Genomic DNA, 57,671 nt, shown 5'->3' with positions numbered 1-57,671 from the left:
GCGTCGGCAGCTCGGCGACGGGCGCGAGCAGCGGCACGAGAGCGGCGGGCAGCGCGGCGCGCAGCTTCTCGACGGCGGCGGCCCGGTCCCAGCCGTCCTGGGTCACCACATAGCCGACGAGGAGCTGATTGCCACTGCGGGCGGTGCGCACGGCGGCGGCGGCCCCGGCGACGCCGGGCAGCGCCTGCAGCGCGGCGTCCACCTCGCCCAGCTCGATCCGCCGCCCGCCGAGCTTGATCTGCTCGTCGGCCCGCCCCAGGAAGATCAGGCCCTCGGGCTCGGCCCTGACCAGGTCACCGCTCCGGTACGCCCGTTCCCAGCCCAGCGAGGGCAGCGGCGCGTACTTCTCCGCGTCCTTCTCTGGGTCCAGATAGCGCGCGAGACCGACCCCGCCGATCACCAGCTGCCCGCTGTCGCCCAGGGCCACGGGCTCCCCGGCCTCGTCGACGACGGCGAGTTCCCAGCCGTGGAGCGGCAGTCCGATCCTGACGGGCTCCTCGCCCGTCAGCAGCGCCGCACAGGCCACGACGGTCGCCTCGGTCGGCCCGTAGGTGTTCCACACCTCGCGCCCCTCGGTGACCAGCCGCTGCGCCAGCTCGGGCGGGCAGGCCTCGCCGCCGAAGATCAGCAAACGGACGTCGTTGAGGGTCTCGGGATCCCAGAGCGCGGCCAGCGTGGGCACGGTCGAGACCACGGTGATCTCCTGCTCGACCAGCCAGGGCCCGAGATCGGCACCGCTCCTGACCTGCGACCGCGGCACGGGTACCAGACAGGCGCCGTACCGCCAGGCCAGCCACATCTCCTCGCAGGACGCGTCGAAGGCGACGGAGAGCCCCGCCATGACCCGGTCCCCGGGCCCGATCGGCTCCTCGGTGAGGAACAGCGCGGCCTCGGCGTCCACGAAGGCGGCGGCGCTGCGGTGCGTGACGGCGACGCCCTTGGGCTTCCCGGTGGACCCGGAGGTGAAGATGACCCAGGCGTCGTGGCCGGTGCCGGGGCGGGCGGCCGGGGCTCCGGCGGCACCGCCGACGGTGATCCGCCGCCCCTCCCCGACGACGGCCCGCACCTCCGCCTCGCCGAACACCAGCTCGGCCCGCTCGTCCGGGTCCTCGGCGTCGACGGGGACGTAGGCGGCACCGGCGGCGAGGACCGCGAGGACGGCGACGTACAGCTCGTTGGTCCCCGAGGGAACCCGCACCCCGACCCGGTCCCCGAGCCCCACCCCCGCCTCGGCGAGCCGCAGCCGCAGCCGTTCCACCTCCACGGCCAGCGCACGGTAGGTGAGGCGCTGGGTGCCGTCGTCCAGGGCGAGTTCGTCCGGGTACGACCGTACGGACGCGTCGAAGACGTCGACCAGCGTGCGCGGCGAGGCGGCCGGCCCCGCGGAGAAACGCGCCCTGTCGCCGAACCGCTCGATCCCGGCGCTCAACTCTTCGTCGAGCAGGCCGAGATCGCCGCCCTCCTGTGTGGCCGCCATCAGGTCCTCACCTCTCGAACCCGGAAGCCTCCGGGGCGCCGGCGGGCCCGCAGGTCTGCCTGGGGTTGTTCCGTTCTGGCGCGAACAAGCCCCATACTCTACTGCTCGGCCGACTTCGGCCCGTCCTGTCGGCCAACCGGCGGCAACCGCGAGGTGACGCGCAGCCACCGGACCGGCCGTCACGACCTGGGCTTCGTCCGCCGCCGCGAGACCTCGCCCACATTCCCCCCGGACCGACGCCGTCGGACGGTTCGGACTGCTTCCGTCGGGGGCGAACCACGTAGGGGGGCGGGCGGCGACACCCGCGACGAGTGCAACGACAGCCGCCACGAGTGAGACGACATCCGCGACGGGGTCACGACATCCGCGGCTGGGAAACGACGAACAGCCCCTCGAAGAGAGGGGCTGCTCGATCTGTGTCCGAGGGGGGACTTGAACCCCCACGCCCGATAAAGGGCACTAGCACCTCAAGCTAGCGCGTCTGCCATTCCGCCACCCGGACAAGGTGTCTGTCGTGCGAGTTCTCCCTTTCGGCGGGGTTTCCCTCGCGGCGACGAAGGAAACATTACCAGGCTTTCGGGGGTGGCTGATCACCCCCCGGTCCCGCGCGGGCCGCAGATGAACACGGTGTGTCGGGCCGGGACCGGTCTTGGGCCCGGGGCGGGGCCGGAGAGAGGATGAGGGGGACCACCAGCAGTGACAGCGGGAGGAAGCAGCGTGAGCGAGACGGACACGGCCAGGAGCGTCACCGGTGAGGACGAGGTCGTGGACCTCTGCCGCGAGCTGATCCGGTTCGACACCAGCAACTACGGCGACCATTCCGGCCCGGGCGAGCGCAAGGCCGCCGAGTGGGTCGCCGAGAAGCTCGCCGAGGTCGGCCTGGAACCGAAGATCTACGAGTCGCACCCCGGCCGCGCCTCCACGGTGGCCCGCATCGAGGGCGAGGACCCGTCCCGGCCCGCGCTGCTCATCCACGGCCACCTGGACGTCGTACCGGCCAACGCCGTCGACTGGACCCACGACCCCTTCTCCGGCGAGATCGCCGACGGATGCGTGTGGGGGCGCGGGGCCGTCGACATGAAGGACATGGACGCGATGACCCTCGCGGTCGTCCGCGACCGGCTGCGCAGCGGGCGCCGGCCCCCCCGCGACATCGTGGTCGCCTTCCTCGCCGACGAGGAGGCGGGCGGCACGTACGGTGCCCGTCACCTGGTCGACCACCACCCCGAGCTGTTCGAGGGCGTCACCGAGGCGATCAGCGAGGTCGGCGGCTTCTCCTTCACCGTGAACGAGAAGCGGCGGCTCTACCTGATCCAGACGGCCGAGAAGGGCATGCACTGGATGAAGCTCACCGTGGCCGGGACCGCCGGACACGGGTCGATGATCCACCGCGACAACGCGATCACCGAGCTGTCCGAGGCCGTCGCCCGGGTCGGTCGGCACACGTTCCCGGTGCGGGTCACCAAGACCACCCGGGCCTTCCTCGACGAACTGGGCGACGCGCTCGGCACCGAGCTGGACCCGGAGGACATGGAGTCCACCCTCGCCAAGCTCGGCGGCATCGCCAAGCTGATCGGCGCGACCCTGAGCAACACCGCCAACCCCACCCAGCTGACCGCCGGCTACAAGGTCAACGTCATTCCGGGCGAGGCCACCGCCCACATCGACGGCCGGTTCCTGCCCGGACACGAGGAGGAGTTCCTCGCCGACCTCGACCGGCTCCTCGGCCCGAAGGTCCGGCGCGAGGACGTCCACTCCGACAAGGCGCTGGAGACCAGCTTCGACGGCGCCCTGGTGGAGGCCATGCAGTCCGCGCTGCTCGCCGAGGACCCGACCGCCAAGGCGATCCCGTACATGCTCTCCGGCGGCACCGACGCCAAGTCCTTCGACGACCTCGGCATCCGCGGCTTCGGCTTCGCCCCGCTGAAGCTGCCCCCGGAGCTGGACTTCGCCGGCATGTTCCACGGCGTGGACGAGCGTGTCCCGGTGGACGGACTGCAGTTCGGCGTCCGGGTGCTCGACCGGTTCATCGACGCGTCGTGACGCTCCGCCCGGGAGTAATCGGGCGCGCGTACGAGATCGACTGAGAAGGGTGAATGCGACGATAAGTTCGTAGCTTCATTAGTTCCTCCTCGTTGCAGTTGATGTGATCCCGAACCTTGGGGTCGCATTGCCAACTAGGAGGAATAATGATCAAGAAGGTCGTCGCCGCTGCGGCTGCCACCGGTGGTCTCGTTCTCGCGGGTGCGGGCCTCGCCGTCGCCGACTCCGGTGCCCAGGGTGCCGCCGTGCACTCCCCGGGCGTCGTGTCCGGCAACGTCATCCAGGTTCCCGTGCACGTCCCGGTGAACGTGTGCGGCAACACGATCAACGTGATCGGGCTCCTGAACCCCGCCTTCGGCAACACCTGCTTCAACAAGTGACGCCGGCTCCCTGAGGGGCGTCCTTTTACGAGTCGTCGGCCCCGGAGTGCGCGCCATGCGCTCCGGGGCCGACCGCTCTTCCGAGAACGAAGGCATGGAAGGCAGGGGGGATCTCAGCATGCGACAGGGCACGCGCAAGGGCCTGATGACCATGGCCGCCGCGACCGGCGTGATCGCCGCCGCGAGCGGCTACGCACACGCCGACTCGGGCGCGGCGGGCGCCGCCGGGGGCTCACCCGGCGTACTGTCCGGCAACACGGTGCAGGTGCCGGTGCACGCGCCGGTGAACATCTGCGGCAACACCGTGGACGTCGTCGGACTCCTCAACCCGTCGGTGGGCAACACATGCGCCCACCACGACGGCACTTCGGGGGGCCACCACAACGGCTCCGGCGGCTCGCAGGCGGGCGGCCACACCGGCGGCTCGCCGGGCGTGGGGTCCGGCAACACCGTGCAGGTGCCGATCGACGTCCCGGTGAATGTGTGCGGCAACAGCGTCGACGTCATCGGGGTCGGCAACGCCACCACGGGCAACGACTGCGCGAACGACGGCGGGTACGGCAACCCGCCCGGGAAGCCGGGACACCCGGGGGAGCCGGGGCATCCGGGCACGCCGGGGGAGCCGGGGCACCCCGGGAAGCCGGGTGAGCCCGCTCACCCCGGGACGCCGGGGCACCCGGGGACGCCGGGGCACCCGGGCACCCCTGGTCACCCGGGCAACCCCGGCACCCCGGACCGGCCGGGTGGGCCGGGCCACTCCGGAACGGGCACCCAGGGCGGCTCCACGGGGCACGGTGCGTCCCAGGTCGAGACGGAGACGGGTCACTCCACCCGGCCCGTGACCGCGGCCCAGCTCGCGCACACGGGCAGTGAGGTGCCGCTGGGCATCACGCTGCCGGTCGGCGCGGGCGCGTTGCTCGCGGGCGCGGTGCTCTACCGCAAGGCCCGGGCCGGGGTGTAGGACCGGGCCCGGCGCGAAGCGCGACGGCGGTGCCGCCCCGAACAGCTCCGCACGCCGCGTGAACCAGGCCGTACGCCCCGGAAACGGAGCGGGCCCCGCCGTCCGGCGGGGCCCGCTCCGTCATCTGTCCGCACTCACCATGTCGCGCGCACCTGGCGGATGATCCGCCGGCGCAACCGCACCTTGCGGCTGCCGTCGCGCAGCAGGCTCAGGCGGTCCAACTCCCAGTGTCCGTACTCGGCATGGTCCGTCAGCAGGCGCGTAGCCTCCTTGCGGGAGACCCCGCGAGGAACGTACACGTCGACAAATTCGTATTCCGGCATCGCATCTATTGTGCGGGCTGGTGCCCGGTACGGATAGCGTCTGCACTATGTCTGATGCTGCGCAGCCCACCGCTGCCGAGGTACGCGCCGCCGCCGACGCGGTCAAGACCGCGCTCGACCGTCATCTGGCTGCGATCGAACGCAGGTCAGGGGAGGACGACCCTGCTGTCTCCGAGGCGTTCAACCAGCTGGCCGCTGCCGCGGAGGCGTACGACGAGCTGCTCTACGACCGCTATGACGAGGTCACCCCCTTCGAGATCCCCGGCGCGGAGGACACGCTGCCGCCGTACGCGGGCCCCGAGGAACCGAACGCGATCAGTGTGCTGATCCGCCGCGACTACACCGTGGCGGAACCCCAGCGGCTGCTGTCGCAGGCCCAGCGGGTCGAGGCGGCGGAGTACGACGACGGCGTGGACGACGACGATGCCGCCCGGACCGTGCCCGGGGCGCTGGGCATCCTCTTCGGCGAGTTCGAACCGGACGAGATCGCCTCCCGGCACAAGGAGTTCGGTCTGGAGGAGGGCGACTCCACGCTCTGGGTCACCGCGGCCGAGGAGCCGCCCGAGGCCGGGGAATGGCTGGAGAGCCCCTTCGAGCAGGTCGATCCGCAGCAGGTGGTGTGCCGGTTCGACGTGAGCGCGGTGTTCGACGACGAGATCTCCGACGAGGACGAGGTCTCCGACGGCGAGGACGACGACGAGCTGGACTTCGTCGACGAGGACGACGAGGAACTGGAGCGGCTCGACGCCGAGAAGTGAGACGGGCCCGGCACCGCCGTGAGCCCCCGAGGCCCACGGCGGCGCCGTGAGCCCCCGGTACGGCACCGCCGGTTCCCGTCGGCACGGCCCGTCGCCGCCGCCGGGAAGGACTCAGTCCTCCTGCGGCCGCAGCAACGTCCGCAGACGGGTCGTGCGGGGCTTGGCCGGGATCTCCGCGACCGCCTTCGGCAGCGCCTGCTCCACCCCGTGGACCACCGACAGGTGCCGCTCCGCCCGGCCGAACGCCGTGTACACCCAGGGGCGGCTGAGAGCCGGCGCGGCGTCACCGGGCAGGACCACGACCACCGCCGGCCAGCGGGTGCCCGCCGCCTGGTGCGCGGTCAGCGCCCAGCCGTGCCGGACACCGCCCTCCACCCGCTCCCGCGGGACGACCACGGGGACGCCGGCGCAGGACAGATGCAGTCCGTCGGCATCGGCCTTCACCACCACGCCCGGCACCGTGCGCCCCGGCGCGGGGGAGTAGGCGATCCGGTCACCGGGGTCGAAGCCGCCGAAGCGGCCGGGGCCGGGGTTGAGGCGCTCCTTGAGCGCGGAGTTGAGGGCACGGGTGCCCGCGGCGCCGCCGTGGCCCGGGGTGATCACCACCGTCTGGTCGGCCGGGACACCGATCGCCCGCGGCACCGAGTCGGCGACCAGCTGCACCGTACGGTGCACGGCCTCGCCGGCGTCCCGCACGGGCACGATGACGATCTCCTTGCCGGGAGCGGCGACCTGGTTCAGCTCGCCGATGCCGATGCCGGAGACCAGCTCGCCGAGGGGGCCGCCGTCCGGGACGCGGGAGGCGGTCGCCGGGCAGACCCGGGCCGCGAGCAGGTCGGCGAAGACCCGGCCCGGACCGGCCGACCACAGCACCCCCGGGTCGCCGCTGAGCACCAGCCGGGCCCCGTCGGGCAGCGACTCGACCAGCATCGCGGCGTTCTCCACGTCGAGCTGGGGCGCGTCCGGCACGATCAGCAGGTCGAGCTCCAGGGCGCCGTCCGCGTCGCGGCCCGGGCCCTCCGCGCCGGACAGCAGACCGGCGACCGTGACCACTCCCTGCTCCGCGGGATCCCCGTCCGGCCGTGCCGCCAGCCGCCGGCACCCGTCCGGGGTGTGGCAGGCGGCGAAGGCCCGCAGGCCCGCGGCGCGGGCGGCGGTGAGCAGCGCGGCCGGTTCGGCGCGGGCCGCCTCCCCGCCGGTGTGCAGCACCAGGCCGTGCCCGGCGACCGCGCGGGCCAGCTCGGCCGCACCCCCGGACAGCGCGGCGGCGGCCGCCTCCCACGCCTGTTCCGCCTCCACGGCCGGTGAGCCCACCAGCCGGGCCAGGCCGTCGGCGAGGCTCTCCTCGGCCAGCGCGTACCGCTCCAGGCCGACCAGGACCCGGACCGGCCGCTCCTGCTCCTCGTCGGTGTCCTCGGGCGCGGGGGCGCCGGGCTCCTCCAGCGCGTCCTGGAACACCAGTGCGTCACCCTCGGCGAGCGCACCCTGCACCGCCGCGTCCGGGTCCGGCACGCCCTGCCGGTCCAGCGCGGCGGTCAGCGTGGCCAGCTCCAGGGCGGTGTGCCCGGCCACGGCAGCCTGCTCCAGCAACCACACCGTCATCGCGCGGCCCCGACGCTCGTCGTCCGGGCCGCAGGCGGCGCCGATCAGCGCCCGCGCGAAGCCGTCGGCCTGCTCCGGCCGGACCCCGCCGACCCGGAGCAGCTGCCAGGGGTCGTCCCGGAGCACGGTGTCGGCGCCCTCGCCGAGAGCCGAGGCCACCTGCGGGGCCAGGCTGTCGGGCGCGCCGCCCTCGGTCAGCACACGGCGCACGGCGTCGACGGCCGCCGGCGCGGGGGCGCTGGGCGCGACCGGTGCGGCCGGCGCGGGCTGGGGCCTGCGCACCGGCTCGGGGGCGGGGCGGCGCGGCGCCGGCGCGGGCTCCGCGAACACCGTGGCCACCGGCTTCTCACCGCTCTCCACGGCCCGGACCGCGGCGAGCAGGTCGGCCGCCTTGCCGCTGAGCCCGGCGCCGCCGACGATCGGGCCCCTCTTCTCGGCCTTGCGCCGCTCGATCCGCTCGCGCTCGATCCGCTGCGCGGCCAGCTCGGCCTCCGCCGCGGACAACTCGCCGGCGGCGGCACCGTCCTCGGCGGCGGCCGAGGAAGCGGCGTCCCCGGAGGCGTCCCCGCCGGCGCCGTCCCCGGCAGCGGAATCCTCCGCGCCGCCCAGTTCCTCCGCGAGGCCCGGGCTCTCCGCGTCGCTCGGGTCCTCCGCGTCGCTCGGGTCCTCCGCGTCGCTCGGGCTCTCCGCGTCGCCACGGATATCCGGGCCGCCCGGCTCCTCCGCGCCGCTCGCCCGTTCCGTGCCCCGGGCAGCGGTGCCCTCGGCGGTGCCCTGGTCCGGGGCCTCACGGGTGTCCGGCGTACCCGGCCCGGCTTCCTCCGTGGTCTCCGGCTCCGTGCTCACAGCGTGCTCCAGTCGTGATCGGGATAGCGGTGCACGGGCGCCGACACATCGTCCAGCGCCCTGCAGATCTCGTCAGGAAGACTAAGGGCCTCCACTGACAATGCCGCCGTGAGCTGCTGCGCGTTGCGCGAGCCGACGATCGGCGCGGCCACCCCGGGCCGGTCCCGGACCCAGGCGAGGGCCACCTGGAGCGGGGTGACCGCGAGCCCGTCGGCGGCGGTCGTCACCGCGTCCACGATGCGGGTCGCCGTGTCGTCCAGATACGGCTCGACGAACGGCGCCAGGTGCTCGGAGGCGCCGCGCGAGTCCGGTGGAGTGGCGTGCCGGTACTTCCCGGTCAGCACGCCCCGGCCGAGCGGGGAGGAGGGCAGCAGACCCACGCCGAGGTCGAGCGCGGCCGGCAGCACCTCGCGCTCCGCGCCCCGTTGCAGCAGCGAGTACTCCAGCTGCGTGCCGGCCAGCCGGGTGCGGGTGCCCGGCGCGGCGAGCTGCCAGGTCGCGGCCTTGGCCAGCTGCCAGCCGCAGAAGTTGGAGACGCCGGCGTACCGGGCCCGGCCGCTGCTCACCGCGATGTCGAGAGCCTGGAGCGTCTCCTCCAGCGGGGTGGCGGGGTCGTAGGCGTGGACGTGCCACAGGTCGACGTAGTCGGTGCCGAGCCGGGCGAGGGAGGCGTCGAGAGCGGCGAGCAGATGGCCGCGGGAGCCGTCGAAACGGCGGTCGGGGTCGGGCACGCTGCCCGCCTTGGTGGAGACGACCAGGTCCCGGCGAGGCACCAGGCCGTCCATGAGCTGCCCGAGCAGATACTCCGCCTCCCCGTCGCCGTACACGTCCGCGGTGTCGACGAGGGTGCCGCCGGCCTCCCAGAACGCCTTCAGCATGTCCGCGGCGTCGTGCTGGTCGGTGTCCCGGCCCCAGGTGAGGGTGCCGAGCCCGATCCGGGACACGCGCAGGCCGGTACGGCCGAGATGCCTCTGCTCCATGCGGGCGAGATTACTGGCCAGAACCGGTGCGGTGGGTTGCCTGTGGACAACCCGGTTCGCCGAGTCACGGCCGGCCGGGAACGGGTGCCGTTCCCCCCTGCCGGCGGGGTGCCGACGTGCCCGTACGCGCCGCTCCCGCCGCCGCGACCGCCCGCGGCCACGACGGGGGGGCTCGGGGCCCGGAAGGGGCGCGGGCGACCGAGTGACCGGCCACCGGCCGCCCGCGGCCGGCCGGCCGCACGAACCCCCGCGACGCACTGCCGCCCCCGGCCACACCCGCGCTAAGGTCTGCCGCACAGGGACGTTACTGATCGGTAAGGGGATGCGCACATGCAGCTCGGGATCAACCTCGGCTACTGGGGTGCCGGAATGGACGGCGACAACCTGGCCGTGGCGCAGGAGGCCGACCGGCTGGGCTACGCGGTGTGCTGGGCCGCCGAGGCCTACGGCTCCGACGCGGCCACCGTGCTCAGCTGGGTCGCCGCGCAGACCGAGCGCATCGACGTCGGCTCGGCCATCTTCCAGATCCCGGCCCGGCAGCCGGCGATGACCGCGATGACCGCGGCCACCCTCGACTCGCTCTCCGGCGGCCGGTTCCGGCTCGGTCTCGGCGTCTCGGGCCCGCAGGTCTCCGAGGGCTGGTACGGCGTCAAGTTCGACAAGCCGCTGGCCCGCACCCGCGAGTACGTGGAGATCGTCCGCAAGGCGATGACCCGGGAGCGGCTGACGTACGAGGGCGCGCACTGGACGCTGCCGCTGCCCGGCGGCCCCGGCAAGCCGATCAAGCTGACCGTGCACCCGCAGCGCGAGCACATCCCGCTGTACATCGCCGCGATCGGCCCGAAGAACCTGGAGCAGACCGGCGAGATCGCCGACGGCGCACTGGTGATCTTCCCGTCCGCCGAGCACCTGGAGGAGACCACCGTCAAGCACCTGCGCGCCGGCCGGGAGAAGGCGGGCAAGACCCTCGACGGCTTCGACATCTGTCCGACCCTGCCGCTCGCCGTCGGCGACGACAAGGACGTCGCCCGGCTCGCCGACACCTTCCGCCCGTACACCGCGCTGTACGTCGGCGGCATGGGCAGCGCCAAGCAGAACTTCTACAACCAGCTCGCCCAGCGCATGGGATACGGGAAGGAGGCCGCCGAGATCCAGCAGAAGTACCTGTCCGGGGACAAGCAGGGGGCCGCCGCCGCGATCCCGCAGGACCTCATCGACCGGACCACGCTGCTGGGCTCCGTCGACCGGATCGCCGACCGGATGAAGGCCTACGCCGCCGCCGGGGTCACCACCCTCAGCCTGGCCCCGGCCGGCTTCACGCTGGAGGAGCGGCTCGCCTCCCTGCGGGCCGGCACCGAGGCTCTGGAGCGCGCCGGGCTCGCGTAAGGGGCTTTCAGCGGCCGTGGTGGGGGCTCGGGGGTCTTCCCCGCCACGGCCGTCACGGAGAACAACGCGCCCGGCGCCGCGCGGTTACGACCCCCGTACCGCTTCTTTTCCGGCCCCGGCGGTCCTTCGTTCGGCCGAGCCGGCCCGCACCCCCTGTTGCGGTGCTCCGACATTCGCATTTGACTCGTTATCCGACTCTTTCTTGTCGGAATGCGCGAACTTGTCGGAATGCGCGAAACCTGCGCAGTCCTCCGGGGCCGGGGAGAGGTGGCGGCCATGCTTTCGGCCAGGAGTCTGTTCCAGGAGATCCTCGACGACGACGAGTCCTTCCGGCTCTTCTGCTCCATCGCCGCCGGCGGTGAGTCCCAGGGCGGCTGGGAGAACGGCCGGATCGCCGCGCTGGTGCCGGAGAGCGAGCGCGCGCTCGCCCCGAAGATCGCCCGGCACGGCGCCGACGAGGACAAGCACGGGCGCATCTTCCACGCCCTGCTGAGGAAGCGCGGGCTCACACCCGTCCCCGTGCCGCCCGAGACCGACTACACGACGCTCCTGGAACGGCGCGGCATCGGTCTCGCCCACGACCGGCTCCGCCGGGACGAGCCGCTCACCGTGCGGGACGTCATCGTCTACCTCGCGCACAGCCGGGTCACCGAACAGCGCGCCGCCGAGCAGATGGTGCTGCTGCGCACGTGCTTCGGCGACCACCCCGAGGTCGGCAGGGCCGTCCGCATGATCTCCGCCGACGAGGACGACCACCTCGCCTACACCCACGAGGAACTGCTGCGCCTCGCCGCCGCCGGGCACGGCCGGCTGATCCAGTCCACCCTGCGCACGTGCGCGCTGGCCGAGATCCGCGTCTACCGGGACGTCAGCCTGGCCGTCATGGCCCGGATGGGCCGCATCCTCCGCTGGCCGGCGGCCAAGTCGGCGGTGCTCGCCGCCGGCATCCACGCCGTGTACGGCTACGAGCGCCTCGCCGGCTGGCATCGCATGGTCGGCCTCCGCATGCCCGAGCGCCGCGACGCCCTCGGCGGACCGGCGGCGCCCGCCCGGGAGTTCGCCTGAGCCGCGGTCAGAGCCAGCCGCGCCCCTTGAACAGCCGGTACAGCAGCATCTCCAAGGCGGCCATCAGCAGGATCACCGCCGGATACGACCACAGCCAGTGCAGCTCGGGCATGTGGTCGAAGTTCATGCCGTAGATCCCCGCGATCATCGTGGGCACCGCGGCCATCGCCGCCCACGAGGAGATCTTCCGCATGTCGTCGTTCTGCCGCACGCTCATCTGCGCCAGATGCGCCGACAGGATGTCCGACACCAGCCGGTCCAGGGCCTCCACGGACTCGTTCACGCGTGTGAGGTGGTCGCCCACGTCCCGGAAGAACGGCCGCGCCTTCTCGTGGACGAACGGCACCGTGACACCCGGGCCGGTCCCGGCCAGCCGGGTCAGCGGCAGCGCCAGCGGCCCGGTGGCCCGGCGGAACTCCAGGACCTGCCGCTTGAAGGTGTAGATCCGGGACGCGGTGTTGCGGGAACCGCCGACCTCCGGCCGGAACACCTCCGCCTCCAGCTCGTCCAGGTCGGTCTGCAACTCCGTCGCCACCTCCAGGTAGTGGTCGACGACCGCGTCGGCGATCGCGTACAGCACGGCCGTGGGGCCCTTGTCGAGCATCTCCGGCTCGTTCTCCAGCCGGTGCCGCACGGCCGCCAGCGGCGAGCCCTCGCCGTGGCGGACGGTCACGACGAAACCGTCGCCGACGAAGACCATCACCTCGCCGGCGGAGACGGCATCGCTCTCGGGCTCGTACACGACCGGCTTCAGCACCACGAACAGCGAGTCGTCGTACACCTCCAGCTTGGGCCGCTGATGCGCCTTGAGCGCGTCCTCCACGGCCAGCGGATGCAGCCCGAACTCCTGCGTGACCAGGTCGAACTCCCGCTCGGACGGCTCGTACAGGCCGATCCACACGAAGCCGCCCGCGGCCCGCGCCTCGGCGAGCGCGTCGGACATGTCCTCCGGCCCCTCGGAGCGGTGCCCGTGCCGGTAGATGGCGCAGTCCACGATCACCTTGCGCATTCTCCCCTCGCCTGCCCGCCGTCGCACAGTGATGTACGCCTACCCTTGCCGCATGCCCACGTTGATCCTCGTAAGGCACGGACGTTCCACCGCCAACACCTCGGGCGTGCTCGCCGGACGGACACCCGGCGTCGCCCTGGACGAGCGCGGCGCCGCGCAGGCCGCCGCGCTGCCCGGCAGGCTCGCCGCCCTGCCGATCTCGGAGGTCGTCACCAGCCCCCTCCAGCGCTGCCAGGAGACCGTACGGCCGCTGCTGGAGGCCCGCCCCGGTCTGCGCTCCCACACCGAGGAGCGGATCGAGGAGTGCGACTACGGCGACTGGTCGGGCCGCAAGCTCGCCGAGCTGAAGGACGAGCCGCTGATGGAGGTCGTGCAGGCCCATCCGTCCGCCGCCGCCTTCCCGGGCGGCGAGTCCATGCGGGCCATGCACACCCGTGCCGCCGAGGCCGTACGCGAGTGGAACGCGCGCGTGGAGGACCAGCACGGCGCCGACGCCGTCTACCTGATGTGCTCGCACGGCGACATCATCAAGGCCCTCGTCGCCGACGCCCTCGGACTCCATCTCGACCTCTTCCAGCGGATCTCCGTGGAACCGTGTTCCATCACCGCGATCCGCTACACCCGGCTCAGGCCGTTCCTCGTGCGCCTCGGCGACACCGGAGATTTCGCTTCGCTCGCCCCGCGCGAGGAACCCAGTGAGAGCGACGCACCGGTCGGAGGTGGTGCGGGCGCACCGTGATCGTCGGCCGCAGTAGGGTGAAGCGATCCACCCGGTCGCTCATCCGCAGGGCCCGGCCCGCCGCAATTCTCGAAATCACGAACGCAATGGAGACAGGACGTGTCCCGTCAGGTGTTCCTCTACGACCAGCCGGACCGCTTCGTGGCCGGCACGGTCGGACTGCCCGGGCGCCGTACGTTCTTCCTCCAGGCCACCGCAGGCCCCCGGGTGACCAGCGTGGTCCTGGAGAAGACCCAGGTCGCCGCGCTCGCCGAGCGCATGGACGAACTGCTGGACGAGGTCGTACGGCGTAGTGGCGGCAGCGCCGCCGTCCCTGCCGTGGCGCCCACCGAGATCAGCGACACCGCCCCCCTCCACACCCCCGTCGAGGAGGAGTTCCGGGTCGGCACCATGGCCCTCGCCTGGGACGGCGAGGACCAGCGCATGATCGTGGAGGCGCAGGCGCTGGTCGAGCTGGACGCCGACACCGAGGAGGACCTCGCCGAGGCCGAGGAGCGGTTGCTCCAGGACGAGGAGAACGGACCCCCGATGCTGCGGGTCCGGCTGACCGGCGCGCAGGCCAGGGCCTTCGCCAAGCGCGCCCTCGACGTCGTCAACGCCGGGCGGCCACCGTGCCCGCTGTGCAGCCTCCCGCTCGATCCGGAAGGACACGTATGTCCGCGCCAGAACGGATACCGCCGCGGAGCCTGACGCCCGCCGGGACCGGCGCCGACCCGCACCCCGCCGAGCTGCTCGCCCGGGGTGAGCTGACCGTACGCGGCCGGATCCGCGAGGCGTCCAACGCGGCGCTGTTCTGCTCGGTCGCCCTCGACGGCCGCACGGCCTCCTGCGTCTACAAGCCGGTGGCCGGCGAGCGCCCCCTGTGGGACTTCCCCGACGGCACCCTCGCGGGCCGCGAGGTGGCCGCCTACGCGGTCTCCGAGGCCACCGGCTGGGGGCTCGTGCCGCCCACCGTGCTGCGCGACGGGCCGTACGGCGAGGGCATGTGCCAGCTGTGGATCGACGTCCACGCCGAGGCGGAACTGCTCGCCCTGGTCGACGGCGAGGAACCCGAGCCGGGCTGGAAGGCGATCGGGTTCGCCGAGGTCGGCGAGGGCCGCACCGCGCTGCTGGTGCACGCCGACGACGAGCGGCTGCGCCGGCTGGCCGTCCTGGACGCGGTGATCAACAACGCCGACCGCAAGGGCGGCCATCTGCTGCCCACCGCCGACGGCCGGCTCTACGGCATCGACCACGGCGTCACCTTCAACGCCGAGGACAAGCTGCGCACCCTGCTGTGGGGCTGGGCCGGGGAACCCCTCACCCCGGAGGCCGTCGACGTCCTCCGGGGGCTGCGGGCCGCCCTGGACGCGGAGCTGGGGGAGCGGCTGGCGGCGCTGATCACGGCGGCCGAGATCGACGCCACACGCGCGCGCGTCGAGGCGCTGCTCACCTCCGGAACCCATCCGGAGCCGGGCGGGGACTGGCCCGCCATCCCCTGGCCGCCGGTATAAGCACATCCGGCGCCGAGGTACAAGAACGCCTAACCGGCCATCCGGTCCGATCCCGTTCGTATACGCGGCACGGTGCCGGTTAGGCTCATGTACATGCATGCCTGGCCCGCTTCCGAGGTCCCCGCCCTGCCTGGTCAGGGCCGCGACCTGAGGATCCACGACACCGCGACCGGCGGTCTGGTCACCCTCGACCCCGGTCCCGTCGCCCGCATCTACGTCTGCGGCATCACGCCGTACGACGCGACCCACATGGGTCATGCGGCGACCTACAACGCGTTCGACCTGGTTCAGCGCGTGTGGCTCGACACCAAGCGGCAGGTCCACTACGTCCAGAACGTCACCGACGTCGACGACCCGCTGCTGGAGCGCGCGGAGCGGGACGGCGTCGACTGGGTCGCCCTCGCCGAGAAGGAGACGGCCCTCTTCCGCGAGGACATGACCGCCCTGCGGATGCTCCCCCCGAAGCACTACATAGGCGCCGTCGAGGCGATACCCGGCATCGTCCCGCTCGTGGAGCGGCTGCGCGACCTCGGCGCGGCCTACGAGCTGGAAGGCGACATCTACTTCTCCGTCGGGTCCGACCCGAACTTCGGCAAGGTGTCGAACCTGGACGCCGCCGCCATGCGGTTGCTGTCCGCCGAGCGCGGCGGCGACCCGGACCGCCCGGGCAAGAAGAACCCGGTCGACCCGATGCTGTGGATGGCGGCCCGCGAGGGCGAGCCCAGCTGGGACGGCGGCTCCCTCGGCCGGGGCCGCCCCGGCTGGCACATCGAGTGCGTGGCCATCGCCCTGGACCACCTCGGCATGGGCTTCGACGTCCAGGGCGGCGGCTCCGACCTCGCCTTCCCGCACCACGAGATGGGCGCCTCGCACGCCCAGGTGCTCACCGGCGAGTTCCCCATGGCCAAGGCGTACGTGCACGCCGGCATGGTCGCCCTGAACGGCGAGAAGATGTCCAAGTCCAAGGGCAACCTCGTCTTCGTCTCCCGGCTGCGCCTCGACGGCGTCGACCCCGCCGCCATCCGGCTCGCCCTGCTCGCCCACCACTACCGCGCCGACTGGGAGTGGACCGACGACGTCCTCCAGGAGGCCCTCGCCCGCCTCGGCCGCTGGCGCGCGGCCGTCTCCCGGCCCGACGGCCCGTCCGCCGACGCACTCGTCGAGGAGATCCGCGAGGCGCTCGCCACCGACCTGGACGCCCCGGCCGCACTCGCCGCGGTCGACCGCTGGGCGGCCCGCCAGGAGCAGGAGGGCGGCACCGACACCGGCGCGCCCGGCGTGGTCACCCGCGCCGTGGACGCGCTGCTGGGCGTGGCGCTCTAGACGCCGCACGGATCCCCGCGCCCGCAGGGGCGCGGGGGTCCGCGCCGGCGGGGCGCGACGAGCCCCGCCGAACCCGCCGAAGCCGTCGGCGCGCGAGAGCCCGCAGCGGCACGCCGCGGCGCGTCCGGCGGCACGAAGCCGCGGCGCGTCCGGCAGCACGAAGAAGGGGCGCTTCCCCGACGGGAACCGCCCCTTCGCCGTACCTCAGTCCTCCGGACCGTCGTCGTCCTCTTCCCGCGGCCCGCCGCCGGCGGCGGGCGGCCGCGGCTTCCCGCCCGGAGGGCCCACGTCCCGGCGCCGCAGATACCGCTCGAACTCGCGGGCGATCGCCTCACCGGACGCCTCGGGCAGCTCGGCGGTGTCCCGGGCCTCCTCCAGCGTCTGGACGTACTCGGCGACCTCGCTGTCCTCCGCGGCCAGCTGGTCCACGCCCACCTGCCAGGCACGCGCGTCCTCGGGCAGCTCGCCCTGCGGGACGCGCAGGTCCAGCAGGTCCTCCAGGCGGTTGAGGAGCGCCAGCGTCGCCTTGGGGTTGGGCGGCTGGGAGACGTAGTGCGGGACGGCCGCCCACAGCGAGACCGCGGGGACGCCGGCGTGCGTGCACGCCTCCTGCAGCACGCCGACGATGCCCGTCGGACCCTCGTACTTGGTCTCCTCCAGGTCCATCCGGCGGGCCAGGTCCGGGTCGGACGTGACCCCGCTGACCGGCACCGGGCGCGTGTGCGGGGTGTCACCGAGCAGGGCGCCCAGGATGACCACCAGTTCCACGCCCAGCTCGTGCGCGAAGCCGAGCAGCTCGTTGCAGAACGAGCGCCAGCGCATGGACGGTTCGATGCCGCGGACCAGCACCAGATCGCGCGGCTTCTCGCCGCCGACCCGGACGACCGACAACCGGGTCGTCGGCCAGGTGATCTTGCGCACACCGCCGTCCATGAACACCGTGGGGCGGTTCACCTGGAAGTCGTAGTAGTCCTCGGCGTCCAGCGCCGCGAACACCTCGCCCTTCCACTCGCGTTCCAGATGCGCGACCGCCGTGGAGGCGGCGTCGCCGGCATCGTTCCAGCCCTCGAACGCGGCCACCATGACTGGGTCGATCAGCTCGGGAACCCCCTCCAGCTCGATCACCCAGTGCCTCCTTCCGACGTGCCCTCGCCTGACTCACCAACCTTACGGCGTCGGGCGGGGGCGTCCGCAGCCCCCTTGCCCGGGGGAGTGAACGGATCACTGCCCCGTTCACCGCCGGGGAACACCCCGGCGCTCCCGTTCGAGCGGGCCGCCCCCCGAGGGCGGCCCGCCCCCCCGGGCGGCGCCCCCGGCCGGACTCACGGCGTGGACCGCAGCCACTGCTCCACGCTCGCGATGTGCACGGTCGCCCAGGACCGCGCCGCCTCCGCGTCCCCGTCGCGCAGCGCGGCGAGGATCGCCCGGTGCTCGCGCAGGGTGCGACCGACCGCGTCCTCCTGGGTCAGCCCCCGCCAGATCCGGGCCCGGGTGGTGGGCCCGGACAGCCCGTCCAGCAGCGAGCACAGCACCGAGTTGCCGGCGCTCCGCACGATGCTCCGGTGGAACTCCAGGTCGGCGGCGACCAGCTGCTCCACCGAGGGGTCCGCGCCCAGCGCGTCCAACCGGGATTCCAGCGCGTCCAGTTGCTCCGCGCCGATCCGCGAGGCGGCCAGCGCGGTCGCGGCCGGCTCCAGGATCCGGCGCACCGCCAGGAACTCCAGCACCGTGTCGTCGCGGTGGAAGTCCACGACGAAGCTCATCGCCTCCAGCAGCAGCTGAGGATCGAGGCTGGTGACGTAGGTGCCGTCGCCCTGCCGTACGTCGAGGATCCGGATCAGCGACAGCGCCCGTACGGCCTCCCGCAGGGAGTTGCGGGACAGGCCCAGTTCGGCGGCCAGTTCGCTCTCCTTGGGCAGCCGGTCGCCGGGGCGCAGCGCACCGGCGACGATCATGCCCTTGATCTTCTCGATCGCCTCGTCGGTGACTGCCACGACCGGCCTCCCGTCCCCCGCAGCCCGCCTCGCACATCCGATGTCTCAGCGCACATTATGCGGCGCGGGCCGGAACCACTCGCTCCGATGCGGTGTCTTGGCACAGGAGTGCCGGAAACACCGTCGAAAGAACAGGAATCGTCCCCGTGTCACAGTCGCTGAGGAAGCCGCTGGCCCGTGCGGGCTTCACGATGGCAGCCGCCCTGGGCCTCGCCCTCACCGCCGGGGCCGTCACGGCCCACGCCGCGGGCAAGCCGAACACGGTCGACTACTTCTCCTCGGGCGGCAAGAAGAGGGCGATGGTCGTCTTCGAGCCGCGCGACTCGGCGAAGGACGACGAGCGTGTGGACGTCCAGGACCTGAGCAGGGACGGCCACTACATCTGGACGGAGGTGTACGACGTCACGGCGCGGAAGATGAAGGGCCACTGCCAGACGTCCGGCTTCACGTCCTGCCCGTTCGCGATACCCGAGGGCCACCGGGTCCGCATCAATGTGTATCGGCTCAACTCCCATGACTCCGACTTCATGGGCGAGGTCCACACCAAGAAGGGCAAGCTGCCGACCGCCTGACCGCTCGGCACCCCGAACGGCACCCGGCCCCACCGGTTCCGCACCGGTGGGGCCGAGTGTGTCTTCCGGCGCTGCCGGCCCCGGTCGGGGGGAGGGGCCGGCAGCGGCCGGGGCCTACTTCTTGTCGAGCAGGTCCTGGACCTTCGCGCGGACCTCGTCCGTGGCCAGGCCCCGGATGGTCAGCGTGGTGCGGCGGCGCAGCACGTCGTCCGGCGTCTCGGCCCACTCGTGGTCACGGGCCCAGACGACCTGCGCCCAGATCTCGGGGGCGTCCGGGTGGACGCGCTCGCCCAGCTCCGGGTTGTCGTTGGCCAGGCGGGCGATGTCGAACGCCAGGGAGCCGTAGTGGGTGGCCAGGTGCTTGGCGGTGTCGGCGGCCATGCGCGGGCCCGGCGCCGGGTAGTCCACCAGCAGTCGGTGGGCGACCGCGCGCGGGTTGGCGACACCCGGCAGCGGCAGCTTCTTCGGCAGCGAGGAGATCGGCTCGAAGTCGTCGCCGAGCGGATGACCCGGCAGCGCCTCCAGCTTCTTCATGATGGTGCGGCCGATGTGGCGGAACGTCGTCCACTTGCCGCCGGCGACGGAGAGCATGCCGGCCTTGCCCTCGGTCACCACGGTCTCCCGCTTGGCCTTGGCGGTGTCGCCGGGGCCGCCCGGCAGCACCCGCAGACCCGCGAACGCGTAGGTGATGAGGTCCCGCTGGAGCTGCTGGTCCCGGACGGAGAACGCGGCCTCGTCCAGGATCTGGGCTATGTCCTTCTCGGTGACGGACACATCCGCCGGGTCGCCCTCGAACTCCTCGTCGGTGGTGCCGAGCAGCAGCATGTCCTCCCAGGGGAGGGCGAAGGTGATGCGGTACTTGTCGATCGGGGTCGCCAGCGCCGCCTTCCACGGGGACGTGCGCTTCAGCACCAGGTGCGCGCCCTTGGACAGGCGGATGGACGGCGCCGCGTCCGGGTCCTCCATCCGGCGCAGGTGGTCGACCCAGGGACCGGTCGCGTTCAGCACCAGACGGGCGTTCACACCGAACTCGTCACCGGAGGTCCGGTCCTTGAGGTCGGCGCCGGTGACCCGGCCCTTGGTGAAGCGCAGGCCGGTGACCTCGGCGTGGTTGAGGACGACCGCGCCCGACTCGACGGCCGCGCGGACCGTCATCAGCGCCATGCGCGCGTCGTTCATCTGGTCGTCGCCGTACACGGCCACGGCCTTGAGGTTCTCGGTGCGCAGCTCGGGCACGTCCTGCGCCGCCTTGGCGGGGGAGAGCAGGTGTCCGACGCCGTCGCCGAACGCGGAGAGCGCGGAGTAGGCGAAGACGCCCGCGCCGAGCTTCGCCGCGCCGTGCGGCCCGCCCTTGTACACGGGGAGGTAGAAGGTGAGCGGGTTCGCCAGGTGGGGGGCCACCTGGCGGGAGACCGCACGGCGCTCGAAGTGGTTCTCCGCCACCAGCTTCACCGCGCCGGTCTGCAGGTAGCGCAGACCGCCGTGGAGCAGCTTGGAGGAGGCGGAGGAGGTGGCACCGGCGAAGTCGCCGGCGTCGACCAGCGCCACCCTGAGCCCGGACTGCGCGGCGTGCCAGGCGGTGGAGATGCCCAGGATGCCGCCGCCGATCACAAGAAGGTCGTACGACGCCTTGGCGAGCTGCTCCCTGGTCTCGGCACGGCTCGGGTTGGAGCCGGAGGCCGGGTGCGTTCCCAGGGCAGGCACGGACTGCAGGGTGGACTGACTGGTCATGTCGGGTACTTACTCCTCGTCAGAGATGTCTGAGCCGTCTAGGGGCGCTCAGCTCTCGTCCTCGATCCAGCCCATGGTCCGGTCGACGGCCTTGAGCCAGTTCTTGTACTCACGGTCGCGGGTCTCCGCGTCCATGCGGGGGGTCCACTCGGCGGCCCGGCGCCAGTTGGCGCGCAGTTCGTCGGTGCTGGACCAGAAGCCGACGGCGAGGCCGGCGGCGTAGGCGGCGCCGAGGCAGGTGGTCTCTGCGACCATCGGACGCACCACCGGCGCGTCGAGGACGTCGGCGAGCGTCTGCATCAGCAGGTTGTTGGCGGTCATGCCGCCGTCGACCTTGAGCGCCACCAGCTCGTCGCCGGAGTCCTTGACCATGGCGTCGGCGATCTCCCGCGTCTGCCAGGCGGTGGCCTCCAGGACGGCGCGCGCGAGGTGCGCCTTCGTCACGTACCGGGTCAGACCGGCGATCACACCGCGGGCGTCGGAGCGCCAGTGCGGGGCGAACAGGCCGGAGAAGGCCGGCACGAAGTAGGCGCCGCCGTTGTCCTCGACCGAGAGCGCGAGCGTCTCGATCTCGGCGGCGGTGGAGATCAGGCCCATCTGGTCGCGCATCCACTGCACCAGGGAGCCCGTGACGGCGATCGAGCCCTCCAGGGCGTAGACCGTGGGGTGCTCGCCGATCTTGTAGCCGACGGTGGTCAGCAGACCGGCGTAGGAGTTGATGATCTTGTCGCCGGTGTTCATCACCATGAAGGTGCCGGTGCCGTAGGTCGACTTGGTCTCGCCCTCGGCGAAGCAGCACTGGCCGAACAGGGCCGCCTGCTGGTCGCCGAGCGCGGAGGCGACCGGGATGCCGCCGAGCAGGTCGCCGAGCCGGCCGCCGGTGATCTCGCCGTAGACCTCGGCGGAGGAGCGGATCTCCGGCAGGATCGCCAGCGGGACGCCGATGGACTCGGCGATCTTCTCGTCCCACTCCGTGGTGTGCAGGTTCATGAGCAGGGTGCGGGAGGCGTTGGTCACGTCGGTGACGTGCTTGCCGCCGTCGACACCACCGGTCAGGTTCCAGATGACCCAGGTGTCCATGGTGCCGAAGAGGATGTCGCCCGCCTCGGCGCGCTCGCGCAGACCGTCGACGTGGTCGAGCAGCCAGCGGGCCTTGGGGCCGGAGAAGTACGAGGCCAGCGGGAGGCCGGTCTCGCGGCGGAAGCGGTCCTGGCCGACGTTGCGGCCCAGCTCGCGGCAGAGGCCGTCGGTGCGGGTGTCCTGCCAGACGATGGCGTTGTGGACGGGCTCACCGGTGTTCTTGTCCCACAGCACGGTGGTCTCGCGCTGGTTGGTGATGCCGATGGCCTTGATGTCGTCGCGGGTGATGCCGGCCTTCTGGATGGCTCCGGCGACGACTTCCTGGACGTTGGTCCAGATCTCGTTGGCGTTGTGCTCGACCCAGCCCGGCTTCGGGAAGATCTGCTCGTGCTCCTTCTGGTCGACGGAGACGATGCGGCCGTCCTTGTCGAAGACGATGCAGCGCGAGGAGGTCGTGCCCTGGTCGATCGCCGCGATGAAGGGGCCTGCGGTGTGGGCGTCGGTCACTGTGTGCTCCTGAAAGATCCGTGGTGATGAGGCTGTAGTACGGCGCGTGCTGGAAGACTCGGTGCTTCGGCGAGACTTCTTTAAGCGAAGGCGACGTTGTAGATGCCTGCAGCGATCGCGCCGCCGATCAGCGGACCGACCACCGGGATCCAGGCGTAGCTCCAGTCGGAACCACCCTTGTTGGGCAGCGGCAGCAGGGCGTGCACGATGCGCGGACCCAGGTCACGGGCCGGGTTGATCGCGTAGCCCGTCGGGCCGCCGAGCGAGAGACCGATCGACACCACCACGAGCGCGGTGATCAGACCGCCGAGGATGCCGAGGCCGTTGCCCTTGTCGTTCAGGCCCTGGGTGAGGACCGCGAGGATCAGCACCACGGTGCCGATGATCTCCGTGGCGAGGTTCTGCACCGCGTTCCGGATCTCCGGACCGGTGGAGAAGATGCCGAGGACCGGGCCGGCGCCCTTCTCCTGGGCTTCGACCGCCTTGGCGGTGGTGGCCTGCGCGCCCGGACCGCCGACGATCTCCTTGTCGGTCAGGTGCGCCTGGAACTGGCCGTAGTAGGTGACCCACACCAGGGCCGCGCCGATCATCGCGCCGAGCAGCTGGCCGGCGAAGTAGGTCGGAACGTTGCTCCAGTCGCTGTCCTTGATGGCCAGGGCGACGGTGACGGCCGGGTTCAGGTGGGCACCGGACAGCGGTCCGGAGATGTACACGGCCGTCATGACGGCGAAGCCCCACCCGAAGGCGATGGCGAGCCAACCGGCGTTACGGGCCTTGGAGGCCTTCAGCGTGACAGCGGCGCAGACGCCGCCGCCGAGCAGGATGAGTATGGCGGTACCGATGGTCTCGCCGATGAAGATGTCGGAGCTGGACACCCGCGACTCCTTTGTCCTTCGTCCAGGGGTAAGCCCGAACCCCGGGTCCCTCCGGTGGTTCTGGCGCCCTCGGGGGTGAGAGCGATGCCGGCCCTTGGCGTTGTCACACTCTAGCGCGTATTGCCGGTAGGTGTTCGACAATGCCGACCGATGGACGGGAGTCTTGCTTCGGCGTTACGCGTGCGTCAAGAGTTCTGTTATCGAAAACAGGATCGTTATTGATCGCTGCGGGTTATCGACCTTCGTGCGCCGACGTACGATCTAGCCCATTTGTCCATTTAAGGGTAGATCGACAGCCGGGGCGCCGCCTGGCGTCCCGGCGTTCCGCTCGTACCGGCAGTGGTGGCCGCGCCGGGCGCTCTCCGCCGTCGGACGTGCTCGGCACACCTGCGGATGCCCGGGATTCTCGGGGCCGCGGAAGCCAGGGGCCCCCAGGGCGCCCGGGGATCTCAGGACGCCCGGGGATCTCAGGGCGACTGCGGTTGTCGGCGCTCGCGGTGCGCACGGCGCGCATGGCGCTCCAGGCGCGCACGGCGGCGTTCCAGGCGAGGGCGCTCCGGAGGCGCACGGCGCTCGCCGCGTTTCTCGAGGGTCCCGGCGCTGTGCGGCGGCTCGGCCGCCGCCGTTCAGAACCGCCCGGCGCCCAGGTCCCGGGAGACCGCGCGGGCGCAGTCCCGCACCGCCGCGATCAGCTCCGGGCGCAGCTCGCCGTCCCGGCCCAGCCGCTCCACGGCGCCGGTGATGCCGACCGCGCCCACGGGCATGCGGCGCCGGTCGTGGATGGGGGCGGCGACCGACGCCACGCCCTCCCAGGTCTCCTCCACGTCGGCCGCGTAGCCACGCGCGCGCGTGACGTCGAGGAGCCGCTCGAAGTCGCCGGGGTCGCACACCGTGCGGTCGGTGAAGGGCTTGCGGTCGGCCTCCAGCGCCTCGCTGTGCGCCACCGGGTCGTACGCCGAGAGCACCTTGCCCAGCGCCGTGGAGTGCAACGGCTGCATGGCCCCGATCTCCAGCACCTGCCGGCTGTCGTCGGGCCGGAAGACGTGGTGCACGATCAGGACCCCCTGCTGGTGCAGGACCCCCAGGTAGACGCTCTCGCCGCTGGACCGGGCCAGATCGTCGGTCCACACCAGGGCGCGCGCCCGCAGCTCGTGCACGTCCAGGTACGTGGTGCCGAGGCGCAGCAGCTCCGCGCCCAGCTGGTAGCGGCCGGAGGCGTCGTCCTGCTCCACGAACCCCTCCTGCTGGAGGGTGCGCAGGATGCCGTGGGCGGTGCCCTTGGCGAGGCCCAGTGACGAGGCGATGTCCGAGAGGCCGAGCCGTCGCTCGCCGCCCGCGAGCAGCCGCAGCATCGCCGCCGCCCGTTCGAGCGACTGGATGTTCCGTGCCATCGCCGTCCTGCCTCCGTCCCCTCGACTGCCCACACGGCGAAGTCACCGTTCGGCAATGTCGAACACTACCGGTCCATGCCGACCGACCGCTAATGGTCGGACGACACCTGTTACATCACACGTGACCCGAGCGTGGCATCCGGGCCACGCGCGTCCGCCACGTGGACGCGGCATCCGGGCCACCCGTGTCCGTCTCGTGGACGCCGGTGCCCATCCAAGCCGACTCCCGGTTACGCTGGCGCCGTGCGGCACCCCCGCTGGCGGGGGCAGCCGCATAGCCGACAGCCGTCGCATCTCAGGGAGCCCCTACATGGCCTCGTCGCCAACGACCCCTTCCGCCGACAGCCGGACCCGTGTGTCCGCGCTCCGTGAGGCGCTCGCCACCCGTGTGGTGGTCGCCGACGGAGCCATGGGCACGATGCTCCAGGCCCAGGAGCCGACCCTCGAGGACTTCCAGAACCTCGAGGGCTGCAACGAAATCCTCAACCTCACCCGCCCCGACATCGTCCGCTCCGTCCACGAGGCGTACTTCGCCGTGGGCGTCGACTGCGTCGAGACCAACACCTTCGGGGCCAACCACGCGGCCATGGCGGAGTACGAGATCGCCGACCGCGTCCACGAACTGTCCGAGGCCGGTGCCCGCATCGCCCGCGAGGCGGCCGACGCGTACACCGCCGGCGACGGCCGGCAGCGCTGGGTCCTGGGCTCCATCGGCCCCGGCACCAAGCTGCCCACCCTCGGCCACGTGCCCTTCGTGACCCTCCGGGACGGTTTCCAGAGCAACGCCGAGGGCCTCCTCGGCGGCGGCGCCGACGCCCTGATCGTGGAGACCACCCAGGACCTCCTCCAGACCAAGGCCTCCGTCCTCGGCGCCCGCCGTGCCATGGACGCCCTCGGCGTCGAGGTCCCCCTCCTCGTCTCCATGGCCTTCGAGACCACCGGCACCATGCTCCTCGGTTCCGAGATCGGCGCCGCGCTCACCGCGCTGGAGCCGCTCGGCATCGACATGATCGGCCTGAACTGTTCCACCGGCCCCGCCGAGATGAGCGAGCACCTGCGCTACCTCACCCGGCACTCCCGCATCCCGCTGCTGTGCATGCCGAACGCCGGTCTGCCGGTCCTGACCAAGGACGGCGCCCACTTCCCCCTCGGCCCCGAGGGCCTGGCCGAGGCCCAGGAGAACTTCGTACGCGACTACGGTCTCTCCCTCATCGGCGGCTGCTGCGGCACCACGCCCGAGCACCTGCGCCAGGTCGTCGACCGGGTCCGGGGCGTCACCCCGCCCGAGCGCCGGCCGCGCCCCGAGCCCGGCGCCGCCTCTCTCTACCAGACCGTCCCGTTCCGCCAGGACACCTCCTACCTGGCCATCGGTGAGCGCACCAACGCCAACGGCTCCAAGAAGTTCCGCGAGGCCATGCTGGAGGCCCGCTGGGACGACTGCGTGGAGATGGCCCGGGAGCAGATCCGCGAGGGCGCGCACATGCTCGACCTGTGCGTCGACTACGTCGGCCGGGACGGCGTCGCCGACATGGAGGAGCTGGCCGGCCGCTTCGCCACCGCCTCCACCCTGCCGATCGTGCTGGACTCCACCGAGGTCGACGTGATCCAGGCGGGCCTGGAGAAGCTCGGCGGCCGCGCGGTGATCAACTCCGTGAACTACGAGGACGGCGACGGCCCCGACTCCCGGTTCGCCAAGGTCACCAAGCTGGCGCGCGAGCACGGCGCCGCCCTGATCGCGCTCACCATCGACGAGGAGGGCCAGGCCCGCACCCCGGAGAAGAAGGTCGAGATCGCCGAACGGCTGATCGCGGACCTGACCGGGAACTGGGGCATCCACGAGGAGGACATCCTCATCGACACCCTGACCTTCACCATCTGCACCGGTCAGGAGGAGTCCCGCAAGGACGGCATCGCCACCATCGAGGCGATCCGCGAGCTGAAGAGGCGGCACCCGGCCGTCCAGACCACACTCGGCCTGTCGAACATCTCCTTCGGCCTCAACCCGGCCGCCCGCATCCTGCTGAACTCCGTCTTCCTGGACGAGTGCGTCAAGGCGGGCCTGGACTCGGCGATCGTCCACGCGAGCAAGATCCTGCCGATCGCCCGCTTCGACGAGGAGCAGGTCACCACCGCCCTGGACCTGGTCTACGACCGCCGTGCCGAGGGCTACGACCCCCTCCAGAAGCTCATGCAGCTCTTCGAGGGCGCCACGGCGAAGTCCCTGAAGGCCGGCAAGGCCGAGGAGCTGGCCGCGCTGCCCCTGGAGGAGCGGCTCAAGCGCCGGATCATCGACGGCGAGCGCAACGGCCTGGAGCGGGACCTGGACGAGGCCCTCCAGGACCGTCCGGCGCTCGACATCGTCAACGAGACCCTGCTGGACGGCATGAAGGTCGTCGGCGAGCTGTTCGGCTCCGGACAGATGCAGCTGCCGTTCGTCCTGCAGTCCGCCGAGGTCATGAAGGCCGCCGTCGCCCACCTCGAACCGCACATGGAGAAGTCGGACGCCGAGGGCAAGGGCACCATCGTGCTGGCGACCGTCCGCGGGGACGTGCACGACATCGGCAAGAACCTCGTCGACATCATCCTGTCCAACAACGGCTACAACGTCGTCAACCTCGGCATCAAGCAGCCGGTCTCCGCGATCCTGGAGGCGGCCGAGGAGCACCGGGCCGACGTCATCGGCATGTCCGGGCTCCTGGTCAAGTCCACGGTGATCATGAAGGAGAACCTGGAGGAGCTGAACCAGCGCGGCCTCGCCGCCCGCTTCCCGGTCATCCTCGGCGGCGCCGCCCTCACCCGGGCCTACGTCGAGCAGGACCTCCACGAGATCTACCAGGGCGAGGTCCGCTACGCCCGCGACGCCTTCGAGGGCCTGCGCCTGATGGACGCCCTGATCGGCGTCAAGCGCGGCCTGCCCGGGGCGAAGCTGCCCGAGCTGAAGCAGCGCCGGGTTCGGGCCACGGCCGCCGTCCAGGTCGAGGAGCTGCCCGAGGCGGGGCACGTCCGCTCCGACGTCGCCGTCGACAACCCCGTGCCCACCCCGCCGTTCTGGGACACCCGGGTCGTCAAGGGCATCCAGCTCAAGGAGTACGCGAGCTGGCTGGACGAGGGCGCGCTGTTCAAGGGCCAGTGGGGGCTGAAGCAGGCCCGCACCGGCGAGGGGCCGACCTACGAGGAACTGGTCGAGACCGAGGGCCGGCCCCGGCTGCGCGGCCTGCTCGACCGGCTCCAGACCGACAACCTCCTCGAAGCGGCCGTCGTCCACGGCTACTTCCCCTGCGTGTCCAAGGACGACGACCTGATCATCCTGGACGAGCAGGGCAACGAGCGCACCCGCTTCACCTTCCCGCGCCAGCGCCGCGGGCGGCGCCTGTGCCTGGCCGACTTCTTCCGCCCGGAGGAGTCGGGCGAGACGGACGTGGTCGGCCTCCAGGTCGTCACCGTCGGCTCGCGCATCGGCGAGGAGACCGCCAAGCTCTTCGCGTCCAACTCCTACCGCGACTACCTCGAACTGCACGGCCTGTCCGTCCAGTTGGCCGAGGCGCTCGCCGAGTACTGGCACGCCCGCGTCCGGGCCGAACTCGGCTTCGGCGGCGAGGACCCGGCCGACATGGAGGACATGTTCGCCCTGAAGTACCGGGGTGCCCGCTTCTCCCTCGGCTACGGCGCCTGCCCCGACCTGGAGGACCGCGCCAAGATCGCCGACCTGCTGCGGCCCGAGCGGATCGGCGTCCACCTGTCCGAGGAGTTCCAGCTGCACCCCGAGCAGTCCACGGACGCGATCGTGATCCACCACCCGGAGGCGAAGTACTTCAACGCACGGTGACGTGTGTCGCACCCCCGCACACTGATCGGATAAGTCGTACACTTATCGGTCCACCGCAGGCCGGTTCCCTGTCCGGGAGCCGGCCTGGTCGTCCCCAAGGAGGTGCGCCCGGATGACCAGCACGGTCCCCGCGCTCGGAACCCGTACGGCCGAAGGCTCTGCTCTGCAGGCGGTACTCCTCGACATGGACGGCACCCTGGTGGACACCGAGGGCTTCTGGTGGGACGTCGAGGTGGAGGTCTTCGCCTCCCTCGGACACCCCCTGGACGAGACCTGGCGCCATGTCGTGGTCGGCGGCCCCATGACCCGCAGCGCGGGCTTCCTGATCGAGGCCACCGGCGCCGACATCACCCTCGCCCAGCTCACGGTCCTGCTCAACGAGGGGTTCGAGGACCGCATCGGCCGCGCCCTGCCGCTGATGCCGGGCGCCGCCCGGCTGCTCGCCGAGCTGTACGAGTCCGAGACCCCGACCGCCCTGGTCTCCGCCTCCCACCGGCGCATCATCGACCGCGTGCTGTCCGTGCTGGGCCCGCACCACTTCGCCCTCTCCATCGCCGGGGACGAGGTCTCGCGCACCAAGCCCTTCCCGGACCCGTACCTCCTCGCCGCCGCGGGACTCGGCGCGGAACCGGCCAGGTGCGCCGTGGTCGAGGACACCGCGACCGGGGTCGCCGCCGCCGAGGCCGCGGGCTGCCGCGTGGTCGCCGTACCCTCCGTCGCCCCCATCGGTCCGGCCGCGGGACGCACGGTGGTCTCCTCCCTGGAAGAGGTCGACCTGGCATTTCTGCGGGGTCTGATGACGGAAATGCACTAGCCGTTCACGGGCGGTATCCCCGGGCCCGGTGAGACCGGGGGAGCGCAAAGCCCAATGGCCGCGCTGGACATATATCCGGGGAAGTACACCCGAGTGGAATTCGGCGCGATCCGCGCGGCCGAATTCCACTGACCGGCCACACAGTTGGCGGTGTGACGTTCCCCACGCCAAGGGGGCTCGACAACGTTGGCCAAGTGTGCTGACCGGCCCCGATCCCCCACTTTCGGCGTGACCTTGTGTCCCGATTGATGGGAAGCTGCACTAATCCTGCCGCTGTCGGGTTTTCGGTGCGTCCGCGACCGGTTCCACTGCGTGATGAGGGGTCAACTCACGCGGCTGTGAACCCCCCTGCGAGCGCGGACTAATCTCGTCGCGAGAACATCGCCTAGTACCCCCGTGATCCGCCGCACCACCCCTGCATGCCGGATACACGGACCCGAACAGCTCTGGAGAAACTCCCGCATGAACCGCAAGACTTTGGTGCTGCCGGCGGTGGCCGGCCTGCTCACCCCGGTTCTCGCCGCGTGCGGCGGATCCGACAGCGGGAGCAAGAGCGGTGACGCCATCGTCGTCGGTACCACGGACCAGTTCACGGCCACCAAGGACGCCCCGGCACCCCTCGACCCGGCCTACGCCTACGACGTCGGCACCTGGAACATCCTGCGCCAGTCCGTGCAGACCCTGATGGCGCAGCCCAAGGGCGAGGGCGAACCCGTGCCGGACGCCGCCGAGAGCTGCTCCTTCACCGACAGCGGCAGCGAACGCTACGCCTGCAAGCTGCGCGAGGGCCTGCAGTTCGCGAGCGGCGACCCGGTGACCGCCAAGGACGTCAAGTACTCCATCGAGCGTGTCCTGCGCATCAACGCCGAGGGCGGTCCCTCCGCCCTGCTGAACACCATCGACACCATCGAGACGCAGGGTGACCGCGAGATCGTCTTCCACCTGAAGACGGCCGACGCCACCTTCCCGTACAAGCTGTCCACCCCGGTCGCGGGCATCGTCAACCCCGCGGACTACGCGAAGGACAAGCTCCGGGACGGCTTCGAGATCGACGGCTCCGGCCCGTACACCTTCAAGGCCGACGTCAAGGACGACGCGATCGCCAGCGCCACCTTCACCAAGAACCCTTCCTACAAGGGCAGCGTGCAGGTGAACAACGGCAAGGTCGAACTGCGCGCCTTCACCGACGCCGACGCCATGGGCGAGGCGATCGACAAGGGCGACATCGACGTGATGACCCGCACCATGTCGCCCGCGCAGATCCAGAAGCTGGACGCCGGCAGCGACGACAACGTCGACCTGGTCGACATGCCGGGCCTGGAGATCCGCTACCTGGCCTTCAACACCACCGCGTCCACGGTCAAGTCCAAGGCCGTACGCCAGGCCATGGCCCAGCTCATCAACCGCGGCGAGCTGGTCTCCAAGGTCTACGGCACCCAGGCCGAGCCGCTGTACTCGCTGGTCCCGGCCACCGTCACCGGCCACTCCAACTCGTTCTTCAACAAGTACGGCAACCCCAGCGTCGACAAGGCCAAGTCCCTGCTGACCAAGGCCGGCATCACCACCCCGGTGAAGCTGACCCTGCACTACACCACCGACCACTACGGCTCGGCCACCAAGCAGGAGTTCGAGGTGCTGCAGAAGCAGCTCAACGGCAGCGGCCTGTTCGACGCCTCCATCGAGGGCCACAACTGGTCCACCTTCCGCCCCGCCGAGCGGAAGGGCGAGTACGACGTCTACGGCATGGGTTGGTTCCCCGACTTCCCGGACGCCGACAACTTCCTGGCGCCGTTCCTCGACAAGGACAACTTCCTCGGCCTGCCGTACTCCAACAACACCATCCAGCGGTCGCTGATCCCGCAGTCGCGCCGCGAGGCCGACCGGCTCGGCGCGTCCAAGAGCCTGACGGAGATCCAGGACACCGTCGCCGAGGACGTCCCGCTCCTGCCGCTGTGGCAGGGCAAGCAGTACGTCGCCGCCCGCGACGACATCACGGGCGTGGCCTACGCCCTCAACTCCTCCTCCACGCTTCAGCTGTGGGAGCTCAGCCGCGGCGTGAGCGACTGACGTCTCCCCGCACCCGGGGCCGAGCACGACCCGGCCCCGGGGCCCGGGACCAGCGACGCCTGGCCCGGGCCCGCGCAGTGACGGCAGGACCCCCCAAGTGAAGACGCGCGACCTGGAGCAGCTGACCGCCGGCCACGGCACGGGAGCGGCTGACGACGCCGGACACGGCACGGGGCGCCCCTCCCGCACACGGGAGGGGCGCCCCTCGTCCTGCGACCGCTGCCACCCGGCCGGCTACTGCGCGCCGGGACGCACCAGACCGCTCTCGTACGCGTACACCGCCGCCTGCACCCGGTCCCGGAGCCCCAGCTTGGTGAGGACATGCCCCACATGCGTCTTCACCGTCGTCTCGCTGACGAACAGATCCGCCGCGATCTCGGCGTTCGACAGCCCACGCGCCACCAGCTTCAGCACCTCCACCTCACGGTCGGTGAGGGTGTGCAGGGTGTCCGGCACCGGCTCCTCACCGGACGGCAGATGCGTGGCGTACTTGTCCAGCAGCCGCCGCGTGATGCTCGGCGCCAGCATGGCCTCACCGGCCGCCACCACCCGGATCGCCTGCACCAGCTCGTCGGCCGGCGCGTCCTTGAGCAGAAACCCGCTGGCCCCGGCGCGCAGCGCCTCCACCACGTACTCGTCCAGGTCGAACGTGGTCAGCACCAGCACCTTCGCCGGGCCGTCCCGGCCGGGCCCGGTGATCTGCCGGGTGGCTTCGACGCCGTCCATCCGCGGCATCCGGATGTCCATCAGCACGACATCCGGTTGCAGGGCTCGTACCTGGTCGAGGGCCTGCAGACCGTCACCGGCCTCACCCACGACCGCGAGATCCTGCTCCGCCTCCAGGATCATCCGGAAACCGGTACGCAGCAGGGGCTGGTCGTCGACCAGTAGGACGCGGATGGCCACGGGACACTCCTTCGCTAGTCCGGCCCCATTCTGCCCTGCGCCGGTCCGCCGGTTCACACCGTCCCGGACTCCGCCCCGCCCACCGGCAGCGGGTAGGGCGGGGGAGTGCCGCCGAACTCCGGGCAGTGCGCCTGATGGTCGCACCAGCCGCACAGCTTGGTCGGCCGCGGCCGCCAGTGCCCCGTCTCCGTCGCCTGCCTGATGGCCTCCCACAACGCGTGCAGCTTGCGCTCCACCCGCTCCAGGTCGGCGAGGACCGGGTCGTACGTCAGCACGTCCCCGCTGCCGAGATAGACCAGCTGCAGCCGGCGCGGCACGACCCGCTTCAGCCGCCAGACGACCAGGGCGTAGAACTTCATCTGGAACAGCGCGCCCTCGGCGTACTCCGGGCGCGGGGCCTTGCCCGTCTTGTAGTCGACGATCCGCACCTCGCCCGAGGGCGCCACGTCCACCCGGTCGATGATTCCGCGCAACCGCAGCCCCGAGTCCAGCTCGGCCTCCACGAACAGCTCCCGCTCGGCCGGCTCCAGCCGCGTCGGGTCCTCCAGCGTGAACCAGCGCTCCACGAGCCGCTCGGCCTCGGCCAGCCACCCGGCGAGCCGCTCTCCGTCCGGGTCGTCGGCGAACAGCTCGGTCACCTCCGGGCGGCTCTCCCGCAGCCGGTCCCACTGTCCCGGGATCAGCGCCTTGGCCCGCGGCGCGGTCCGCTCGCCGGCGGGCGCGTCGAACAGCCGCTCCAACACGGCGTGCACCAGCGTGCCCCGCGTCGCCGCCGCGCTCGGCTTCTCCGGCAACCGGTCGATCACCCGGAACCGGTACAGCAACGGACACTGCATGAAGTCACTCGCTCGGGACGGCGACAACGAGGTCGGCGCGACGGCACCCCGCTTCCCGGCCACGGCTTCCCCGGGCTCGGCCACGCCCCCCACCGCCTGCCCGGGCACGGTTTCCCCGGCCACCGCTCGTCCCGGCGCCGCGTCCCCGGGGCGCGCTGCGTCGCCGCCACCGTCGCTGTCGTCGCCCGACGCCGGGCCGCCCGTGCCCCCGGCACCGCTCTCCCCGGCACCGCTCCCGAGGGCGCCGCCCGCCGGATCGGCCGCCGCTCCGTCCGCGCCGATCCCGCCCCCGGGCAGGGGCGCTGCCTCGTCGATGCTGCTGTCCATGTCCACAGACCATACGGCCCACCACTGACAGTGACCCAGTCCCCGGCCGGCGTCAGCCACCCGAGCCCGGGGCAAACACAAGGGGTGCCGGGGCGAAACGTGCCACCAAGGCCGCATACCATCGACCAGAGACCCTTCCGCCCGGCAGGTGCGGAAGACGCTTCGAACGAGGGGAAACCGTGGACGTGAGCGGCGGGAGCGGGCAGCCGCGGTCCGGCAACGACGAGCCGGCCGGGCACTCGACGGACGCTACGGCCCCGGCGGCCGGACCCACCGACCACCCCGGCCCCGAACCCCAGCCCCCGGCACCCCGCCACCCCGCCCCGCCCCCCGCCGGGACCGAGGCGAGCAGCACCGAGCCCCCCGGCCCGACGGCGGAAGAGCGAGACCCCGCCACACCCGACGAGCCCCCCGCGGACGGCGCACCCGGCACATCCGGCCCGGCCCCCGAGCCCACCCCGGACAGCGCGCCCCAGCACCCCGGCCAGGCCGCCGCACCAGGCCCGGCCCGTCCGCCGGCCGCGCCCCGGCCCGCCGGCGCCGACGGCCCGGCCCGCCCGCAGGGCCCGGCCGAGCCGGACCACCAGGGCCACGACGCCGCCCCCGACCACCGTTCCCTCGCCCACTCCGGCATCGCCAAGGGGCAGCCGCCCGAGCCGCGGCGCAAGGAACCCGGCGGGGGCATCCTCATGGGGCGCCCCTTCGGCGTCCCCGTCTACGTCGCACCCAGCTGGTTCCTCGTCGCCGCCCTGATCACCTGGGTCTTCGGCGGACAGCTCGACCGCGTCCTGCCCGAGCTGGGCGCCGCCCGCTACCTCGTCTCCCTCTTCTTCGCCGTCGCCTTCTACGCCTCCGTCCTGGTCCACGAGCTGGCCCACACGGTCGCCGCGATCCGCTTCAAGCTCCCCGTGCGCCGTATCCAGCTCCAGTTCTTCGGCGGTGTCTCGGAGATCGAGAAGGAAGCCGAGACCCCGGGCCGCGAATTCGTCCTGGCCTTCGTCGGGCCCCTGCTCTCCCTCGTGCTGGCCGGCCTGTTCTACCTCGCCATGAAACCGGTCGAACCCGGCACCGTCCCCGGGGTGCTCCTCGCCGGCCTCATGATCTCCAACCTCATCGTGGCGATCTTCAACCTCCTCCCCGGCCTGCCCCTCGACGGCGGCCGCATGCTCCGCGCCGTCATCTGGAAACTCACGGGCAAACCGATGAGCGGCACCATCGCCGCCGCCTGGGTCGGCCGCGCCCTCGCCGTCTCCGTCCTGATCGGCCTGCCCCTGCTCAACTCCTCCGGCGCCCTCGGCGGCGGCAACGAGGACGTCGGCGGCATGGACACCGTCACCGACGCCCTGCTCGCCGCCATCCTCGCGGCGATCATCTGGACCGGCGCCGGCAACAGCCTCCGCATGGCCCGCCTGCGCGAGCACCTCCCCGAACTCCGCGCCCGCACCCTGACCCGCCGGGCCGTACCCGTCGAGAACGACACCCCGCTCTCCGAGGCGCTGCGCCGCGCCAACGCCGCCGGAGCACGCGCCCTCGTCGTGGTGGACGCCGACGGCAACCCGCTCTCCCTCGTCCGCGAGGCCGCCATCGTCGGCGTCCCCGAACACCGCCGCCCCTGGGTGGCCGTCAGCGGCCTCGCCCAGGACCTGACCGACGGCATGCGCGTCTCCGCCGAGCTGGCGGGAGAAGACCTGCTGGACGCCCTCCGCGCCGCCCCGGCCACCGAGTACCTCGTGGTCGAGGAGACCGGCGAGATCTACGGCGTCCTGTCGGCGGCCGACGTCGAGCGCGCCTTCGTGAAGGCCATGGCCAGGCCCACCCCGTAGTGGTCCGCGACCCCCGCAAAGGCCGGTAGTCTGTTCACATGTCCGAACCGACCGGTGCCGCCCGCAGGCGCGGGCCCTTCAAGGTCGGGGACCAGGTACAGCTGACCGACCCCAAGGGTCGCCACTACACGTTCACGCTCGAAGCCGGGAAGAACTTCCACACCCACAAGGGCTCCTTCCCGCACGACGAACTGATCGGCGCTCCCGAGGGCAGCGTTGTCCGCACCACCGGCAACGTCGCCTACCTCGCGCTGCGCCCCCTGCTCCCCGACTACGTCCTGTCCATGCCCCGCGGGGCAGCCGTCGTCTACCCGAAGGACGCGGGGCAGATCCTCGCCTTCGCCGACATCTTCCCCGGCGCCCGCGTCGTGGAGGCCGGCGTGGGCTCCGGCTCGCTCAGCAGCTTCCTGCTGCGGGCCATCGGCGACCAGGGCATGCTGCACTCCTACGAGCGCCGCGAGGACTTCGCCGAGATCGCCCGGCAGAACGTCGAGCGCTACTTCGGCGGCCCGCACCCCGCCTGGCAGCTCACCGTCGGCGACCTCCAGGACAACCTGTCCGACACCGACGTCGACCGCGTCATCCTCGACATGCTCGCCCCCTGGGAATGCCTGGAGGCCGTCTCCAAGGCACTCGTCCCCGGCGGCATCCTGTGCTGCTACGTGGCCACCACCACCCAGCTCGCCCGGACCGTGGAGTCCATCCGCGAGATCGGCTGCTTCAACGAGCCGACCGCCTGGGAGACCATGATCCGCAACTGGCACATCGAGGGCCTGGCCGTCCGTCCCGACCACCGCATGATCGGTCACACCGGCTTCCTGCTCACCGCCCGCCGCCTCGCCGACGGCGTCGAGCCGCCCATGCGCCGCCGCCGCCCCGCCAAGGGCGCCTACGGCGAGGACTACGCCGGCCCCAACGCCGACGCCGGCGCCGGCCGCTGACCCACCACGCGCGCGCAGGCAACGCAAGGGCGCCGTGGCCGAGTTCCCACCCACCGACGGGAACTCCGCCACGGCGCCCATCCGTTGATCCGGCGTCCACACCGGCACCGGCACCGCCGCCCCGCACACAGGGCGTGCCCCCGGTCGGCGATCCCCGACCCCGCCGTTCCCCCGCACTGTGACGTGTGGCACCATGCAGGCCATCCCACCGGCACAGCCCTCACAGGAGACACTCCTCGTGCAGCAATCCGCCGTTCCGGAGCTCGCCCACACCCACACCCGGCCCATCCACTGGGTCGCCACCGCCACGGCCGTCGCCGGCGTCGTGGCGCTCTCCTCCGTCGTCCAGCCCGGATCGGCCACCGCCGCCCAGACCGCCCCCGGCACAGCGGCCGGGCCCGCCCCCGCGGCCGCCGCACCACCCGGCACCACCGGTGTGCACTTCCCCCTGGACTGCGGCCCCGTCAAAGCCGTCGTGGCCAAGAAGGCCACCGGAGACCTGGACGGCGACGGCAGGCCGGAAACCGTCGCCGTGGTGCACTGCGACGCCCCCATGGGCACCCCGCCCGACGGCGTCTACGTCCTCACCCGCTCCGCGGACGGCGGCACCCCCCGCGTGGTCGCCACCCTCGTGCGGCCCGAGGAACGGCTCACCGTCACCGACTTCACCGTCCGCGCGCGTGCCGTCTCCGCCACACTGCTCGGCTACTCCTCGGACTCCGTGCCCAGTTGCTGCCCCGACACGAAGACCCCGGCCGCATGGCGGTGGAACGGCGACGCCTTCCTCCGCTCCACGCCGGCCGGGGCCCACAGCGTCTGAACCGGACTCACTCCGTGTCGGGCCCGTACACCTCGACCTTGTCCGAAACCCGGCGCACGTGAATGCACTCGCCGGGACACTCCTTCGCCGAGTCCACCACGTCCGTCAACAAGGGCAACGGCACCGGCACGGTCGCCCCCGGAGCCTGCAGCAGCTCGTCGTCCGCGCCCTTCACATAGGCCAGCCCGTCGATGTCCAGCTCGAACACCTCGGGGGCGTACTGGGCACAGATCCCGTCGCCGGTACACAGGTCCTGGTCGATCCAGACCTCCAGCGCCTCGCCGCCCCGGCCCTCCTGCTGCACGGTCATCTCTCCTGCCGTCGGTTCGCCGGACGGCCCGGCCACCCAAGGGCCAGCCAGGTCCGCTCCAGCGGCTGTTGAACACCCTCGACCCTACCTCCGCCCGCATCGCGTCCGGGTTCGACCGCTTCGGGTTTCCCGCCCCGCCCCCTCGGGTACCAGCGCCGGACCGGGAGAGGGGTGCCCCGGCGGCCGGGTCGATCACTTCAGGCCGCCCCCCACAGTGACATCAACCGCCCGATCCGTCGCTCTGCGTGATGATCGTACGAGCGCCCTGCGTGCTGCCCGCACACCAGCCGACCAGCCCGTGAGCGGACAACTCCGGCCAGTCCTGGCGGGTATTGACCACGCAATGCATGGAACAAGCTGCTTTCCCCTCACGTTCAGTGGGTATCCCCTCCGTGCGAGGGAGTGAGCAGCGGGTGACCGACGACACACCTTGACAGTCATTGTGATCTAGGGGTTTCAATCGACACCCACCCAGGTAGGGTCTGGAAGCGTCCAGCTCCCCTTGGAGGAGGTGAGGACCGTGGCAGCCCACGACGACGACATGAACCGCGGCATCCGCCCGGGACGCGGGTCCGACGACCCGGCCGGGCAGATCGCCTACCTTGAGCAGGAGATCGCCGTCCTGCGCCGCAAGCTCGCCGACTCTCCGCGACACACGAGGATTCTCGAAGAGCGGATCGTCGAGCTGCAGACCAACCTGGCCGGCGTGTCCGCCCAGAACGAGCGACTGGCCAACACTCTCCGCGAGGCCCGCGACCAGATCGTGGCCCTCAAGGAGGAGGTCGACCGGCTCGCCCAGCCACCGGCAGGCTTCGGTGTCTTCCTGCAAGCCAACGAGGACGGCACCGCAGACATCTTCACCGGCGGCCGGAAACTCCGGGTCAACGTCAGCCCCAGCGTCGAACTCGACGACCTGCGGCGCGGCCAGGAAATCATGCTCAACGAAGCGCTCAACGTGGTCGAGGCCATGGAATTCGAGCGCGTCGGCGACATCGTCACCCTCAAGGAGATCCTCGAGGACGGCGAGCGCGCCCTCGTACTGGGGCACACCGACGAGGAACGGGTGGTGCGGCTCGCCGAGCCGCTGCTGGACGTCACCATCCGCCCCGGCGACGCCCTCCTGCTCGAACCCCGCTCCGGCTACGTCTACGAGGTCGTCCCCAAGAGCGAGGTCGAGGAACTCGTCCTCGAAGAGGTCCCCGACATCGGCTACGAGCAGATCGGCGGCCTCGGCAACCAGATCGAGGCCATCCGCGACGCGGTCGAGCTGCCCTATCTCTACCCCGACCTCTTCAAGGAGCACGAGCTGCGCCCGCCCAAGGGCGTCCTGCTCTACGGCCCCCCCGGCTGCGGCAAGACACTCATCGCCAAAGCCGTCGCGAACTCGCTGGCCAAGAAGGTCGCCGAGGTCACCGGTCAGGCCGCCGGGAAGAGCTTCTTCCTGAACATCAAGGGTCCGGAGCTCCTCAACAAGTACGTCGGTGAAACCGAACGACAGATCCGCCTCGTCTTCCAGCGCGCACGGGAAAAGGCCAGCGAAGGCACCCCCGTGATCGTCTTCTTCGACGAAATGGAATCCCTCTTCCGCACCCGCGGATCCGGTGTCAGCTCGGACGTGGAGAACACCATCGTCCCCCAGCTGCTCGCCGAGATCGACGGCGTGGAAGGTCTCCAGAACGTGGTCGTGATCGGCGCCTCCAACCGCGAGGACATGATCGACCCCGCCATCCTGCGCCCCGGCCGGCTCGATGTGAAGATCAAGATCGAGCGCCCCGACGCGGAAGCGGCGAAGGACATCTTCGGCAAGTACCTCACCGAACGCCTCCCGCTCCACGCCGACGACCTCGGCGAACACGGCGGGGACAAGGCCACCACCGTCCAGAGCATGATCCAGACGGCGGTCGAGCAGATGTACGCCGAATCCGAGGAGAACCGCTTCCTGGAGGTCACCTACGCCAACGGTGACAAGGAAGTCCTGTACTTCAAGGACTTCAACTCCGGCGCCATGATCGAAAACATCGTCGGCCGCGCCAAAAAGATGGCGATCAAGGACTTCCTGGAAAAAACTCAGAAGGGTCTGCGCGTCTCCCACCTCCTCCAGGCGTGCGTGGACGAATTCAAGGAGAACGAGGACCTCCCCAACACGACCAACCCCGACGACTGGGCCCGCATCTCCGGAAAGAAGGGCGAACGGATCGTCTACATCCGTACCCTCATCACCGGAAAGCAGGGCGCGGACACCGGACGCTCCATCGACACGGTGGCGAACACCGGTCAGTACCTGTAACAGCAGGGCGGCTGCGGGTGCCCTCGACGGGTACCCGCAGCCGACTGCTTTCCAGGCCACGACCGGAGCAGCGAATGACGCAAATGATCTCCCCACCAGCGCAAAGGCGTTCTAGGCTCGTTCCTACCGCCGAGTCGCGCAGTGCGGGGACGGGCACCGCACACGCACCGGAGCGCCAGCGGTACTTGAGCGGCGCCCACGACCGAGGGTGCCGCCGGGCAAGGAGGGCCGCATGACCGTACGGCGAGTAATGGGCATCGAGACGGAGTACGGGATCTCCGTCCCCGGCCACCCCAACGCCAATGCCATGCTCACCTCGTCCCAGATCGTCAACGCCTACGCGGCGGCGATGCACCGGGCCCGCCGGGCCCGCTGGGACTTCGAGGAGGAGAATCCGCTGCGGGACGCGCGAGGCTTCGACCTCGCCCGGGAGGCCGCCGACGCCAGCCAGCTCACCGACGAGGACATCGGCCTCGCCAACGTGATCCTGACCAACGGCGCACGTCTCTACGTCGACCACGCCCACCCCGAATACAGCGCCCCCGAGGTCACCAACCCCCGCGACGCCGTCCTCTGGGACAAGGCCGGCGAACGCATCATGGCCGAGGCCGCCGAACGGGCCGCACAGCTCCCCGGCGCCCAGCCGATCCACCTCTACAAGAACAACACCGACAACAAGGGCGCCTCCTACGGCACGCACGAGAACTACCTGATGAAGCGGGAGACCCCCTTCTCGGACATCGTGCGCCACCTCACGCCCTTCTTCGTCTCCCGCCAGGTCTTCGCCGGAGCGGGCCGCGTCGGCATCGGCCAGGACGGCCACGAGCACGGCTTCCAGCTCAGCCAGCGCGCCGACTACTTCGAGGTCGAGGTCGGCCTGGAGACCACGCTCAAGCGCCCGATCATCAACACGCGCGACGAGCCGCACGCCGACGCCGAGAAGTACCGCCGCCTCCACGTGATCATCGGTGACGCGAACCTGTCGGAGATCTCCACCTACCTCAAGCTCGGCACGACCGCCCTGGTCCTGTCCATGATCGAAGACGGCTTCATCGCCGTCGACCTCGCCGTCGACCAGCCGGTCCGCACCCTGCACCAGGTCTCCCACGACCCGTCCCTGAAGCGTCTGGTCACCCTCCGCAGCGGACGCACGCTCACCGCGGTCCAGCTCCAGATGGAGTACTTCGAACTGGCCCGCAAGTACGTCGAGGAACGCTTCGGGGCCGACGCCGACGACCAGACCAAGGACGTCCTCAGCCGCTGGGAGGACACCCTCACCCGGCTGGAGAACGACCCCATGAGCCTCGCCGGCGAACTCGACTGGGTCGCCAAGCGCGAACTCATGGAGGGCTACCGCCGCCGCGACGACCTCGACTGGGACGCCGCCCGGCTCCACCTGGTCGACCTCCAGTACGCCGACGTACGCGCCGAGAAGGGGCTCTACAACCGCCTCGCGGCCCGCGGGCGCATCAAGCGGCTCCTGGACGAGGCCGAGGTCGACACGGCCCGCACGAAGCCACCGGAGGACACCCGCGCCTACTTCCGCGGACGCTGTCTGGAGCAGTACGCCGACGACGTCGCCGCGGCCAGCTGGGACTCGGTCATCTTCGATCTTCCCGGCCGGGACTCCCTCCAGCGCGTTCCAACCCTGGAACCGCTACGCGGAACGCGAAATCACGTCAAGGAGCTGCTGGACCGCTGCCGCACGGCGGAAGACCTGGTCAGGGTCCTGTCGGGCGGCTGAGCACGATCAGCGGGTACTCGTACCGCCCCGGGCGGGCAGGGTGGAAATCCCCCCGCCCGGGAATCATCGAGGTGGCCCCCGCACGTTGTGGAAACTGCGGGGCCGATGTCGGACCCGGCCTATAGGGTCTGATCATCACCGATCGGCAGGCGAACTGAGCGGGGTGAGGGACATGGCAACGAAGGACACCGGCGGCGGCCAGCAGAAGGCCACGCGTTCCACCGAAGAGGTCGAGGAGCAGGCGCAGGACGCGCAGGCCCAGGACGACCTGAAGGAACGGCACGAGAAGCTGTCCGACGACGTGGACTCCGTGCTGGACGAAATCGATGACGTCCTCGAGGAGAACGCAGAGGATTTCGTGCGCTCATTTGTGCAAAAGGGTGGAGAGTAAAGCCGACTTGGTCGCCTTGCCTTCGAAGTGAAGGTGGCGGGGGAGTCGGGTGGTTGAGGAGCCGAACGCGAAGGCATGCGGGAAGCGCGGGCGCGATCTGCCCCCCGCCCCCTTCGCCGAGGACCGGAATCGGCGTGACGGCCCGCGGGTGCACTGCCGGGAGCGCGTGGCGGAGTACAGCGCCGCGCACTCCCGGCGGCGCCAGGCCGCGTACGGCCTCACCGAGGCCGAGCGTGCCGCGCCAGACCGCCTCCCAGGGGGCGTCCGTCGTTCGTACCCGGCCGCCGTGCCCGCACATGTGGATCACTGCCATGAGACGGGTAGGGTCCGAGGCGTACTGTGCTTCAGCCGCAATGCCGCGCTGGGGCAGTTCAAGGATCAGCCCGAAGCCATAAGGCGGGCTGCTGCATACGTGGAAGGAAACGCGTGGAAGCCAACACTCGTAGCACCGGGCGTCTACCAGCTGCCTTCCTGACGCCAGGGTCCTCGTCCTTCGTGGACTTCCTCTCCGAGCACCAGCCCGAGCTGCTGCCAGGGAAGCGCCAGCTGCCGCCCACGCAGGGTGTGATCGAGGCGCCGCACGGGACGACCATCGTGGCCGTGACGTTCCCGGGGGGCGTGGTGCTCGCCGGTGACCGCCGGGCCACCATGGGCAATGTCATCGCCCAGCGGGACATCGAGAAGGTGTTCCCGGCCGACGAGTACTCGGCGGTGGGTATCGCCGGCACGGCCGGTCTGGCCGTGGAGATGGTCAAGCTCTTCCAGCTGGAGCTGGAGCACTTCGAGAAGGTCGAGGGCGCCCAGCTGTCGCTGGAGGGCAAGGCGAACCGGCTGTCGACGATGATCCGGGCGAATCTCGGCATGGCGATGCAGGGACTGGCGGTCGTGCCGCTGTTCGCGGGGTACGACGTCGACCGGGAGAGGGGACGGATCTTCTCGTACGACGTGACGGGTGGCCGTTCCGAGGAGCACAACTTCGCGGCGACGGGTTCGGGCTCGGTCTTCGCGCGGGGTGCGATGAAGAAGCTGTTCCGTGACGACCTGTCCGAGCAGCAGGCCACCACGCTGGTGGTGCAGGCTCTGTATGACGCGGCTGACGACGACTCGGCGACCGGTGGTCCCGATGTCGCCCGCCGGATCTACCCGATCGTCACCGTGATCACCGAGGACGGTTTCCGTCGGCTCACCGATGAGGAGTCGTCGGAGATCGCGCGCGCGGTGCTGCAGAAGCGGCTGGAGGAGCCGGACGGTCCCAAGGCCGCCCTGCTCTGAGCGCGGGCCCGGTTCTTATCAAGGTGATCCAGTGACCATGACAGAAAGGGACGGATAACCGGTGTCGACGCCGTTCTATGTCTCACCTCAGCAGGCCATGGCCGACCGGGCGGAGTACGCCCGCAAGGGCATCGCCCGTGGCCGCAGCCTGGTCGTGCTGCAGTATGCCGACGGCATCGTGTTCGTCGGCGAGAACCCGTCCCGTGCGCTGCACAAGTTCAGCGAGATCTATGACCGGATCGGCTTCGCGGCGGCCGGCAAGTACAACGAGTACGAGAATCTGCGCATCGGTGGCGTCCGCTACGCCGACCTGCGGGGCTACACGTACGACCGTGACGATGTCACCGCTCGTGGTCTGGCGAACGTGTACGCGCAGACACTGGGCACGATCTTCTCCTCGGCGGCGGAGAAGCCGTACGAGGTGGAGCTGGTGGTGGCCGAGGTGGGGGAGACCCCCGAGGGCGACCAGATCTACCGGCTGCCGCACGACGGTTCCATCGTCGACGAGCACGGGTCGGTCGCGGTGGGCGGCAATGCGGAGCAGATCAGCAGCTTCCTGGATCAGCGTCACCAGGACGGCATGAGCCTCGCCGAGGCGCTGAAGCTGGCGGTGCAGGCGCTGTCGCGGGACACCAACGGCAGTGAGCGGGAGATCCCGGCCGAGCGGCTGGAGGTGGCGGTTCTGGACCGTACGCGCCCGCAGAAGCGCAAGTTCAAGCGCATCGTGGGCCGGCAGCTCGGCCGGCTGCTGGAGGCGGACGGTGCGAGCACGGAGGCGGAGAGCTCCGAGGAGGAGTGATCCCTTCTCGCCCCGCGGTGCCCCGGTCGGTTCTCCGGCCGGGGCACCGGTCGTTCTAGGGGGCTCGTGGCGGGGCCGTGGAGCCCCGGACGACCAGTTCGACCGGGATGTCGCCGCCGTCCGGCCGTCGGCCGTCCAGGACGGCCAGCAGGGCCTGCATGCCGCGTTCGCCGAACAGCTCGGCGTCGAGTCGGACGGTGGTCAGTTCGGGGTCGAGGGCGGTGGCGAGGGCGAGGTCGTCCAGGCCGGTGACGGAGATGTCGTCGGGGATGCGCAGGCCGAGGCGGCGCAGTGCCTTGTAGGCGCCGGCGGCGAGTTTGTCGTCGTCGCAGACGATCGCGGTGGGCCGGGGGCCGGGTGCGGTGAGGGCGGTCTCGGCGGCGGTGAGGGCTCCGTCGATGGAGATGGGGGCGCGGGCCGTGCGGATCTCGGTGCCGGGGACGGCGGCCATGTGCGCGGCGAGTTCCTTCGCGCGTACCTCGAAGGTCCAGGAGGGGACGTCGGCGGCGAGGTGGAGTATCCGGCGGTGGCCGAGGCCGAGCAGGTGCGTGGCGACCTGGCGGACGCCGTCGGCGATGTCGAGGTTGACGGTCGCGGCGCCGAGGCTGCCGGTGGGGTCGCTGTCGAGCATGACGAGGGGGAGCTGGTCGCCGCGGATGGCGGTGAGGGCGTCGGCGGCCATGGAGGAGGCGATGACGCCGTCGAGGGCGGCCTGGGCGGAGGCGAAGGGGTCGCGGGCGGGCCCGATGCCTTCGGGTGAGGGGTAGAGGACGACGCCGAAGCCGTGTTCGGCGGCGACGCGTGCGGCGCCGGTGTAGACGCCGGCGAAGAACTCCGTGGTGAGGGCGGGGACGACGAGGAGGACGGTGCGGGTGCGGCCGAGGCGGAGGTGGCGGGCGGCGAGGTTGGGGCGGTAGCCGAGGTCGCGTGCGGCGTTGCGGACGCGTTCGGCGGTGGTCTCGGAGACCCGGCCGCGCCATTTGTCGCCGAGCACGAGGGAGACGGCGGCCTGGGAGACGCCGGCCGCGAGGGCGACGTCCCGGCTGGTCGGGCGCGTGCTGCTGCGTGCCACCGTGGGGGCGCTCCTTCGTCTGGACGTGCGAACAGCGCACATGGTACGTATGGAGAGGGACGTTATACGTAACACTTCGGGCCGTCGAGGCGTCCCGGGCGAGCCACGGAAGGGCAGGACATGGCCACGGGATATCTGGAGATCCTGAAGGCGAGGCATGCGCTCCGGCTGCTCACGGGCACGCTGGTGGGCCGGCTGCCCAACGCCACCGCCGCGATCGCCCTGGTGCTCTTCGTCCGGGCGGAGGGCGGCACCTACAGTCTGGCGGGCGCCCTCGCGGCCGTGTACGGCGTCGCCAACGCGATCGGCCAGCCGGTGCTGGGCCGGCTCGTGGATCTGTACGGCCAGCCGCGCGTCCAGTTGCCCGCGGCCGTCCTCGCGGCCGCCGCCATGACCGTCTTCGCCTCGGCCGGGACCGACCCGCTGCCGCTCGCCTACGGGGCGGTCGCGGCGGCGGGGCTGTTCACCCCGCCTCTGGAGGGCGGCCTGCGGGCGCTGTGGCCGTCGGTGCTGCGCCGTGAGGAGCAGGTGCACACGGCGTACGCGATGGACGCGATCGCGCAGGAGGTCATGTTCACGGTCGGGCCGCTGCTGGTGACCGTGTGCGTGTCCCTGTGGGACGAGCGTGCCGCCCTGCTCGTGCTGAACGTCCTGGGCGTGCTGGGCGCTCTGTCGGTGGTGATGTCGCCGCCGTCGCGTGCGTGGCGTTCGGCGCCGCGTGAGGCGCACTGGCTGGGTGCTCTGCGTTCGCCCGGTCTGCTCGCCCTGCTCGCCGCGTTTCTGTTCGTCGGCATCGCGCTGGGCTCCATCACGGTGGCCGCGGTGTCGTACGCCGACGGGCACGGTGGTGACGCGGTCTACGGCTGGCTGATGGCCGGGCTGGGGCTCGGGGCGCTGGCCGGTGGCAGTGTGTACGGCGCCCGTCGGTGGGCGGGGGCGCCGGAGCGGCGACTGCGGGTGCTGGTGGCCCTTCTGGCGGTGTGTTACCTGCCGTTGATGCTGACACCCGGAGTCGTGGCCATGGTGTTGCTCAGCGTGGTCTCGGGGGTGTTCCTGGCGCCCTGCATCGCGTGCGCCTTCATCATCGTCGACCGGCATGCGCCGAGGGGGACCGTCACCGAGGCGTTCTCCTGGCTCGTGACGACGTTCACCGTGGGCGCCTCGGTCGGAACGGGCCTGGCGGGCCCGGTGGTCCAGGCGGGTGGCACCCTGTGGGGCTTCGCCCTGCCGGGGGCGGCCGGGGCGGTGTCGTTGCTGGTCCTGCTGGCCACCGGAGGGGTCCTCGCAGCTCCCGCACGGGGCGAGGTCGTTGCGGCTTCATCGGAAAATGATCCAAATCGTGCTGTCGAACCCCGTTTCAGCTCGGGGGATCGGGCGTAATGTTCCCTCATGGACCGCCGCATTTTCGGGCTGGAGAACGAGTACGGCGTCACGTGCACGTTCAGGGGACAGCGCCGCCTGTCTCCTGACGAGGTGGCGCGGTACCTCTTCCGCCGTGTCGTGTCATGGGGCCGCAGCAGCAATGTCTTTCTGCGAAACGGCGCCCGGCTCTATCTCGACGTGGGCTCACATCCGGAATACGCGACACCCGAGTGTGACAACGTGACCGAACTGGTCACCCACGACAAGGCCGGCGAGCGCATTCTCGAAGGACTCCTGGTGGACGCGGAACGACGCCTGCACGAGGAGGGAATCGCGGGCGACGTCTACCTGTTCAAGAACAACACCGACTCGGCGGGCAACTCCTACGGCTGCCACGAGAACTACCTGGTGGCCCGGCACGGGGAGTTCTCCCGGCTCGCGGACATTCTCATTCCGTTCCTGGTCACCCGGCAGCTGCTGTGCGGCGCCGGCAAGGTGCTGCAGACTCCCCGCGGGGCCGTCTACTGCGTCAGCCAGCGCGCGGAGCACATCTGGGAGGGCGTCTCCTCGGCGACGACGCGTTCCCGGCCCATCATCAACACCCGCGACGAACCGCACGCGGACGCGGAGCGTTACCGCCGGCTGCACGTCATCGTCGGTGACTCGAACATGTCCGAGACGACGATGCTGCTCAAGGTCGGCGCCACGGATCTGGTGCTGCGCATGATCGAGGCGGGCACCGTGATGCGCGATCTGACCCTGGAGAACCCGATCCGGGCGATCCGCGAGGTCAGCCACGACATCACCGGCCGGCGCAAGGTGCGCCTGGCCAGCGGCCGGGAGGCGTCCGCGCTGGAGGTGCAGCGCGAGTACTTCGACAAGGCCGTGGACTTCTGCGACCGCCGGGGCATCCGCACGGGCACGGTCGCGCAGGTCCTGGAGCTGTGGGGCCGCACGCTCGAGGCGATCGAGAACGAGGAACTGGACCGCATCGAGACCGAGATCGACTGGGTCATGAAGTACAAGCTCATCGAGCGGTACCGGGCCAAGCACAACATGACGATGTCGCACCCGAGGGTCGCCCAGATAGACCTCGCCTACCACGACATCCACCGCCGTCGTGGTCTGTACTACCTGCTGGAGAAGAAGGGCCAAGCGGCTCGGGTCTGCAACGACTTGAAGATCTTCGAGGGCAAGTCGGTTCCGCCGCAGACCACTCGGGCGCGGCTGCGCGGCGACTTCATCCGGCGGGCGCAGGAACAGCGCCGGGACTTCACGGTCGACTGGGTGCACCTCAAGCTCAACGACCAGGCGCAGCGCACCGTGCTGTGCAAGGACCCGTTCCGGTCGGTGGACGACCGGGTGGAGAAGCTGATCGCCGGAATGTAGCGGAAAAGGGATGAGTCAAGCGTTCCGGCACCGCAATGCCGGAACGCCACACGGGCGCCGTACGTTTCCCGTACGGCGCCCTTCTCTGGTCGTAGAGTTGCGCGCACGCCATCCGCAAGATCGACCGATTACGAGGCTCTTCCGTGCGCCGACGCTCACTTCTCCTCGCCGCCGTTCCCGCAGGACTGGTCACGCTCGCCGGTTGCGGTGACGACAAGTCCGGATCGAGCAAGACCGCCTCGCCGTCGCCCTCGGCCTCCTCCTCGCCGCCGCCGAAGATCGTGGACGGGCCGTTGCCGGCGATCACGGCGGGCACCAAGTTCGGCGAGAAGCCGACGATCGCCAAGGGGACGGGCGAGCCGTCGAAGGATCTCGCGGTCAAGACGGTGATCGCGGGCAGCGGCCGGACGATCGCGGAGAACGACTTCATCCGGGCCGACTACCTGGGCCAGATCTGGGACACGGCCAAGGTCTTCGACAACTCCTACGACCGCAAGCGCCCGCTGGTCATGCAGCTCGCCCAGGGCAGCCTCATCGACGGCTGGCGGTACGCCCTGCAGGGCAAGAAGACCGGCAGCCGTGTCCTGATCGCCGTCCCGCCCGCCTTGGGGTACGGCAGGGAGGGCAACGCGCAGGCGGGTATCAAGGGCACCGACACGCTGGTGTTCGCCATCGACCTGATCGAGTCCTTCAACTCCAAGAGTTCCGCCAAGGGCACGGTGGTGCCGCCGACGGACGCGTCCCTGCCGAAGGTGGGCACCAACACCGACGGCCAGGTGCCCAAGGTCACGATCCCGAAGACGGACCCGCCGAAGAAGCTCGTGTCGGCGTACGTCCTGGAGGGCGACGGTCCCGAGGTGAAGGCCGACCAGACGGTCCTGTGCCAGTTCCAGGGTCTGGTCTGGGACGGCGGCAAGACGTTCCAGCGGACGTACGGCTCCGGCCGGCTCAGCCAGTTCTCCCTGGAGCAGATGCAGCAGGCGGTCAAGGGTCTCGCTCAGGGGCTGACCGGCAAGAAGGTGGGCAGCAGGGTGCTGGTGGTCATCCCGCCGGAGCTGGGTTACGGCGACAACCCGCCGAGCGGCAGCGTCGTCAAGAAGGGGTCCACCCTGGTGTTCACGGTGGACATCCTCGCCGCGATGTAGCCCGGGGCGGCCGCGGAGGGCGAGAGGGCTGCGGAGATGAAAGACTGTCCGCGTTTCGTGTCGTACACAAGCAGGAGCTTTTGACGTGAGCATCGAGAAGCCCGAGATCGACTTCCCCGAGGGCGCGCCGCCGGCCGACCTTGAGATCAAGGACATCTGGGAGGGTGACGGGCCGGTCGCGCAGGCGGGCCAGACCGTCACCGTGCACTACGTGGGCGTGTCCTTCAGCACCGGTGAGGAGTTCGACGCCAGCTGGAACCGTGGCACTCCGTTCCGCTTCCCGCTGGGTGGCGGCCGTGTCATCGCGGGCTGGGACCAGGGCGTGCAGGGCATGAAGGTGGGTGGCCGTCGCCAGCTGACCATCCCGTCCCACCTCGCCTACGGCGACCAGAGCCCGACCCCGGCGATCAAGCCCGGTGAGACCCTCATCTTCGTGGTGGACCTCCTCGGCGTCTGATTCACGGCCGGAGTCCGATCGGATCGGATCACTTGGGGCCCATGCCTGCTCGGGCGTGGGCCCTCGGCTTTTGCCACCGCGCCGCGGAGCGGTACGGTCATCGGTCGGAAGCATCATAGGGAAGGCGAAGGGCGTCGATGGCCATTGCCAAGGCCGAGCGGCTGATGAATCTCGCGCTGTGTCTGCTCGGCGCACGCCGGCCGCTCAGCAAGCGGGAGCTGCGCGATTCCATTGAGGCATACGTCGAGGCCGCCCGGCCGGAGCAGGGCGTGGCGGGCAGCGACGATTCCTTCAACCGCATGTTCGAGCGGGACAAGGACGATCTGCGCGAGCTGGGCCTGGTCATCGAGACCGTCGAGAACCTCGACGGCGAGGTCGGCTATCTCGCCCGCCGCGACAGCAACCGCCTGCCCCCCATCACCCTGGACGCCGAGGAGGCCGCCGCGCTGGGTCTCGCCGCCAAGGTGTGGCAGCAGGCCCGGCTGGCCGGGGCGGCCAGCGGAGCGCTGCAGAAGCTGCGCGCCGCCGGTCTGCCGGAGGACGTCGACCCCTACGAGGCGCACGGCGCCCTGGAGCCGCGCATCCCGGTGCACGAGGCCGCCTTCGAGCCCCTGATGCTGGCCTGCCGGGACCGTCGCCCGGTCCTCTTCGACTACCGCAAGGCCTCCGCCGCCCGCCCCGAGCCCCGGCATGTCGAGCCGTGGGCGCTGGAGTGCTGGCGCGGCCACTGGTACCTGGCCGGGTTCGACCGTGGCCGGGGCGCCGAGCGCGTCTTCCGGCTCTCTCGGATCACCGGCAGGGTCCGCTCCCGCGGTACGGGCTTCACCGCGCCCGTGCCGGACGTGGTCACCGTGCGCGAGACCGTGGCGAGCTGGGCCGGTGAGATAGCCGACCGCTCGGCGCTGATCCGGCTGCGTTCCGGCGCCGGCTACCCCCTCCGGGCGAAGGCCACCGAGGTCCGGGAACTCGGGGACGGCTGGGACGAGTTGGAGATTCCGTACGGGCACGGACTGGACGCCTGGCTGGTGGAGTTCGGGCCCGACGTGGTGGTCCTGGAGCCGGCCGAGCTGCGGGCCGACGTGGTGGACCGGCTGCGTGCCGTGGCCAAGGGCTGAGGGGGAGCGGGACTGTGGCAGGCAAACCGGCGAGGACCGTTAACGCCATCGACCAGACCCGGCGGATGCTCTCCCTGGTGACGTATCTGAGGGAGCGCCCCGGCGCCCGGATCGCCGATGTCGCGCGGGCCTTCGGCATCACCGAGGACGAGCTGGTCGCCGACCTCGATCTGCTGCCGATGTGCGGCACCAGCTTCCGCGGCGGTGATCTGCTGGACATCGACACCGACGGCGAGCGCATCTGGTGGCACAATCCGGCCGCGCTGGGCGAGGAGGCGGCCGAGCCGCTGCGGCTCGCCGCCGACGAGGCCACCGCGCTGCTGGTCGCCGCCCGCGCGGTGTCGACGCTGCCCGGTCTGCGGGAGGGGGACCGTCAGGCGCTGCTGCGGGCCACCGCCAAGGTGGAGACGGCGGCCGGCGAGGCCGCGGGCGCCAGCTCCCGTCTGTCGGTGACCTTCGAGTCCGAGGGCGGCGTCTTCGCCGACGTCGACCGGGCCATCTCCGAGCGCCGCCGGCTGTGGATCCGCTACTACTCCCCGGCGCGCGACGAGGTCACCGAGCGCGAGATCGACCCCATCCGGCTGGTCAGCGTCGGCCACACCTATGTGGAGGCCTGGTGCCGCCGCTCGGAGGCCCGGCGCACCTTCCGGCTCGACCGGGTCGCGGAGATCAGGATCCTCGACGCGCCCTCGGCCCCGCCCGAGATAGAGCTGCGCGACCTCTCCGAGGGGCTGGTGCAGCCGGCCGCCGAGGATCCGGAGGTGGTCGTCGAGGTCGGCCCGGGCGGTCGCTGGGTCGCCGAGTACTACCCGCACGACAGTGCCGATGAGCTTCCCGACGGCGGCCTGCGTATCACTCTGCGCACCCCCGATCCGGCCTCCCTGCGCCGGCTCGCGCTGCGGCTCGGCCGTGACGGCCGGATCGTCTCGCCGCCGGAGCTGGCCGAGAGCGCCCGCCGTGCGGCCCGCGAGGCCCTGGCGGCGTACGACACCCCGCCGGACACGGCGCCGGGCGCCGCCGCCGGCCCCGGCCAGCGGTCTGCGTGAGCCTGGACCGCGGCGCTCCGAAGGCGAACGACCAGCTGCGACCAGAGGAAGAGGAGCGAGAGCTGTGAGCGAGTCTCCGGAGCCGGGTGCGGGTGAGATGACGGTGGCGACCGCCTTCGCGGGGATGAGAAGAGTGGTCCCCGTGATGTTCCGGGCCGGCTGCCCGGACTGCCGGGGCCGCTTCGAACTCGCCGCGAGCGCGCTGCGTCTCGCCATCGGCGGCAGCAGCCGGACGACGTTCTACTCCTTCACCTGCCCCGACTGCGGTGTCTCGGTCCGCAAGCCCGCCGGGGAGCGCATCGTGGAGCTGCTCACCGGGGGCGGTGTCAGGACTCTGCGGCTGCACTCCACGCTGTAGCCGGTCGCGCGCCCCGGGTGTGCGGCACGGTGTATCCGGCTGCTGCCCGCTCCGGCGGACGGTCTAGTCTCGACGTCATGTTCTGGCCGATGTTCGCGGTAGCCGTGGGTTTCCTGGGTCTCGCCGTCCTGGGGGTGCTCGCCGTCCGGGTGTTCCTGGAGGCCCGGCGCCTGGGGCAGCAGGTGACGGACTCCGCGCGCCGCATCAACCGGGCCGCGGAGGACCTGGAGCGGGCGGCCGCGAGCGCGGCCCGCGCCGTGGACACGCTGTGAAGGGTGCCGGACGGTGCCCGTGCGTCCTGCGGTGCAAGCGGTTTGCGTCACTTCGCCCTGTCATGCTGCCCTGCGGGAAAGGTACGCTGCTGGTCGCGGCGCGGAGAACGAGGCCCGTACCGCGGACCGGGAGTACGCACGGGGATTGCCTGACGTTTACCCCTGAGCGTTACGATCGCTGCCAGCACGACCTTCGGTCACATGTCCGACTGGTCCGACAGCACCCCACCCAGCCGCCTCGGTGAGAAGGTAAAGACTTATGTTCGGAAGGCTCGGCGCTCCCGAGATCATTCTCATCCTCGTCGTCATCATCCTGCTGTTCGGCGCGAAGAAGCTTCCGGACATGGCCCGCTCGCTCGGCAAGTCCGCGCGCATCCTCAAGAGCGAGGCCAAGGCGATGAAGGAAGAGGGCAGCGCCTCCGCCCAGGCGCCCAGCTCCAACGAGCAGCCTCCGGCCCAGCGCACCATCCAGGCGGCCCCCGGCGACGTGACCAGCTCGCGGCCGGTCAACGAGCCGACGGACACCACCCAGCGCTGACGCAGGGCCGGAAACCCCCGGCCTGCCGCACGAGATGAGGACGTGGGTTGCCCAAGCCTGCCCGCAAGAAGGAGAAGGATCCGGAGGGGCGGATGCCCCTCGCGGATCATCTTCGTGAGCTCCGCAACCGGCTCGCGAAGGCCATGCTGGCCATCGTCGTCGTGACGGTGGTCGCCGCCTTCTTCTACAACGACATCATCAACTTCCTGACCAAGCCGATCCTGGACTCGGTCGGTTGCCAGGAGACCTTCGAGCAGCTGGCGAAGTCCTCGGGCAAGCACCAGTGCGCGGAGATCACGATCAACGGTCTCCTCGCCCCCTTCACGCTGGCCCTCCAGGTCTCGCTGATGGCCGGCGTCGTCGCCGCCTCGCCGATCTGGCTGTACCAGCTGTGGGCCTTCGTCGCGCCGGGTCTGCACCGGCACGAGAAGAAGTACGCCTACGCCTTCGTCTTCACCGGCGCCCCGCTGTTCTTCGGAGGTGCCTTCTTCGCGTACAAGGTGCTGCCGACCACCGCCAAGGTGCTGATCGACTTCACGCCGAACGGCAACATCAAGAACCTGCTGCCGCTCGACGACCTGCTCCAGCTGGTCACCCGCATGGTGCTCGTCTTCGGCCTCTCCTTCGAGCTGCCGCTGCTGCTGATCATGCTCAACCTCACCGGGGTGCTGACCGGCAGGCGCATGATGGGCTGGTGGCGGGCCATGATCCTCGGCATCACGGTCTTCGCGGCCGTGGCCACGCCGAGCACCGACCCGCTGTCCATGCTGGCCCTCGCCGGGCCGATCTGGGTGCTGTACTTCGGCGCGGTCGCCTTCTCGCTGGCCAACGACGCGCGCAAGCGCCGCCGCGAGGCCGCCGGTCCCGACGACGACGAGGCCTCCGAGCTGGATCTCACGCCGGAGGACATCGGCGACGTCGAGCCCGTCCCGGCCACCCGCGCGCTGCCCGAGCGGACGAGCGCCGACCGGGTCAACGGCTACGACGACGTGACCTGAGCCCTCACCGCGCCACCGCGTGACGCCCCCGCCCCCGCCCCCGCCCCCGCTCGGGGCGGGGGCGTTCGTCTGCCCGCCGACCGCTCCTTCGCCGGGGCCCGCGTCGCTCCCGGGCCGGTTCCGCGTCGTCCTTCGCCGGTCCGGCCACTGCCGTCCGGCCGACGATCCCCGATAATGATCGTCCTGTTGTCAGTGGGGCCCGGTACGCTCGAAAGTACGATGACAGAGGACCTCTCACCGGCCGAGCGGTACGCGGCAGCCCGCAGGCGGGCAGCCGAGCAGGCCACGGCGCTCGCCTCCTTCCGCGAGATGTACGACTTCGGCCTCGACCCCTTCCAGATCGAGGCCTGCCAGGCGCTCGAAGCGGGGAAGGGCGTGCTGGTGGCCGCCCCCACCGGCTCGGGCAAGACGATCGTGGGCGAGTTCGCCGTCCACCTCGCCCTGCGGCAGGGCAAGAAGTGCTTCTACACGACACCCATCAAGGCGCTGTCGAACCAGAAGTACGCCGACCTGTGCCGCCGCTACGGAGCGGAGAAAGTCGGCCTGCTCACCGGCGACAACAGCGTGAACTCCGGTGCCCCGGTGGTCGTGATGACCACCGAGGTGCTGCGGAACATGCTCTACGCCGGCTCCCAGACCCTGCTCGGCCTCGGCTACGTGGTCATGGACGAGGTGCACTACCTCTCCGACCGCTTCCGCGGCGCCGTCTGGGAGGAGGTGATCATCCACCTGCCCGAGTCGGTGACCCTGGTCTCGCTCTCCGCCACCGTGTCCAACGCGGAGGAGTTCGGCGACTGGCTGGACACCGTCCGCGGCGACACCGAGGTGATCGTCTCCGAGCACCGGCCCGTGCCGCTGTTCCAGCACGTCCTCGCCGGGCGCCGGATGTACGACCTGTTCGAGGAAGGCGAGGGCCACAAGAAGGCCGTCAACCCCGACCTGGCCCGCCTGGCCCGCATGGAGGCCACCCGGCCGTCGTACCAGGACCGCAGGCGCGGCCGGGCGATGCGCGAGGCCGACCGGGAGCGCGAGCGCAGACAGCGCTCGCGCGTGTGGACCCCGGGCCGCCCCGAGGTCATCGAGCGTCTGGACGCCGAGGGTCTGCTCCCGGCCATCACCTTCATCTTCAGCCGCGCCGCCTGCGAGGCCGCGGTCCAGCAGTGCCTGTACGCGGGCCTCAGGCTCAACGACGAGGAGGCGCGGGAACAGGTCCGCGCCCTGGTCGAGGAGCGCACGGCCTCCATCCCGCCGGAGGACCTGCACGTCCTCGGCTACTACGAATGGCTGGAGGGCCTGGAGCGCGGCATCGCCGCCCACCACGCCGGCATGCTGCCGACCTTCAAGGAGGTCGTCGAGGAACTCTTCGTGCGCGGGCTGGTCAAGGCCGTGTTCGCCACCGAGACCCTCGCGCTCGGCATCAACATGCCCGCCCGCTCGGTGGTGCTGGAGAAGCTCGTCAAGTGGAACGGCGAGCAGCACGCCGACATCACGCCCGGCGAGTACACCCAGCTGACCGGCCGGGCCGGCCGCCGGGGCATCGACGTCGAGGGGCACGCGGTCGTGCTGTGGCAGCGCGGCATGAGCCCCGAGCACCTCGCCGGTCTGGCGGGCACGCGCACCTACCCGCTGCGCTCCAGCTTCAAGCCGTCGTACAACATGGCGGTCAACCTGGTCGAGCAGTTCGGCCGGCACCGCTCGCGCGAGCTGCTGGAGACCTCCTTCGCGCAGTTCCAGGCCGACAAGTCGGTCGTCGGGATCTCCCGGCAGGTGCAGCGCAACGAGGAGGGGCTGTCGGGCTACAAGGCCTCGATGACCTGCCACCTCGGCGACTTCGAGGAGTACGCGCGGCTGCGCCGCGAGCTGAAGGACCGGGAGACCGAGCTGGCCCGGCAGGGTGCGAACCAGCGGCGGGCCGAGGCGGCCGTGGCGCTGGAGAAGCTCAAGCCGGGTGACGTCATCCAGGTGCCCACGGGCAAGTACGCGGGCCTCGCGCTGGTCCTGGACCCGGGCCTGCCCGCGGGCCGTTCCAACGGCCACCGCGGCTTCGACCACCACGACGGGCCGCGCCCGCTGGTGCTGACCGCCGAACGGCAGGTCAAGCGGCTGGCGTCGATGGACTTCCCGGTGCCCGTCGAGCCGCTGGACCGGATGCGGATCCCCAAGTCCTTCAACCCGCGCTCGCCGCAGTCCCGCCGGGACCTGGCCTCGGCGCTGCGGACCAAGGCCGGGCACATCCCGCCGGAGCGGGCGCGCAAGAAGCGGTCCCAGGCCGCCGACGACCGCGAGATCGCCCGGCTGCGCACGGCGATCCGGGCACACCCCTGCCACGGCTGCGACGACCGCGAGGACCACGCCCGCTGGGCCGAGCGCTACCACCGGCTGATGCGTGACACCTCGCAGCTGGAGCGGCGCATCGAGGGCCGTACGAACACCATCGCGCGGACCTTCGACCGGATCGTGGCCCTGCTGACGGAGCTGGACTACCTGCGCGGCGACGAGGTCACCGAGCACGGCAAGCGGCTCGCGCGGCTGTACGGCGAACTGGACCTGCTGGCCAGCGAGTGCCTGCGCGAGGGGGTCTGGGAGGGTCTCGCCCCCGCCGAACTCGCCGCCTGCGTATCGGCGTTGGTGTACGAGGCGCGGGTCGGCGACGACGCGATGGCGCCGAAGCTGCCCTCCGGCAAGGCCAAGGCCGCGCTCGGCGAGATGGTCCGGATCTGGGGCCGGCTCGACGGGCTGGAGGAGGACTTCCGGATCAACCAGACCGAGGGCGTCGGCCAGCGGGAGCCGGACCTCGGGTTCGCCTGGGCCGCGTACATGTGGGCGTCCGGCAAGGGCCTCGACGAGGTGCTGCGCGAGGCGGAGATGCCGGCCGGTGACTTCGTGCGGTGGTGCAAGCAGGTCATCGATGTGCTCGGGCAGATCTCCGCGGCGGCTCCCCCGGAGGGCTCGACCGTGGCCAAGTCCGCGCGCAAGGCCGTCGAGCAGCTGCTGCGGGGTGTGGTGGCCTACTCGTCGGTGGGCTGACCCCCCGTTCGGCGGGCGCGGGTGCCCTGCGGCTGGTCGCGCAGCCCCCGCGCCCGAGGCCGGCTGTCGTCAGCCGTGCCGTAAGGCCCCGGACCGTCCTCGTGCGGCGGTCCGGGGCGAACTGCTGTCGGGGGAACGGCAGTTGCAGGCGTCGAGGTGCGGCCTCGGCGCCCTTTTCACTCTCTGCGGTGAGGGGCTTTCGCATGTCTGTACGCCGTTACCGCATGTGTTCGACCGAAAGCTCAGTGTGTAAAAGAAGCTGAGCGTACTCCTGCCGTCGGGGCCATTTCAGGTGCTTGCCGAATATGACACGGCGATGATCCGGTCGGACTAAGCTCGCCCGCGGCGCACCGAGTTGAGGCAATTCGTGCGTATGTTCCCCTATGCGAGACACATCCCGATAGTTCTGTGAACCTTCCCCCCGCAAGCTCCCCCGACACCCAGCCGATTCGTCTCAGAAGGCATCCATGGTGAGTGTTCAAAAGCCACCCCGCGGCCGTGAACGTCCCTATGCGCGCGTGCTGCTGCCGCCGGCCATAGTGATGGCCGCAGCGGCGGGGGCCGCCGTCGCCCTGGTACCGCCCACGGCCCGGCTCGCCGTCGGCGTGTGCGGGGCGGTGGCCGTGCTGCTGGTCCTCGGCACGGCCGCGGAGGCCGCCCGGCGCGGCCGCAAGCTCCGCGAGGCACAGGCCGAACACGCCCGTCACGTCGCGCACCTGGAACAGCGGATCGCCGCGCACAGCGACCTGATGGACATCTTCGCGGGCGACGTCCTGCCCACGGGCTTCATCCGGCTGCGCCGCGGCGAGGTGCTCCGGGACGTCGTACGCAACGTCTTCGACGTGGATCCCGGACTGCGCGGCCTGCCCGACGGCTACCGCGAGCTGGTGCGGATCGCGCTGCGCGGCGCCGACCACGAGATCTCCATGCGGGACGCCACCGAGCGCTCCTTCGTGAGCATCGCCCGCCGCGTCCAGGCCATCGTCCACCAGCAGGCCAAGGAACTCCGCGAGATGGAGGAGGACCACGGCCGCAACCCCGAGGTCTTCGACGACCTGTTGCGGCTCGACCACGGCACCTCGCTGATCGGCCGGCTCGCCGACACCATCTCCGTCCTCGGCGGCGGCCGGCCCGGCCGTCAGTGGCCCCTGCCCGTCTCCCTCTACAGCGTGCTGCGCGGCGCCATGTCCCGGA

50 protein-coding genes and 1 tRNA gene (2 of these 51 running past the window's edge) are annotated in these 57,671 nt (G+C 71.3%); 35 read left to right on the top strand and 16 right to left on the bottom strand.

Annotation, left to right across the window (positions count from 1 at the left end; all coding sequences use genetic code 11):
- Together ACZ7KF_RS13810 and ACZ7KF_RS13805 are read right to left on the bottom strand one after the other, a co-directional pair.
- On the bottom strand, positions 1-1,477 hold the start of the coding sequence (locus ACZ7KF_RS13810; RefSeq protein ID WP_471073064.1) for a Pls/PosA family non-ribosomal peptide synthetase. 2,393 nt of this gene lie to the left of the window's left edge; 1,477 of the gene's 3,870 nt are visible here — the first part of the coding sequence; it begins with the start codon at positions 1,475-1,477; the stop codon falls past the left edge of the window.
- 417 nt (positions 1,478-1,894) lie between these two features.
- Positions 1,895-1,979 (bottom strand) — tRNA-Leu (locus ACZ7KF_RS13805).
- A 215-nt stretch (positions 1,980-2,194) separates the two neighbouring features.
- On the opposite strand from ACZ7KF_RS13805, the gene ACZ7KF_RS13800 reads away from it, so the two are divergent.
- From ACZ7KF_RS13800 to ACZ7KF_RS13790, 3 genes are all read left to right on the top strand, one after another.
- Positions 2,195-3,520, top strand: a complete 1,326-nt coding sequence (locus ACZ7KF_RS13800) for a M20/M25/M40 family metallo-hydrolase (RefSeq protein WP_471073061.1) — start codon at positions 2,195-2,197, stop codon at positions 3,518-3,520.
- Positions 3,521-3,666: 146 nt separating this feature from the next.
- Positions 3,667-3,900 carry a chaplin ChpH gene (chpH, locus tag ACZ7KF_RS13795; RefSeq protein WP_362160844.1) on the top strand — a complete coding sequence of 78 codons (234 nt, stop codon included), beginning with the start codon at positions 3,667-3,669 and terminating at the stop codon, positions 3,898-3,900.
- Between the two features lie 118 nt (positions 3,901-4,018).
- Positions 4,019-4,861 carry a chaplin family protein gene (locus tag ACZ7KF_RS13790; RefSeq protein ID WP_471073057.1) on the top strand — a complete coding sequence of 281 codons (843 nt, stop codon included), beginning with the start codon at positions 4,019-4,021 and terminating at the stop codon, positions 4,859-4,861.
- 134 nt (positions 4,862-4,995) lie between these two features.
- Here ACZ7KF_RS13790 and ACZ7KF_RS13785 read toward each other — a convergent pair whose 3' ends face one another.
- Positions 4,996-5,184: a DUF5703 family protein gene (locus ACZ7KF_RS13785; RefSeq protein ID WP_043407302.1), complete on the bottom strand. Its 189-nt coding sequence runs from the start codon at positions 5,182-5,184 to the stop codon at positions 4,996-4,998.
- 47 nt (positions 5,185-5,231) lie between these two features.
- Between ACZ7KF_RS13785 and ACZ7KF_RS13780 the strand changes: the two genes are divergently transcribed.
- Positions 5,232-5,942, top strand: coding sequence for a hypothetical protein (locus tag ACZ7KF_RS13780; RefSeq protein ID WP_471073054.1), 711 nt, complete (start codon positions 5,232-5,234; stop codon positions 5,940-5,942).
- 111 nt (positions 5,943-6,053) lie between these two features.
- Here ACZ7KF_RS13780 and ACZ7KF_RS13775 read toward each other — a convergent pair whose 3' ends face one another.
- Complete coding sequence (locus ACZ7KF_RS13775) at positions 6,054-8,390, bottom strand: helix-hairpin-helix domain-containing protein (RefSeq protein ID WP_471073051.1); 2,337 nt, start codon at positions 8,388-8,390, stop codon at positions 6,054-6,056.
- Positions 8,387-9,370, bottom strand: a complete 984-nt coding sequence (locus ACZ7KF_RS13770; protein ID WP_471073048.1) for an aldo/keto reductase — start codon at positions 9,368-9,370, stop codon at positions 8,387-8,389. Before ACZ7KF_RS13770 ends, ACZ7KF_RS13775 begins: the two co-directional genes overlap by 4 nt.
- Positions 9,371-9,700: 330 nt before the next feature.
- Between ACZ7KF_RS13770 and ACZ7KF_RS13765 the strand changes: the two genes are divergently transcribed.
- Both ACZ7KF_RS13765 and ACZ7KF_RS13760 read left to right on the top strand, forming a co-directional pair.
- Positions 9,701-10,756: an LLM class F420-dependent oxidoreductase gene (locus ACZ7KF_RS13765; protein WP_471073045.1), complete on the top strand. Its 1,056-nt coding sequence runs from the start codon at positions 9,701-9,703 to the stop codon at positions 10,754-10,756.
- A gap of 276 nt (positions 10,757-11,032) precedes the next feature.
- Positions 11,033-11,821, top strand: a complete 789-nt coding sequence (locus ACZ7KF_RS13760) for a ferritin-like domain-containing protein (RefSeq protein ID WP_471073042.1) — start codon at positions 11,033-11,035, stop codon at positions 11,819-11,821.
- Positions 11,822-11,828: 7 nt separating this feature from the next.
- On the opposite strand, the gene corA is transcribed toward ACZ7KF_RS13760, so the two are convergent.
- Positions 11,829-12,821: a magnesium/cobalt transporter CorA gene (gene corA, locus ACZ7KF_RS13755; RefSeq protein ID WP_471073403.1), complete on the bottom strand. Its 993-nt coding sequence runs from the start codon at positions 12,819-12,821 to the stop codon at positions 11,829-11,831.
- Between the two features lie 61 nt (positions 12,822-12,882).
- On the opposite strand from corA, the gene ACZ7KF_RS13750 reads away from it, so the two are divergent.
- The 4 genes from ACZ7KF_RS13750 (at position 12,883) to mshC (ending at position 16,385) form a co-directional block, all read left to right on the top strand.
- A complete protein-coding gene (locus ACZ7KF_RS13750; protein WP_471073039.1) occupies positions 12,883-13,569 on the top strand; it encodes a histidine phosphatase family protein in 687 nt (228 codons plus the stop codon).
- A gap of 99 nt (positions 13,570-13,668) precedes the next feature.
- Positions 13,669-14,259: a DUF3090 domain-containing protein gene (locus ACZ7KF_RS13745; protein WP_471073036.1), complete on the top strand. Its 591-nt coding sequence runs from the start codon at positions 13,669-13,671 to the stop codon at positions 14,257-14,259.
- Positions 14,223-15,062, top strand: a complete 840-nt coding sequence (locus ACZ7KF_RS13740; protein ID WP_471073033.1) for an SCO1664 family protein — start codon at positions 14,223-14,225, stop codon at positions 15,060-15,062. Before ACZ7KF_RS13745 ends, ACZ7KF_RS13740 begins: the two co-directional genes overlap by 37 nt.
- Before the next feature lie 93 nt (positions 15,063-15,155).
- A complete protein-coding gene (mshC, locus tag ACZ7KF_RS13735; protein ID WP_471073030.1) occupies positions 15,156-16,385 on the top strand; it encodes a cysteine--1-D-myo-inosityl 2-amino-2-deoxy-alpha-D-glucopyranoside ligase in 1,230 nt (409 codons plus the stop codon).
- Positions 16,386-16,589: 204 nt separating this feature from the next.
- On the opposite strand, the gene ACZ7KF_RS13730 is transcribed toward mshC, so the two are convergent.
- Both ACZ7KF_RS13730 and ACZ7KF_RS13725 read right to left on the bottom strand, forming a co-directional pair.
- A complete protein-coding gene (locus tag ACZ7KF_RS13730; RefSeq protein ID WP_471073027.1) occupies positions 16,590-17,510 on the bottom strand; it encodes a PAC2 family protein in 921 nt (306 codons plus the stop codon).
- Positions 17,511-17,707: 197 nt separating this feature from the next.
- Complete coding sequence (locus ACZ7KF_RS13725; RefSeq protein WP_471073024.1) at positions 17,708-18,379, bottom strand: FadR/GntR family transcriptional regulator; 672 nt, start codon at positions 18,377-18,379, stop codon at positions 17,708-17,710.
- A gap of 146 nt (positions 18,380-18,525) precedes the next feature.
- Here ACZ7KF_RS13725 and ACZ7KF_RS13720 point away from each other — a divergent pair, with 146 nt between their 5' ends.
- The gene (locus tag ACZ7KF_RS13720; protein ID WP_471073021.1) at positions 18,526-18,951 is read left to right on the top strand and encodes a hypothetical protein; all 426 of its coding nucleotides are present in this window, start codon (positions 18,526-18,528) and stop codon (positions 18,949-18,951) included.
- Positions 18,952-19,065: 114 nt separating this feature from the next.
- Here the strand turns inward: ACZ7KF_RS13720 and ACZ7KF_RS13715 are convergent, their stop codons facing one another.
- From ACZ7KF_RS13715 to ACZ7KF_RS13700, 4 genes are all read right to left on the bottom strand, one after another.
- A complete protein-coding gene (locus tag ACZ7KF_RS13715) occupies positions 19,066-20,682 on the bottom strand; it encodes a glycerol-3-phosphate dehydrogenase/oxidase (protein ID WP_471073019.1) in 1,617 nt (538 codons plus the stop codon).
- 48 nt (positions 20,683-20,730) lie between these two features.
- The gene (gene glpK, locus ACZ7KF_RS13710) at positions 20,731-22,269 is read right to left on the bottom strand and encodes a glycerol kinase GlpK (RefSeq protein WP_471073016.1); all 1,539 of its coding nucleotides are present in this window, start codon (positions 22,267-22,269) and stop codon (positions 20,731-20,733) included.
- Between the two features lie 80 nt (positions 22,270-22,349).
- A complete protein-coding gene (locus ACZ7KF_RS13705; RefSeq protein WP_225822096.1) occupies positions 22,350-23,144 on the bottom strand; it encodes an MIP/aquaporin family protein in 795 nt (264 codons plus the stop codon).
- A 626-nt stretch (positions 23,145-23,770) separates the two neighbouring features.
- The gene (locus tag ACZ7KF_RS13700; RefSeq protein WP_471073012.1) at positions 23,771-24,535 is read right to left on the bottom strand and encodes an IclR family transcriptional regulator; all 765 of its coding nucleotides are present in this window, start codon (positions 24,533-24,535) and stop codon (positions 23,771-23,773) included.
- Between the two features lie 310 nt (positions 24,536-24,845).
- Here ACZ7KF_RS13700 and metH point away from each other — a divergent pair, with 310 nt between their 5' ends.
- From metH to ACZ7KF_RS13685, 3 genes are all read left to right on the top strand, one after another.
- Complete coding sequence (gene metH, locus ACZ7KF_RS13695; RefSeq protein ID WP_471073009.1) at positions 24,846-28,361, top strand: methionine synthase; 3,516 nt, start codon at positions 24,846-24,848, stop codon at positions 28,359-28,361.
- A 112-nt stretch (positions 28,362-28,473) separates the two neighbouring features.
- Positions 28,474-29,175 (top strand): HAD family hydrolase, encoded by a 702-nt coding sequence (locus tag ACZ7KF_RS13690; protein ID WP_471073007.1) that lies wholly within the window; start codon positions 28,474-28,476, stop codon positions 29,173-29,175.
- A 462-nt stretch (positions 29,176-29,637) separates the two neighbouring features.
- Positions 29,638-31,242 (top strand): ABC transporter substrate-binding protein, encoded by a 1,605-nt coding sequence (locus tag ACZ7KF_RS13685; RefSeq protein WP_471073004.1) that lies wholly within the window; start codon positions 29,638-29,640, stop codon positions 31,240-31,242.
- Between the two features lie 234 nt (positions 31,243-31,476).
- On the opposite strand, the gene ACZ7KF_RS13680 is transcribed toward ACZ7KF_RS13685, so the two are convergent.
- Positions 31,477-32,148, bottom strand: coding sequence for a response regulator transcription factor (locus tag ACZ7KF_RS13680; RefSeq protein ID WP_365703869.1), 672 nt, complete (start codon positions 32,146-32,148; stop codon positions 31,477-31,479).
- 53 nt (positions 32,149-32,201) lie between these two features.
- A complete protein-coding gene (locus ACZ7KF_RS13675; RefSeq protein ID WP_471073000.1) occupies positions 32,202-33,311 on the bottom strand; it encodes a RecB family exonuclease in 1,110 nt (369 codons plus the stop codon).
- 179 nt (positions 33,312-33,490) lie between these two features.
- Here ACZ7KF_RS13675 and ACZ7KF_RS13670 point away from each other — a divergent pair, with 179 nt between their 5' ends.
- The 3 genes from ACZ7KF_RS13670 (at position 33,491) to ACZ7KF_RS13660 (ending at position 36,895) form a co-directional block, all read left to right on the top strand.
- Positions 33,491-35,134, top strand: a complete 1,644-nt coding sequence (locus tag ACZ7KF_RS13670; RefSeq protein WP_471072997.1) for a site-2 protease family protein — start codon at positions 33,491-33,493, stop codon at positions 35,132-35,134.
- Between the two features lie 38 nt (positions 35,135-35,172).
- Positions 35,173-36,075: a tRNA (adenine-N1)-methyltransferase gene (locus ACZ7KF_RS13665; protein WP_397961375.1), complete on the top strand. Its 903-nt coding sequence runs from the start codon at positions 35,173-35,175 to the stop codon at positions 36,073-36,075.
- A 238-nt stretch (positions 36,076-36,313) separates the two neighbouring features.
- Positions 36,314-36,895, top strand: a complete 582-nt coding sequence (locus ACZ7KF_RS13660; RefSeq protein ID WP_471072994.1) for a hypothetical protein — start codon at positions 36,314-36,316, stop codon at positions 36,893-36,895.
- A gap of 7 nt (positions 36,896-36,902) precedes the next feature.
- On the opposite strand, the gene ACZ7KF_RS13655 is transcribed toward ACZ7KF_RS13660, so the two are convergent.
- Complete coding sequence (locus ACZ7KF_RS13655; protein ID WP_471072991.1) at positions 36,903-37,205, bottom strand: ferredoxin; 303 nt, start codon at positions 37,203-37,205, stop codon at positions 36,903-36,905.
- A 520-nt stretch (positions 37,206-37,725) separates the two neighbouring features.
- Here ACZ7KF_RS13655 and arc point away from each other — a divergent pair.
- The 6 genes from arc to prcA all read left to right on the top strand — a co-directional run bounded on the left by arc (position 37,726) and on the right by prcA (position 43,698).
- Positions 37,726-39,492, top strand: coding sequence for a proteasome ATPase (gene arc / locus ACZ7KF_RS13650; protein ID WP_225822086.1), 1,767 nt, complete (start codon positions 37,726-37,728; stop codon positions 39,490-39,492).
- Positions 39,493-39,724: 232 nt separating this feature from the next.
- Positions 39,725-41,236 carry a depupylase/deamidase Dop gene (gene dop / locus ACZ7KF_RS13645; RefSeq protein ID WP_471072988.1) on the top strand — a complete coding sequence of 504 codons (1,512 nt, stop codon included), beginning with the start codon at positions 39,725-39,727 and terminating at the stop codon, positions 41,234-41,236.
- A 172-nt stretch (positions 41,237-41,408) separates the two neighbouring features.
- Positions 41,409-41,627 (top strand): ubiquitin-like protein Pup, encoded by a 219-nt coding sequence (locus ACZ7KF_RS13640; RefSeq protein ID WP_225822085.1) that lies wholly within the window; start codon positions 41,409-41,411, stop codon positions 41,625-41,627.
- A 49-nt stretch (positions 41,628-41,676) separates the two neighbouring features.
- Entirely contained in the window at positions 41,677-42,102 is a 426-nt protein-coding gene (locus ACZ7KF_RS13635; RefSeq protein ID WP_471072983.1) for an endonuclease VII domain-containing protein, read from the top strand.
- Entirely contained in the window at positions 42,054-42,899 is an 846-nt protein-coding gene (gene prcB / locus ACZ7KF_RS13630) for a proteasome subunit beta (protein WP_471072980.1), read from the top strand. The genes ACZ7KF_RS13635 and prcB overlap by 49 nt, the downstream gene beginning before the upstream one ends.
- Before the next feature lie 61 nt (positions 42,900-42,960).
- Positions 42,961-43,698 carry a proteasome subunit alpha gene (prcA, locus tag ACZ7KF_RS13625; RefSeq protein ID WP_471072977.1) on the top strand — a complete coding sequence of 246 codons (738 nt, stop codon included), beginning with the start codon at positions 42,961-42,963 and terminating at the stop codon, positions 43,696-43,698.
- A gap of 55 nt (positions 43,699-43,753) precedes the next feature.
- Here the strand turns inward: prcA and ACZ7KF_RS13620 are convergent, their stop codons facing one another.
- Positions 43,754-44,770, bottom strand: a complete 1,017-nt coding sequence (locus ACZ7KF_RS13620; RefSeq protein WP_471072974.1) for a LacI family DNA-binding transcriptional regulator — start codon at positions 44,768-44,770, stop codon at positions 43,754-43,756.
- 120 nt (positions 44,771-44,890) lie between these two features.
- Between ACZ7KF_RS13620 and ACZ7KF_RS13615 the strand changes: the two genes are divergently transcribed.
- The 12 genes from ACZ7KF_RS13615 to ACZ7KF_RS13560 form a co-directional block, all read left to right on the top strand.
- The gene (locus ACZ7KF_RS13615; RefSeq protein ID WP_471072971.1) at positions 44,891-46,150 is read left to right on the top strand and encodes an MFS transporter; all 1,260 of its coding nucleotides are present in this window, start codon (positions 44,891-44,893) and stop codon (positions 46,148-46,150) included.
- 9 nt (positions 46,151-46,159) lie between these two features.
- Positions 46,160-47,521 carry a Pup--protein ligase gene (gene pafA / locus ACZ7KF_RS13610; RefSeq protein ID WP_471072968.1) on the top strand — a complete coding sequence of 454 codons (1,362 nt, stop codon included), beginning with the start codon at positions 46,160-46,162 and terminating at the stop codon, positions 47,519-47,521.
- A gap of 143 nt (positions 47,522-47,664) precedes the next feature.
- A complete protein-coding gene (locus tag ACZ7KF_RS13605) occupies positions 47,665-48,666 on the top strand; it encodes an FKBP-type peptidyl-prolyl cis-trans isomerase (RefSeq protein ID WP_471072966.1) in 1,002 nt (333 codons plus the stop codon).
- A gap of 85 nt (positions 48,667-48,751) precedes the next feature.
- Positions 48,752-49,123, top strand: a complete 372-nt coding sequence (locus ACZ7KF_RS13600) for an FKBP-type peptidyl-prolyl cis-trans isomerase (protein WP_471072963.1) — start codon at positions 48,752-48,754, stop codon at positions 49,121-49,123.
- Positions 49,124-49,260: 137 nt separating this feature from the next.
- Entirely contained in the window at positions 49,261-50,238 is a 978-nt protein-coding gene (locus tag ACZ7KF_RS13595; RefSeq protein WP_471072960.1) for a helix-turn-helix transcriptional regulator, read from the top strand.
- A gap of 14 nt (positions 50,239-50,252) precedes the next feature.
- Positions 50,253-51,284 (top strand): helix-turn-helix transcriptional regulator, encoded by a 1,032-nt coding sequence (locus tag ACZ7KF_RS13590; RefSeq protein ID WP_471072957.1) that lies wholly within the window; start codon positions 50,253-50,255, stop codon positions 51,282-51,284.
- 97 nt (positions 51,285-51,381) lie between these two features.
- Entirely contained in the window at positions 51,382-51,642 is a 261-nt protein-coding gene (locus ACZ7KF_RS13585) for a hypothetical protein (protein ID WP_471073400.1), read from the top strand.
- Positions 51,643-51,719: 77 nt separating this feature from the next.
- Positions 51,720-51,914 carry a hypothetical protein gene (locus tag ACZ7KF_RS13580; RefSeq protein WP_471072954.1) on the top strand — a complete coding sequence of 65 codons (195 nt, stop codon included), beginning with the start codon at positions 51,720-51,722 and terminating at the stop codon, positions 51,912-51,914.
- 259 nt (positions 51,915-52,173) lie between these two features.
- Complete coding sequence (gene tatA / locus ACZ7KF_RS13575) at positions 52,174-52,452, top strand: Sec-independent protein translocase subunit TatA (RefSeq protein WP_471072951.1); 279 nt, start codon at positions 52,174-52,176, stop codon at positions 52,450-52,452.
- A 47-nt stretch (positions 52,453-52,499) separates the two neighbouring features.
- On the top strand, positions 52,500-53,450 hold the full coding sequence (tatC, locus tag ACZ7KF_RS13570; protein WP_471072948.1) for a twin-arginine translocase subunit TatC: 951 nt from the start codon (positions 52,500-52,502) through the stop codon (positions 53,448-53,450).
- A gap of 174 nt (positions 53,451-53,624) precedes the next feature.
- Positions 53,625-56,477, top strand: coding sequence for a DEAD/DEAH box helicase (locus ACZ7KF_RS13565; protein WP_471072945.1), 2,853 nt, complete (start codon positions 53,625-53,627; stop codon positions 56,475-56,477).
- A 467-nt stretch (positions 56,478-56,944) separates the two neighbouring features.
- Positions 56,945-57,671 carry the 5' end (the start) of an ATP-binding protein gene (locus ACZ7KF_RS13560; RefSeq protein ID WP_471072942.1) on the top strand. It continues 944 nt past the right edge of the window, so the window shows 727 of its 1,671 coding nt (coding positions 1-727); it begins with the start codon at positions 56,945-56,947; its stop codon lies off the right edge, out of view.

The sequence above is a fragment of the Streptomyces sp. NPDC038200 genome, assembly GCF_055600785.1.
The sequence above is the reverse complement of the archived record's forward strand: the minus strand, read 5'-3'. Positions and strand labels throughout refer to the sequence as shown.

Bases quoted from the DNA above. Each gene is read 5' to 3' on its own strand.
- chpH (WP_362160844.1), top strand. From the start codon at position 3,667: ATGATCAAGAAGGTCGTCGCCGCTGCGGCTGCCACCGGTGGTCTCGTT.
- ACZ7KF_RS13790 (WP_471073057.1), top strand. From the start codon at position 4,019: ATGCGACAGGGCACGCGCAAGGGCCTGATGACCATGGCCGCCGCGACC.
- ACZ7KF_RS13785 (WP_043407302.1), bottom strand. From the start codon at position 5,184: ATGCCGGAATACGAATTTGTCGACGTGTACGTTCCTCGCGGGGTCTCC.
- ACZ7KF_RS13780 (WP_471073054.1), top strand. From the start codon at position 5,232: ATGTCTGATGCTGCGCAGCCCACCGCTGCCGAGGTACGCGCCGCCGCC.
- ACZ7KF_RS13770 (WP_471073048.1), bottom strand. From the start codon at position 9,370: ATGGAGCAGAGGCATCTCGGCCGTACCGGCCTGCGCGTGTCCCGGATC.
- ACZ7KF_RS13765 (WP_471073045.1), top strand. From the start codon at position 9,701: ATGCAGCTCGGGATCAACCTCGGCTACTGGGGTGCCGGAATGGACGGC.
- ACZ7KF_RS13760 (WP_471073042.1), top strand. From the start codon at position 11,033: ATGCTTTCGGCCAGGAGTCTGTTCCAGGAGATCCTCGACGACGACGAG.
- ACZ7KF_RS13750 (WP_471073039.1), top strand. From the start codon at position 12,883: ATGCCCACGTTGATCCTCGTAAGGCACGGACGTTCCACCGCCAACACC.
- ACZ7KF_RS13740 (WP_471073033.1), top strand. From the start codon at position 14,223: ATGTCCGCGCCAGAACGGATACCGCCGCGGAGCCTGACGCCCGCCGGG.
- mshC (WP_471073030.1), top strand. From the start codon at position 15,156: ATGCATGCCTGGCCCGCTTCCGAGGTCCCCGCCCTGCCTGGTCAGGGC.
- ACZ7KF_RS13715 (WP_471073019.1), bottom strand. From the start codon at position 20,682: ATGACCAGTCAGTCCACCCTGCAGTCCGTGCCTGCCCTGGGAACGCAC.
- ACZ7KF_RS13700 (WP_471073012.1), bottom strand. From the start codon at position 24,535: ATGGCACGGAACATCCAGTCGCTCGAACGGGCGGCGGCGATGCTGCGG.
- metH (WP_471073009.1), top strand. From the start codon at position 24,846: ATGGCCTCGTCGCCAACGACCCCTTCCGCCGACAGCCGGACCCGTGTG.
- ACZ7KF_RS13690 (WP_471073007.1), top strand. From the start codon at position 28,474: ATGACCAGCACGGTCCCCGCGCTCGGAACCCGTACGGCCGAAGGCTCT.
- ACZ7KF_RS13685 (WP_471073004.1), top strand. From the start codon at position 29,638: ATGAACCGCAAGACTTTGGTGCTGCCGGCGGTGGCCGGCCTGCTCACC.
- ACZ7KF_RS13675 (WP_471073000.1), bottom strand. From the start codon at position 33,311: ATGGACAGCAGCATCGACGAGGCAGCGCCCCTGCCCGGGGGCGGGATC.
- ACZ7KF_RS13665 (WP_397961375.1), top strand. From the start codon at position 35,173: ATGTCCGAACCGACCGGTGCCGCCCGCAGGCGCGGGCCCTTCAAGGTC.
- ACZ7KF_RS13655 (WP_471072991.1), bottom strand. From the start codon at position 37,205: ATGACCGTGCAGCAGGAGGGCCGGGGCGGCGAGGCGCTGGAGGTCTGG.
- dop (WP_471072988.1), top strand. From the start codon at position 39,725: ATGACCGTACGGCGAGTAATGGGCATCGAGACGGAGTACGGGATCTCC.
- ACZ7KF_RS13640 (WP_225822085.1), top strand. From the start codon at position 41,409: ATGGCAACGAAGGACACCGGCGGCGGCCAGCAGAAGGCCACGCGTTCC.
- ACZ7KF_RS13615 (WP_471072971.1), top strand. From the start codon at position 44,891: ATGGCCACGGGATATCTGGAGATCCTGAAGGCGAGGCATGCGCTCCGG.
- pafA (WP_471072968.1), top strand. From the start codon at position 46,160: ATGGACCGCCGCATTTTCGGGCTGGAGAACGAGTACGGCGTCACGTGC.
- ACZ7KF_RS13595 (WP_471072960.1), top strand. From the start codon at position 49,261: ATGGCCATTGCCAAGGCCGAGCGGCTGATGAATCTCGCGCTGTGTCTG.
- ACZ7KF_RS13585 (WP_471073400.1), top strand. From the start codon at position 51,382: ATGACGGTGGCGACCGCCTTCGCGGGGATGAGAAGAGTGGTCCCCGTG.
- ACZ7KF_RS13580 (WP_471072954.1), top strand. From the start codon at position 51,720: ATGTTCTGGCCGATGTTCGCGGTAGCCGTGGGTTTCCTGGGTCTCGCC.
- tatA (WP_471072951.1), top strand. From the start codon at position 52,174: ATGTTCGGAAGGCTCGGCGCTCCCGAGATCATTCTCATCCTCGTCGTC.
- ACZ7KF_RS13565 (WP_471072945.1), top strand. From the start codon at position 53,625: ATGATCGTCCTGTTGTCAGTGGGGCCCGGTACGCTCGAAAGTACGATG.